General features: G+C 61.5%; 56 protein-coding genes and 1 pseudogene (1 of these 57 running past the window's edge). 24 read left to right on the top strand and 33 right to left on the bottom strand.

Annotation, left to right across the window (positions count from 1 at the left end; all coding sequences use genetic code 11):
- Nucleotides 1-67: 67 nt before the first annotated feature.
- Nucleotides 68-1,324, top strand: a complete 1,257-nt coding sequence (locus tag J2046_RS20120) for a glycerate kinase type-2 family protein (protein WP_210054897.1) — start codon at nt 68-70, stop codon at nt 1,322-1,324.
- 60 nt (nt 1,325-1,384) lie between these two features.
- On the opposite strand, the gene J2046_RS20115 is transcribed toward J2046_RS20120, so the two are convergent.
- From J2046_RS20115 to J2046_RS20105, 3 genes are all read right to left on the bottom strand, one after another.
- Complete coding sequence (locus J2046_RS20115) at nt 1,385-2,290, bottom strand: S1C family serine protease (RefSeq protein WP_210054895.1); 906 nt, start codon at nt 2,288-2,290, stop codon at nt 1,385-1,387.
- 167 nt (nt 2,291-2,457) lie between these two features.
- Nucleotides 2,458-2,991, bottom strand: coding sequence for a DUF992 domain-containing protein (locus J2046_RS20110; RefSeq protein WP_037145272.1), 534 nt, complete (start codon nt 2,989-2,991; stop codon nt 2,458-2,460).
- A gap of 144 nt (nt 2,992-3,135) precedes the next feature.
- Nucleotides 3,136-4,032 (bottom strand): helix-turn-helix domain-containing protein, encoded by an 897-nt coding sequence (locus J2046_RS20105; RefSeq protein ID WP_210054892.1) that lies wholly within the window; start codon nt 4,030-4,032, stop codon nt 3,136-3,138.
- Nucleotides 4,033-4,143: 111 nt separating this feature from the next.
- On the opposite strand from J2046_RS20105, the gene pobA reads away from it, so the two are divergent.
- The gene (gene pobA / locus J2046_RS20100; protein ID WP_210054890.1) at nt 4,144-5,313 is read left to right on the top strand and encodes a 4-hydroxybenzoate 3-monooxygenase; all 1,170 of its coding nucleotides are present in this window, start codon (nt 4,144-4,146) and stop codon (nt 5,311-5,313) included.
- 42 nt (nt 5,314-5,355) lie between these two features.
- On the opposite strand, the gene J2046_RS20095 is transcribed toward pobA, so the two are convergent.
- Together J2046_RS20095 and J2046_RS20090 are read right to left on the bottom strand one after the other, a co-directional pair.
- Nucleotides 5,356-5,766 (bottom strand): TIGR02588 family protein, encoded by a 411-nt coding sequence (locus tag J2046_RS20095; RefSeq protein WP_210054888.1) that lies wholly within the window; start codon nt 5,764-5,766, stop codon nt 5,356-5,358.
- Between the two features lie 11 nt (nt 5,767-5,777).
- On the bottom strand, nt 5,778-6,704 hold the full coding sequence (locus J2046_RS20090; RefSeq protein ID WP_210055055.1) for a TIGR02587 family membrane protein: 927 nt from the start codon (nt 6,702-6,704) through the stop codon (nt 5,778-5,780).
- A gap of 100 nt (nt 6,705-6,804) precedes the next feature.
- Here J2046_RS20090 and J2046_RS20085 point away from each other — a divergent pair.
- A pseudogene (locus tag J2046_RS20085) lies at nt 6,805-6,993 on the top strand (mandelate racemase); the annotation flags it as partial.
- A gap of 1 nt (nt 6,994) precedes the next feature.
- Here J2046_RS20085 and J2046_RS20080 read toward each other — a convergent pair.
- Nucleotides 6,995-7,777: a DUF1194 domain-containing protein gene (locus tag J2046_RS20080; protein ID WP_210054886.1), complete on the bottom strand. Its 783-nt coding sequence runs from the start codon at nt 7,775-7,777 to the stop codon at nt 6,995-6,997.
- Between the two features lie 83 nt (nt 7,778-7,860).
- Nucleotides 7,861-8,112: a hypothetical protein gene (locus tag J2046_RS20075; RefSeq protein ID WP_411828520.1), complete on the bottom strand. Its 252-nt coding sequence runs from the start codon at nt 8,110-8,112 to the stop codon at nt 7,861-7,863.
- A gap of 341 nt (nt 8,113-8,453) precedes the next feature.
- On the opposite strand from J2046_RS20075, the gene J2046_RS20070 reads away from it, so the two are divergent.
- Nucleotides 8,454-8,852: a GFA family protein gene (locus J2046_RS20070; RefSeq protein ID WP_210054885.1), complete on the top strand. Its 399-nt coding sequence runs from the start codon at nt 8,454-8,456 to the stop codon at nt 8,850-8,852.
- A 3-nt stretch (nt 8,853-8,855) separates the two neighbouring features.
- Here J2046_RS20070 and J2046_RS20065 read toward each other — a convergent pair whose 3' ends face one another.
- Genes J2046_RS20065 through J2046_RS20045 form a run of 5 tightly spaced genes read right to left on the bottom strand, consistent with a single transcriptional unit; the run spans nt 8,856 to nt 15,310 of the window.
- On the bottom strand, nt 8,856-9,641 hold the full coding sequence (locus J2046_RS20065) for a carnitinyl-CoA dehydratase (protein WP_210054883.1): 786 nt from the start codon (nt 9,639-9,641) through the stop codon (nt 8,856-8,858).
- Nucleotides 9,638-11,695: an acetate--CoA ligase family protein gene (locus J2046_RS20060; RefSeq protein WP_210054881.1), complete on the bottom strand. Its 2,058-nt coding sequence runs from the start codon at nt 11,693-11,695 to the stop codon at nt 9,638-9,640. The genes J2046_RS20065 and J2046_RS20060 overlap by 4 nt, the downstream gene beginning before the upstream one ends.
- 2 nt (nt 11,696-11,697) lie before the next feature.
- Entirely contained in the window at nt 11,698-12,858 is a 1,161-nt protein-coding gene (locus tag J2046_RS20055) for an acyl-CoA dehydrogenase family protein (protein ID WP_210054878.1), read from the bottom strand.
- Between the two features lie 54 nt (nt 12,859-12,912).
- Nucleotides 12,913-14,403 carry a carnitine 3-dehydrogenase gene (locus tag J2046_RS20050; protein WP_210054876.1) on the bottom strand — a complete coding sequence of 497 codons (1,491 nt, stop codon included), beginning with the start codon at nt 14,401-14,403 and terminating at the stop codon, nt 12,913-12,915.
- A gap of 4 nt (nt 14,404-14,407) precedes the next feature.
- The gene (locus J2046_RS20045) at nt 14,408-15,310 is read right to left on the bottom strand and encodes a beta-keto acid cleavage family enzyme (RefSeq protein ID WP_210054874.1); all 903 of its coding nucleotides are present in this window, start codon (nt 15,308-15,310) and stop codon (nt 14,408-14,410) included.
- On the opposite strand from J2046_RS20045, the gene J2046_RS20040 reads away from it, so the two are divergent.
- Entirely contained in the window at nt 15,279-16,385 is a 1,107-nt protein-coding gene (locus J2046_RS20040) for a GlxA family transcriptional regulator (RefSeq protein ID WP_210054873.1), read from the top strand. The two genes, J2046_RS20045 and J2046_RS20040, sit on opposite strands and share 32 nt — an antisense overlap.
- Here the strand turns inward: J2046_RS20040 and J2046_RS20035 are convergent.
- From J2046_RS20035 to J2046_RS20000, 8 genes are all read right to left on the bottom strand, one after another.
- Nucleotides 16,378-17,580, bottom strand: a complete 1,203-nt coding sequence (locus J2046_RS20035; protein WP_210054871.1) for an acyl-CoA dehydrogenase family protein — start codon at nt 17,578-17,580, stop codon at nt 16,378-16,380. The genes J2046_RS20040 and J2046_RS20035 overlap by 8 nt on opposite strands.
- Before the next feature lie 10 nt (nt 17,581-17,590).
- Complete coding sequence (locus J2046_RS20030; RefSeq protein ID WP_210054869.1) at nt 17,591-18,745, bottom strand: acyl-CoA dehydrogenase family protein; 1,155 nt, start codon at nt 18,743-18,745, stop codon at nt 17,591-17,593.
- 160 nt (nt 18,746-18,905) lie between these two features.
- The gene (locus J2046_RS20025; protein ID WP_210054866.1) at nt 18,906-19,748 is read right to left on the bottom strand and encodes a p-hydroxycinnamoyl CoA hydratase/lyase; all 843 of its coding nucleotides are present in this window, start codon (nt 19,746-19,748) and stop codon (nt 18,906-18,908) included.
- A gap of 29 nt (nt 19,749-19,777) precedes the next feature.
- Entirely contained in the window at nt 19,778-21,220 is a 1,443-nt protein-coding gene (locus J2046_RS20020) for an NAD-dependent succinate-semialdehyde dehydrogenase (protein WP_233470139.1), read from the bottom strand.
- A 182-nt stretch (nt 21,221-21,402) separates the two neighbouring features.
- Complete coding sequence (locus tag J2046_RS20015) at nt 21,403-23,523, bottom strand: acetate--CoA ligase family protein (protein ID WP_210054864.1); 2,121 nt, start codon at nt 23,521-23,523, stop codon at nt 21,403-21,405.
- 10 nt (nt 23,524-23,533) lie between these two features.
- The gene (locus tag J2046_RS20010) at nt 23,534-24,397 is read right to left on the bottom strand and encodes a p-hydroxycinnamoyl CoA hydratase/lyase (protein WP_210054862.1); all 864 of its coding nucleotides are present in this window, start codon (nt 24,395-24,397) and stop codon (nt 23,534-23,536) included.
- Between the two features lie 114 nt (nt 24,398-24,511).
- Nucleotides 24,512-25,240 (bottom strand): SDR family oxidoreductase, encoded by a 729-nt coding sequence (locus J2046_RS20005; protein WP_210054860.1) that lies wholly within the window; start codon nt 25,238-25,240, stop codon nt 24,512-24,514.
- A gap of 43 nt (nt 25,241-25,283) precedes the next feature.
- Entirely contained in the window at nt 25,284-26,075 is a 792-nt protein-coding gene (locus J2046_RS20000; RefSeq protein WP_210054858.1) for a helix-turn-helix transcriptional regulator, read from the bottom strand.
- 139 nt (nt 26,076-26,214) lie between these two features.
- On the opposite strand from J2046_RS20000, the gene J2046_RS19995 reads away from it, so the two are divergent.
- Nucleotides 26,215-26,748 carry a VOC family protein gene (locus tag J2046_RS19995; protein WP_210054856.1) on the top strand — a complete coding sequence of 178 codons (534 nt, stop codon included), beginning with the start codon at nt 26,215-26,217 and terminating at the stop codon, nt 26,746-26,748.
- A 372-nt stretch (nt 26,749-27,120) separates the two neighbouring features.
- Here J2046_RS19995 and J2046_RS19990 read toward each other — a convergent pair whose 3' ends face one another.
- Together J2046_RS19990 and J2046_RS19985 are read right to left on the bottom strand one after the other, a co-directional pair.
- Nucleotides 27,121-28,299: an alpha/beta hydrolase gene (locus J2046_RS19990; RefSeq protein WP_210054855.1), complete on the bottom strand. Its 1,179-nt coding sequence runs from the start codon at nt 28,297-28,299 to the stop codon at nt 27,121-27,123.
- An 84-nt stretch (nt 28,300-28,383) separates the two neighbouring features.
- Nucleotides 28,384-29,604, bottom strand: a complete 1,221-nt coding sequence (locus tag J2046_RS19985) for an FAD-dependent monooxygenase (RefSeq protein ID WP_210054853.1) — start codon at nt 29,602-29,604, stop codon at nt 28,384-28,386.
- A 456-nt stretch (nt 29,605-30,060) separates the two neighbouring features.
- Between J2046_RS19985 and J2046_RS19980 the strand changes: the two genes are divergently transcribed.
- The 5 genes from J2046_RS19980 to J2046_RS19960 all read left to right on the top strand — a co-directional run bounded on the left by J2046_RS19980 (nt 30,061) and on the right by J2046_RS19960 (nt 35,118).
- Nucleotides 30,061-30,507, top strand: a complete 447-nt coding sequence (locus tag J2046_RS19980) for a tripartite tricarboxylate transporter TctB family protein (protein WP_210054851.1) — start codon at nt 30,061-30,063, stop codon at nt 30,505-30,507.
- 3 nt (nt 30,508-30,510) lie between these two features.
- Entirely contained in the window at nt 30,511-32,016 is a 1,506-nt protein-coding gene (locus J2046_RS19975; protein ID WP_210054849.1) for a tripartite tricarboxylate transporter permease, read from the top strand.
- Between the two features lie 32 nt (nt 32,017-32,048).
- Nucleotides 32,049-33,035, top strand: a complete 987-nt coding sequence (locus J2046_RS19970; protein WP_233470137.1) for a Bug family tripartite tricarboxylate transporter substrate binding protein — start codon at nt 32,049-32,051, stop codon at nt 33,033-33,035.
- Nucleotides 33,036-33,070: 35 nt separating this feature from the next.
- Nucleotides 33,071-34,051: a Bug family tripartite tricarboxylate transporter substrate binding protein gene (locus J2046_RS19965; protein ID WP_233470136.1), complete on the top strand. Its 981-nt coding sequence runs from the start codon at nt 33,071-33,073 to the stop codon at nt 34,049-34,051.
- Between the two features lie 83 nt (nt 34,052-34,134).
- Nucleotides 34,135-35,118 carry a Bug family tripartite tricarboxylate transporter substrate binding protein gene (locus J2046_RS19960; protein ID WP_210054847.1) on the top strand — a complete coding sequence of 328 codons (984 nt, stop codon included), beginning with the start codon at nt 34,135-34,137 and terminating at the stop codon, nt 35,116-35,118.
- Between the two features lie 161 nt (nt 35,119-35,279).
- Here the strand turns inward: J2046_RS19960 and J2046_RS19955 are convergent, their stop codons facing one another.
- Genes J2046_RS19955 through J2046_RS19940 form a run of 4 tightly spaced genes read right to left on the bottom strand, consistent with a single transcriptional unit; the run spans nt 35,280 to nt 38,861 of the window.
- Nucleotides 35,280-36,878, bottom strand: a complete 1,599-nt coding sequence (locus J2046_RS19955; protein ID WP_210054845.1) for a thiamine pyrophosphate-dependent enzyme — start codon at nt 36,876-36,878, stop codon at nt 35,280-35,282.
- Nucleotides 36,879-36,907: 29 nt separating this feature from the next.
- On the bottom strand, nt 36,908-38,137 hold the full coding sequence (locus J2046_RS19950; RefSeq protein ID WP_210054843.1) for an amidohydrolase family protein: 1,230 nt from the start codon (nt 38,135-38,137) through the stop codon (nt 36,908-36,910).
- 39 nt (nt 38,138-38,176) lie between these two features.
- On the bottom strand, nt 38,177-38,512 hold the full coding sequence (locus J2046_RS19945; protein ID WP_210054841.1) for a hypothetical protein: 336 nt from the start codon (nt 38,510-38,512) through the stop codon (nt 38,177-38,179).
- Nucleotides 38,499-38,861, bottom strand: a complete 363-nt coding sequence (locus J2046_RS19940; protein WP_037145206.1) for a Rieske (2Fe-2S) protein — start codon at nt 38,859-38,861, stop codon at nt 38,499-38,501. The genes J2046_RS19945 and J2046_RS19940 overlap by 14 nt, the downstream gene beginning before the upstream one ends.
- A 95-nt stretch (nt 38,862-38,956) precedes the next feature.
- On the opposite strand from J2046_RS19940, the gene J2046_RS19935 reads away from it, so the two are divergent.
- Entirely contained in the window at nt 38,957-39,748 is a 792-nt protein-coding gene (locus J2046_RS19935; RefSeq protein ID WP_210054839.1) for an IclR family transcriptional regulator, read from the top strand.
- Between the two features lie 89 nt (nt 39,749-39,837).
- Entirely contained in the window at nt 39,838-40,329 is a 492-nt protein-coding gene (locus J2046_RS19930; RefSeq protein ID WP_210054837.1) for a MarR family winged helix-turn-helix transcriptional regulator, read from the top strand.
- A gap of 223 nt (nt 40,330-40,552) precedes the next feature.
- Here J2046_RS19930 and J2046_RS19925 read toward each other — a convergent pair whose 3' ends face one another.
- Both J2046_RS19925 and J2046_RS19920 read right to left on the bottom strand, forming a co-directional pair.
- Nucleotides 40,553-41,095 (bottom strand): RES family NAD+ phosphorylase, encoded by a 543-nt coding sequence (locus J2046_RS19925; protein ID WP_411828527.1) that lies wholly within the window; start codon nt 41,093-41,095, stop codon nt 40,553-40,555.
- Nucleotides 41,061-41,432: an antitoxin Xre/MbcA/ParS toxin-binding domain-containing protein gene (locus J2046_RS19920; protein WP_037145195.1), complete on the bottom strand. Its 372-nt coding sequence runs from the start codon at nt 41,430-41,432 to the stop codon at nt 41,061-41,063. Before J2046_RS19920 ends, J2046_RS19925 begins: the two co-directional genes overlap by 35 nt.
- 198 nt (nt 41,433-41,630) lie before the next feature.
- On the opposite strand from J2046_RS19920, the gene J2046_RS19915 reads away from it, so the two are divergent.
- The 4 genes from J2046_RS19915 to J2046_RS19905 all read left to right on the top strand — a co-directional run bounded on the left by J2046_RS19915 (nt 41,631) and on the right by J2046_RS19905 (nt 44,339).
- Nucleotides 41,631-43,145 (top strand): S10 family peptidase, encoded by a 1,515-nt coding sequence (locus J2046_RS19915; protein WP_411828526.1) that lies wholly within the window; start codon nt 41,631-41,633, stop codon nt 43,143-43,145.
- A gap of 95 nt (nt 43,146-43,240) precedes the next feature.
- Nucleotides 43,241-43,624 (top strand): VOC family protein, encoded by a 384-nt coding sequence (locus J2046_RS19910; RefSeq protein ID WP_210054834.1) that lies wholly within the window; start codon nt 43,241-43,243, stop codon nt 43,622-43,624.
- 185 nt (nt 43,625-43,809) lie between these two features.
- Complete coding sequence (locus tag J2046_RS34150) at nt 43,810-43,944, top strand: hypothetical protein (protein ID WP_267950852.1); 135 nt, start codon at nt 43,810-43,812, stop codon at nt 43,942-43,944.
- Between the two features lie 68 nt (nt 43,945-44,012).
- The gene (locus J2046_RS19905; protein WP_210054831.1) at nt 44,013-44,339 is read left to right on the top strand and encodes a hypothetical protein; all 327 of its coding nucleotides are present in this window, start codon (nt 44,013-44,015) and stop codon (nt 44,337-44,339) included.
- 81 nt (nt 44,340-44,420) lie between these two features.
- Here the strand turns inward: J2046_RS19905 and J2046_RS19900 are convergent, their stop codons facing one another.
- Complete coding sequence (locus tag J2046_RS19900) at nt 44,421-45,644, bottom strand: MFS transporter (RefSeq protein ID WP_210054829.1); 1,224 nt, start codon at nt 45,642-45,644, stop codon at nt 44,421-44,423.
- Between the two features lie 228 nt (nt 45,645-45,872).
- Here J2046_RS19900 and J2046_RS19895 point away from each other — a divergent pair, with 228 nt between their 5' ends.
- A complete protein-coding gene (locus J2046_RS19895) occupies nt 45,873-46,043 on the top strand; it encodes a hypothetical protein (protein ID WP_210054828.1) in 171 nt (56 codons plus the stop codon).
- A gap of 47 nt (nt 46,044-46,090) precedes the next feature.
- On the opposite strand, the gene J2046_RS19890 is transcribed toward J2046_RS19895, so the two are convergent.
- The 4 genes from J2046_RS19890 to J2046_RS19875 all read right to left on the bottom strand — a co-directional run bounded on the left by J2046_RS19890 (nt 46,091) and on the right by J2046_RS19875 (nt 49,756).
- The gene (locus J2046_RS19890) at nt 46,091-46,462 is read right to left on the bottom strand and encodes a hypothetical protein (RefSeq protein WP_210054825.1); all 372 of its coding nucleotides are present in this window, start codon (nt 46,460-46,462) and stop codon (nt 46,091-46,093) included.
- Nucleotides 46,459-47,319 (bottom strand): DODA-type extradiol aromatic ring-opening family dioxygenase, encoded by an 861-nt coding sequence (locus J2046_RS19885; RefSeq protein ID WP_210054824.1) that lies wholly within the window; start codon nt 47,317-47,319, stop codon nt 46,459-46,461. The genes J2046_RS19890 and J2046_RS19885 overlap by 4 nt, the downstream gene beginning before the upstream one ends.
- Before the next feature lie 81 nt (nt 47,320-47,400).
- A complete protein-coding gene (locus J2046_RS19880; RefSeq protein ID WP_210054822.1) occupies nt 47,401-48,906 on the bottom strand; it encodes an amidohydrolase family protein in 1,506 nt (501 codons plus the stop codon).
- 40 nt (nt 48,907-48,946) lie between these two features.
- Complete coding sequence (locus tag J2046_RS19875) at nt 48,947-49,756, bottom strand: IclR family transcriptional regulator domain-containing protein (RefSeq protein ID WP_233470120.1); 810 nt, start codon at nt 49,754-49,756, stop codon at nt 48,947-48,949.
- Nucleotides 49,757-50,035: 279 nt separating this feature from the next.
- On the opposite strand from J2046_RS19875, the gene J2046_RS19870 reads away from it, so the two are divergent.
- The 6 genes in view from J2046_RS19870 to J2046_RS19845 are tightly spaced (at most 25 nt apart) and all read left to right on the top strand, a layout consistent with a single transcriptional unit that may run on beyond the window.
- A complete protein-coding gene (locus J2046_RS19870; protein WP_210054818.1) occupies nt 50,036-50,851 on the top strand; it encodes a citryl-CoA lyase in 816 nt (271 codons plus the stop codon).
- An 11-nt stretch (nt 50,852-50,862) separates the two neighbouring features.
- Nucleotides 50,863-52,008 carry a CaiB/BaiF CoA transferase family protein gene (locus tag J2046_RS19865; RefSeq protein ID WP_210054816.1) on the top strand — a complete coding sequence of 382 codons (1,146 nt, stop codon included), beginning with the start codon at nt 50,863-50,865 and terminating at the stop codon, nt 52,006-52,008.
- A gap of 25 nt (nt 52,009-52,033) precedes the next feature.
- Nucleotides 52,034-52,438: a YciI family protein gene (locus tag J2046_RS19860; RefSeq protein ID WP_210054814.1), complete on the top strand. Its 405-nt coding sequence runs from the start codon at nt 52,034-52,036 to the stop codon at nt 52,436-52,438.
- Nucleotides 52,439-52,460: 22 nt separating this feature from the next.
- Nucleotides 52,461-53,534: a C4-dicarboxylate TRAP transporter substrate-binding protein gene (locus tag J2046_RS19855; protein WP_210054812.1), complete on the top strand. Its 1,074-nt coding sequence runs from the start codon at nt 52,461-52,463 to the stop codon at nt 53,532-53,534.
- 11 nt (nt 53,535-53,545) lie between these two features.
- The gene (locus J2046_RS19850) at nt 53,546-54,115 is read left to right on the top strand and encodes a TRAP transporter small permease subunit (RefSeq protein WP_233470119.1); all 570 of its coding nucleotides are present in this window, start codon (nt 53,546-53,548) and stop codon (nt 54,113-54,115) included.
- Nucleotides 54,112-55,114: the 5' portion of a TRAP transporter large permease gene (locus J2046_RS19845; RefSeq protein WP_210054811.1), read on the top strand. 311 nt of this gene lie beyond the right edge of the window; only the first 1,003 of its 1,314 coding nucleotides appear in the window; the start codon lies at nt 54,112-54,114; its stop codon lies beyond the right edge, outside the window. The genes J2046_RS19850 and J2046_RS19845 overlap by 4 nt, the downstream gene beginning before the upstream one ends.

The raw sequence follows: 55,114 nt of genomic DNA, 5'->3' as shown, positions 1-55,114 counted from the left end.
GCCTGGTTGACGGCTGTCAACCGCCGTGATCGAAAAGGCCGAACATAAAAAGAGGAGGAAAGAGGCGATGACGGATCGGGACCTGCTGAAGGCGCTGTTTGACGCTGCGGTGAAGGCCGCCGATCCCCTGACCGGCATCAAGAAATACCTGCCCTCTCCGCCGAAAAGCGGTCGCACGGTCGTCATCGGCGCCGGCAAGGGAGCTGCACAGATGGCCGCGGCCCTCGAAGGCGTCTGGCCAGACCCGCTCTCCGGCGTCGTCGTGACCCGCTACGGCTATGGCTGCGAAACGAGATCGATCGAGATCCTCGAAGCCTCGCACCCTGTGCCCGATGCAGCAGGCCTTGCCGGTGCGAAGCAGCTTGTCGGGGCGATCTCGGGCCTTTCCGAGGACGATCTCGTCATCGCGCTGATCTGCGGCGGCGGGTCGGCCTTGCTGCCCGCGCCGCCGGAAGGCTTGACGCTGGAAGACGAAATCGCCCTCAACGAGGCGCTGCTTGCCTCCGGCGCGCCGATCTCCGCAATGAACGTGGTCAGAAAACACCTTTCAACCATCAAGGGCGGCCGTCTCGCCGCAGCCACGAAGGCCCGCGTCGTCAGCCTGATCGTCTCGGATATTCCGGGTGACAATCCGGCCTTCGTCGCGTCGGGTCCGACAATTCCGGATGCCACGACGAGGCAGGAGGCGCTGGCGATCGTCGAGCAGTATCGGCTGACGCTGCCGGAAAAGATGATCGCACATCTGAACTCGCCGGCCGCCGACGCTCCGAAACCGGACGATCCGGTCTTTGGCCGCCACGAACATTATGTTATCGCCTCTGCCGGCGTATCGCTGGAAGCAGCGGCAGACGTCGCCCGCTCCCACGGCGTCACGCCTTACATTCTTTCCGATTCCGTCGAGGGCGAATCCCGCGATGTGGCGCTGGTGCATGCGGCGATCGCCCGCGAGGTGGCGCTGCGCGACCGGCCCTTCGCCAGGCCTGCCGTGCTGCTTTCCGGCGGCGAGACGACGGTTACGCTCAGGAGCAAAGGGGGCAAGGGCGGCCGCAATGGCGAATTCGCCTTGGCCTTTGCGCTGGCGATCGACGGTCACGACATCACTGCGCTTGCCGCCGATACGGACGGGATCGATGGATCGGAGACCAATGCGGGCGCCTTTGCCGACGGCACGAGCGCGCGTCGCCTGCGGATTGCGGGCCTGGACGGCAGAAAACTGCTCGACAGCAATGACAGCTTTTCCGGTTTCTCCGCCATCGGCGACCTGTTTTCCACCGGCCCGACCGGCACGAATGTCAACGATTTCCGGGCAATACTGGTGAGGTAGGTACCCGTTGCTTGTGGTAGGGCAAACCACAAGCGAGAAAGGATGACGTGCTCCAGGCAGCTACTGCAACTGCGGTTTATGCAGGAAATCGTTGCGATCCGCAGACTTCACCCGCAGCCAAGCTTCACGTCCGTCGCGCAGGATGCGCATGGGGATTTCCGATCCCGGAGGGCCGCTTTCCCAGACCTTTCGGTAGAAATCGGCAAGCCCGTCGACTTCGCCGTCGCGGATTTCCGAAATCACGTCACCGCGCTTCAACCCCGCCTTCGCGGCCGGGCCGTTTTCGGTGACGCTCATGACAACGACTTCACCGTTGCTTTCAGCCGAGAAGGCTCCGAGCCACGGTCGCGGCGGCTTGTTGATCTCGCCGCGGTTCAGCAGGTCGTCAAGGATCGGACGAAGCAGGTTAATCGGCACGGCCATGTTGATGTCGGCGACTTCGCCGCCTTTGCTCATCTGCAGGCGTAGCGATCCGATGCCGATGAGCTTGCCTTCGGCATCGATCAACGCTGCGCCGCCCCAGGAGGGATGCGCAGGTGCGATGAAGATCGCTTCATCGAGAAGATATTCCCAGTAGCCGGCGAATTCCTGCTTGGCGACGATATTGCCGCGGACATATTCACCTTCACCATCGGCAAAGACGATCGGATCGCCGACCTGGGCGCTGTCGGAATCGCCCATTTCCAGCGCCGGAAGGTCGAGCGGGCTAAGCGCCTGCACGAGGCCGAAACCGCTTTCCTGGTCGTAGGCCAGCGCATGAGCGGGCACCACGCGCCCGTCACGACGCGTCAACCAGACCTCCTCGGCCTCGGTGATGAGATAACCAATCGTCAGCACCAGTCCGTTGTCGCGGATCACGACGCCGTTTCCTTCCCGGCGGGTGCCGAGCGTATTCGCCGTGAAGGCATTATCCGGAATTGAGGCGCGCACGGCCACGACCGACCGCAAAATTTTCTCGATATCCATGATGCAATTCCTGATGGGCGAAAGACAGCCCGAAACCCGATAAGGATCTGCAAGGCCGAACCGTACCTTATCTAAGGTATGAATGTGACCGGCATGACGCAAGGTCTCCGCCTATCAGGATATCCCGCCACCCTCCCCTTTGAGGGAGAGTGGCGTCCCTGCAAGCCTCAGCTTGCAGGTGTCAAAGTCACCGACGTTCCGGTGGCGGCGACGTTCAGGCCAAGCTGGCCGGTGACGCTCACGGTCTGCAGGTGAATGGAGCCCGAGGTGCCGCCGACCAGAATATTGGCACCGATGCCCGCACCGACGGTCGCTTCCGCGGTGGCGCCCTGGTAAAGGCCGCCAAGCGAACCATGATGGTAACCGGCGGTCGGGGCGAAGACGGCCCAGATCAGGCGGGAGCGCGTCGTGAAACCAAGGTCGACGCCCATCTTGCGAACGACGCCGGTATAGTGGTCAAGCGGTTCGCTGCCGATCGCAGAGGTGAAGACGCAATCGGCTTCCTTGGCGGAACCAAGGACATAACCGACACCGCCGCCGATCGAGCAATCGAGATAGCCTATGCGCACGCCACCTCGCTGGTCGGGCTCTTCATAGACCGGAACCTGGTCCCGGCGGGAAATCACGTCAGCCGAAAAGGCCGTTCCCGCGCTCGTCAGAACCGGAAGGGCGGCAAGCGCCACGGCAGTAAATCTTTTCATCCCTGTACTCCTTCAATTATTCGCGGTCCGGCCATCGCGATTCGGTCGAGCCGGCCAGCTAGCGATGGGCAACGCATGTGGCGGAAGAATGATCCCGCGTTGCAGCACACAAATTGTCACAGGCTTGCGTGGAATGTGAGCTTATTAAATCGAGCTCTCCATCTGCCGCAGGCTCGCACGCTCCGCTTCGCGATATTGGCGTGGTGTCTGGCCGGTGCGTTTCCTGAAACAGCGGGAGAAATAGGCGGCGTCCGAGAAACCAAGCCCGTCGGCGATCGTCTGAACGCTTGCGGTGGTGAAGACGAGCGCCCGGCGGCCCTCGTCGATAACGCGCGCTACGATGAGATCGTGAACGCTCATGCCGGTCACCTCACGCACCACGCGATTCAGATGCGTCGGGGAAAGGTTCAGGAGTTTCGCATATGCCTCGGCCGGAAGCTGATCACGGAAATGCCGGCCGATCAGGTCTTTCAGCGACTCGACACGTGCGAGATTGACGTCGCTTGCAGCGCCATTGCTATCGGCGCCGGCCAGCCGACCGAGGATGAGGATCGCAGCGGTCAGATAGGCCTCGACGAGATCGTTGCGGCGCGCGCGCTGTGCCTCGAATTCGGCAAAAAGGCGTGAGAAAGTCTCGTCGAGATAGCCGGCGTCCTGGCCAGCCGGCAGCGGGATCATCCTAGGGGTCGACAGCCAGTCGCCGGGCCGCTTGGCAAGTCCGGCCGTCAGCCGCAACCGCTCTGCGACCAGAGTGATCACCATACCGTCGATATCGCGGGAGAAGCGGAAGCCGTGGCTGACGCCCGGCGGTACGGCAACGACGCAAGGGGGAACGAGCGCGACGGTCGAGGCGCCGAGGATTGCATCGCCCGATCCGTTCCGAATGTACAGGAACTGCTGGAAGCTCTCGTGGCGATGGCGGCCGATTTCCCACTGGTGCGCGCTGCTGCGCGAAGCGATCGTTTCGCAATGCAGCCAGAAATCCGGCCGCCTGGTGCGGTTCTCGCCATAGAGATCGTAAGTCGGGACCGGCGCAAGCATCGTGGCCTCCAATAGTACAATGTTCGTTTTGTCCTATAGATTGCATGAAATGTCCACTGTCCGGGACCCTGATCGTGCGCTTATCAAGGAACAAGAATTCGGGAGGATTTCATGCGCACTCAAGTCGCCATTATCGGTTCTGGTCCGGCCGGCCTGCTGCTCGGTCAACTGCTTACAAATGCCGGCATCGACAACATCATCCTTGATCGCGTCAGCAAGGATTATATTCTCGGCCGCGTGCGGGCCGGTGTACTGGAAGAAGGCATGGTCGACATGCTCGATCGCGCCGGCGCTGGCGAACGCATGCACAGGGAAGGTTTGCCGCATGACGGCTTCTCGCTCGCTTTCGACGGCCGCGACCACCGCATCGACCTTTTCGGGCTGACCGGAAGACGTGTCATGGTCTATGGTCAGACGGAGCTTACCCATGACCTGATGGACAAACGCGAAGCTTCCGGCGACAGTTCGGTCTATGAGGCCACCAATGTCACGCCGCACGATTTCGACGGGGCTGGTCCCTACGTCACCTACGAGAAGGACGGCGTCACCCACCGGATCGATTGCGACTTCATCGCCGGTTGCGACGGGTATCACGGCGTGAGCCGGAAATCGGTACCGGAGAGCGCGCTGAAGAGCTACGAGCGGATCTATCCCTTCGGATGGCTCGGCATTCTCGCCGAGGTGCCGCCGGTCAGCCACGAACTGATCTATGCCAACCATCCCCGCGGCTTCGCGCTCTGTTCAATGCGTTCCCATACCCGCAGCCGCTACTATATCCAGTGTGCACTGGACGAGAAGATCGAAGACTGGTCCGACGACCGCTTTTATGACGAATTGCGCCGCCGGCTGCCTGCCGAGCATGCCGAAAGCATGGTGACCGGCCCCTCCTTCGAAAAGTCCATCGCGCCGCTCAGATCCTTCGTCGCCGAACCGATGCGCTTCGGCAAGCTGTTCCTTGTCGGTGATGCGGCTCATATCGTGCCACCGACCGGCGCCAAGGGCCTGAACCTCGCGGCGAGCGACGTCTACTACCTCTTCGACGGCCTGCTGGGCTACTACGCGGATAAATCCTCAGCCGGAATCGACGCCTATTCGGAGCGGGCGCTGAAACGGGTCTGGCGCGCCGTGCGCTTCTCCTGGTCCATGACCACGATGCTGCACCGTTTCCCCGATACCGGCGAGTTCGGCCAGAAGATCCAGGAGGCCGAACTCGATTATCTCGTCAGTTCCAAGGCTGCTTCCACGGCGCTCGCCGAGAACTATGTCGGCTTGCCGTACTAAGCCGTTACGGCCCTTGATGAAGGGATGTACGGCCTGCTCCTCCTACGGATCGGTATAGCCTATCGCCCGGACCCTGACCTTGCGCGTGCCCGGATCCTGCGAGAACAGGATTGCGCCGGAGGCATTCGATTCCGCCGGCACGTAATCGAAGGTCACATCCGCATCCTCGATCATGTCGCCGCCATCAAGGATTTCGCCGCGCACCACGACCGCGGCTGCCGTTTTGGTTGCCTTATTGGTGATATCGAATTCGACCCGATACCCCCCTTCGACCGGCGTTCGTCGGGTCACTGCAATCGAGAATTCCGGCGGCAGAGCATCCTTCCTCAGTGCTTCCCAACCCACCCAGGCGATCATCGCAAGCACCACCAATGCGGAGATCATGCCGGTCGCCCATTCGATCCAATGGGGTTCATGCGTTTCCGTGTGGCGTCCATGAGCGGTGATCGTCATCGGTTCACTCGTCACAAGATGAGGCGGGCAGCGGCGGCCCCGATAGCGCCCGGGAAGGAGAGCACGATCGCGGATATGAGCATCTGCATCGGCGCGCTGTCATCCAGCCGCCCGAATGTCCACAGAACGTAGAGGCTGATCAGCATCGCGACCAAGTAACCCGGCAAGGTGAAGCGGAAGAAGGCGTGCCATCGGGGCGTCTCACCCGGCATTTCGTGTGTGCCCTTGAAGGCAACCGCGTAGACGAAGCCGTGCATGATGGCGATCGATATGACGATCGTCGCAAGCGCATGCCAGGGCGTCATCTTGTAGGCGATCAGGATGATTTCCTCCGTCGGCGCGACATTGAGGCTGAGGAAGAGCGCACCGACCGCCATGAGGAAAAGCTCCCGGCTATAGCTGATGGAGAGTTCATTCGGCACCGCATTGCCCTCCTTTCCCTGATCTGCTTCTTCTCCTTTCGGATCATCCTTATCGCTGTCGCCGTTTCCGCCTGCCTGGCCGCCGAGCTGGGAGCGACCGAGCAGAGCGCCGATACTCGCGGGTACTGACTGGATGGCGGTCTTACCGAGCATTTCCGAGAACGGCATATGCAGTTTGATGTCGCCGAGCAGAACGAGGATTGTGGCGCTCATGACGATGCCGAGCCCATAAGCGATTGCTGCATCGCGGAAAGCCTCCCTCCATGTGGAGGTTCGCTCGAAGCCGATGCGATCGGCGAGTATCACGAGTAGCGGGATATTGACGATCAGAAGCAACAGCAGGCGATATCGCTCGATATAAAAGCCGAGGTGCCAGAGTTCCATGGTCATCAGCATGGGCATGCCGAACAGCATGGCACCAGCCGCGCCGCGGCCGAAACCGACCAGGAAATGGTGGAATTCGCCTGTGCCACTGCCAGGCGCCGCTGCCACGCCACTCAACTCCGCTTCCTCCATCCGACAAGCGGACAGGAACTCGCAGGACTGCCGAAATGTTCCCGCTCGGCCGTCGAACCGGGAGGGCAGGATGGCCGACCTTGACACAGCCACCAATCCTTCGCTGAACATCGCAGCCGGCCTTGGCCTTGGCGGCAATGAAAGTTATCCGAACCTTTTCCAGCCTTATGGCGGTTTCCCCGATATGGTGAAGGTCGCGGACGGGCACATCGTCATGCCTGATCTGCCGGGTATCGGCTTCGAGGGCAAGTCCGATCTGATCAGGGTAATGCGGGAGCTTGCGGAATGAGTCAGCGGTCGAAGAGATCCTGCCACTGCTTTTCTCCCACCATGCAGTCTGTCGCCGGTTGAGTGCCAGCGGTTTTCTGCATGGTTGCAGGCGGCGTAAGGCTGCTGATCTCCATGACCAGTTTGCGGCGCACGGCGACCGCGAAATCTTCGATCTTGTGAACCGGCAGCACGAAAGAGCCGGGACCACCGATCACGCAATCGGCGTAGTATTTGTCGAGCCCGCCCTGCGCTCCCGAAGGGCGCAGCATGATCGCCAGGCCGTTGACGATGAGGCCGGCCTCCACCGCCTTGTCGCGGGCCGGCACAACGGGATTGCCGGCATTGTTCGGACCGTCGCCGGAGACGTCGATGACCTGCCGCGTGCCGCGATAGGAGTTGGCGACGAGCATCGTGGCACCTTGTACGATCGCCGCGGAAATCGAAGTTCGGCGCTGGGAGTTGATCGGCCGCGCCTCCACCTTGTTGGCGAAATCGATCGCGTCCTGCTCGTTCTCAATCACCTGCCAGTCGATGACGGAATCGGGCACCACGTCGCCTGCCCATTCGAAATAGCTGATGGCGATCTTCCCTATGAGCCCGGTCTTCACCGCGTCGATGAATTCCCTGTGCTTGAGCGCCGCGACATAACCCTCGCGCTGGATGCGGACTTCCTCGTAGTCCATGGAACGGGACGTATCGACCGCGAGAACCAGTTCGACATCCACCTCGCCGCCTCCCGCCTGCGCGATCATCGGGCCGGCTGCGGCAGAGAGGCCCATCAGCATCGCGAGTGTTGTAAGCATAGGCGATCCAATCACTGCGTCTCGTCGTGATGAAACTGTAACACAGGTTGGTTCGAGGGCGACTCCCGGCCGTAAGCCGCCCTTCAACTTTCAGTGATTGGATTATTCCCCGCGCGCGTCGCCGGAGCCTTCGCCCCTCGTGTCAACGCTTCCACGAGGCAATCCATGATTGCCTGACGCAGCGCATAGGTATTGGCGTTGGTCCGTTTATAGTCCAGGCACTGAGCCGCCTCCACCAGGCTCATTCCCTGATGGACAACGATCTGATGGGCGCGGTTCATCGCCCAGTGCTCGATCGAGTGACTCTCTTCAATGGCATGACTTTGTTCGCTCAAAGCAGCCTCGCCGGACGATTAGCAGTGTTGCCGCGAATCAATTCACAATTGAAAAGTTAACGCAGCAATTCACGTTCGTGAATCCTGTCCTTCTTAATTTCTTGAGTAGAAGAAAAGAATTTATCGAGCCGCTTCAATCCCTATGATTTTTTGGGGTTACAATTGCCGAGCGGGCCGAAAGGTGACGACCGAGGAAGACAAGGCAATCCTCCAACACACCGCCCGCGGAGCTGGCTTCACGCTTCTTCGTGCCGGATCCGATCGCCCCTATGGAACATAGCGAACTGTGCTATATCGGCTGGTATCTGGACGAGCTCAGCCGGGTATGAGGCCCCCCTCTCATGAAAAGATTATCGGGCAAGTGTTTTTGCGGCGTGGTGGAATATGCGGTGGAGGACGCTTTCGTTTACGCGGCGAACTGCCACTGTTCGAATTGCCGACGCACCACCGGCTCGGCCTTCAAGCCATTCGCGGGCATTCCGCGGGAAAAATTCACCCTCGTCAAAGGCTTCGATGGTCTGTTAATTTATGGCAACGCCGAAAACCACGATGCCCATTGCGGCACCTGCGGCTCGCTACTCTACTCGCTGGTGCGTAAGGCCAGATGGGTGCATGTTGCAATGGGCACGCTTATGGACGCCCCCGCCATCCGCCCGACACACCATATCTTCGTCGGTTCGAAGGCCTTGTGGTACGAGATCACCGACGATCTGCCGCAATATGAAGGGCACAAACTTTAGCGGCTACTTTCCCTTCCAGACCGGGTCGCGCTTTTCGGCGAAGGCCCGGGCGCCTTCCAACTGATCCTCGCTGGAATAGAGGATATCGACCGTGCGGAGCTGGCGCTTGGTGATCTTGTTCATCGTCGTCTGGAATGCCTCGCCTTCCGCCTCGCGCACCACTTCCTTGATCGCCGCATAGACGAGTGGCGGGCCGCTTTCCAGCAGCCGCGCCAGTTCCCAGGCGCGTTCCATCAGCATGGCCGCCGGCAGGATCTCGTTGACGAAACCCCAGCGATGCGCCTCCTCAACATCGAGCCAGCGGCCGGTGAGCAACATGTCCATGGCGATATGATAGGGAATGCGCTTCGGCAGCTTGATCGAGGCGGCATCGGCCACCGTGCCCGAGCGGATTTCCGGCAGCGCGAAAGTGGCATGTTCGGCGGCGAGGATGAGGTCTGTCGCCAGCGCGATCTCCAGCCCTCCGCCGCAGCAGATACCGTTGACAGCGCAGATGATCGGCTTGTTGAGGTCGCGCAGTTCCTGCATACCGCCGAACCCGCCGACGCCATAGTCGCCATCCACCGCGTCACCAGCGGCCGCAGCTTTCAGGTCCCAGCCGGGGCAGAAGAACTTTTCGCCGGCGCCAGTGATTATGGCGACGCGCAACGCCTGGTCATCGCGAAAATCGCGGAAGATTTCGCCCATGATCCGCGAGGTCTTCAAATCGATGGCATTTGCCTTCGGCCGATCGATGGTGACTTCGAGAATGCCACCCTCGCGGCGGGTCCTGATGGGTTGGTCGGTCATGCTACTCTCCTCCGCACCAGTGCATCCACGGCAACAACGCCTTCGCCTTCCGGCAGCACCATGACCGGATTGATGTCCAGCTCTTCGACGTCCGCCGCATTGGCAGCCAGGTAGGCCGCGACGGCGGCGACCGCCTGTTCCAGCGCGGCGATATCGCCCTTCGGCCCGCCGCGATAGCCGTCGAGCAATGTCTTTATCTTGAGGCCGGATATGGCCGCGGAGATGGCCTCCGGTGACGGGGGCAAGGTAATAAGCACGGATTCATCCAGCAGTTCGACCAGAATACCACCCGCCCCGACAGTCAGGACCAGGCCCGCAACTGGATCGCGCATCGCGCCGATGATGATCTCCGCCACCGGCTTGGCGGCCATCCTCTCGACCAGATAGCCGTTCGCGACGCCCGCCATGGCATGGGCGGCAGCGACCACCTCTTCGCGGCTTCCGAGGTTGAGCTTCACCGCGCCGGCTTCCGTCTTGTGGGCAACGCCACGCCCCTTGAGCGCCACCGGAAAACCGAGCCTTTCGGCCGCATGTCCCGCCTCTTGCGGATCCATGGCCACGAGCCCGTGCGGAACGGTCAAGCCGAAGGCGGAAAGCTCGCGCTTCGCCTCATCCTCGTTGAGCGTGACCGTCTCACCCGCTCCAGCGGGAACCTTGAGCAGTGGCGCAGGCGCGGGCTGCCTCCACACCGCACCGATAAACGCAGCAGTCTCTGCCGCGGCCAGCGCCTCCTCGATGCCGAAGAACGGTACGACGCCGTCATGCATCAGCCGCTCGGCCACCGCTTCCGGCAGGTTTTCGCCCATGCTGGCAACGATACCGGCATGGGCACCGGTTGCGGTCCGCGCCGCCACCGCCGCGTTGACGGTTGTCAACCAGTCGGTCGCATCGCAGCGATCAAGCCGCGGGATGTCCAGCACCACGAGGTTCATCGCATAGCCACCCTGCATCATCGCGGTAAAGGCGGCCGTCTGCTTCTCCTGACTGCCCCAGACGAAGGTGTGGTAGTCGAGCGGATTTGCGAGCGCCACCATCGGCCCGAGCGTCTCGCGGAGCGGTTCGAGTTGCTCATTTCGGAGCGGCCGATAGGAAATCCTCCGCTTCATGCCGGCATCGGCCATCAGTGAGGCCTCGCCGCCCGAACAACTCATCGAGGAAATGTCGGCGCTTTCGAGTGGTCCGTAAAGATGCAGGAGCTTCAGCGTCTCCAGGAGTTCCGGCAGCGTCTGAACCCGGCCGACGCCGAGCCGTTGCAGCAGCGCAGAGGAAACGCGATCATTGCCGGCGAGCGAAGCGGTGTGGGAGACGGCGGCGAGGCGCGCAGCTTCCGATCTGCCGACCTTCAGCATGGCGACCGGCTTCTTCAATTCCCGCGACAGGCCTGCCAGCCGCTCCAGCGTTTCGAGACTGTCGAAGCCTTCCACATGCAGGCCGATGGCGGTGACGCGCGAGTCCTTGATGACAGTGCAGGCGAGTTCGGCAAGCCCTGTTTGCGCCTGGTTGCCGGCAGTCATCAGATAGGCAAGCGGCAATCCCCGCTGTTGCATGGAAATGTTGCAGGCGATGTTGGACGACTGGGTGAGCACCGCTACCCCTTGCTCGACCCTGAGCATGCCGTGCTGATCCGGCCAGAGGAGCGCCCCGTCCAGCATGTTGATGAAACCGTAGCAGTTCGGCCCGAGGATCGGCATGTCGCCGGCCGCCTCGACCAGCGCCTTCTGCAGGTCATCGCCATCGGCAAGCTCGCTTGCCGCCTCGCGGAAACCGGACGCGTAACAGATTGCCCCGCCAGCGCCGCGGGCGGAAAGTTCGCCGACGATCTCTATGGTGAGTTGCCTGTTGACGCCGACAAAGGCCGCATCCGGGGCGGCGGGCAGATCGGCCACGGATCGATAGCATCTGCGACCGAGGATTTCGTCGTTCTTCGGGTGAACGGGCCAGATTTCGCCCGCAAAACCCATCTTGTGGCATTGCTCGATGACCCGCCGTGCCTCCTTCCCGCCAAACACGGCGATGGTCTTCGGGCGTGTCAGGCGGTCGAGTGAGCGGGTCATTTTCACACCCCCAGCGGGCGGAGCAGGTCGCGGCTGATGATGTGCCGCTGGATTTCCGACGTGCCGTCCCAGATGCGTTCGACACGGGCGTCACGCCAGAAGCGAGCAAGCGGCAGATCGTCCATCAGCCCCATGCCGCCGAAAATCTGGATCGCCTCGTCGGTGACCCGCGCCAGCATTTCCGTGGCGAACAATTTTGCCGAGGCGATTTCGCGGTTCGACGTCAGGCCCTGATCGAGCCGCCAGGCGGCCGAGAGCGTTAGCAGATCGGCAGCGTCGATCTCGGTGATCATGTCGGCGAGCTTGAAAGAGACGCCCTGGTTGGCGCCGATCGGCCTGCCGAACTGCTTGCGGTCGGCTGCCTGGTTCAGGGCATAGTCGAAGGCGCGCCGCGCCCGGCCGACGCAGGTGGCGGCGACCGTCAACCGCGTGCCGTAGAGCCATTGGTTGGCGATGTCGAAGCCTTTGTGCACGTCGCCGAGGACCTGGGTCGGCGGCAATCGGCATTCGTCGAAGGTGAGGATGCAGTTCCGGTAGCCGCGATGCGAGACGGAACTGTAACCTTCGCGGATTTCGAAACCCGGCGTGTCGCGATCGACGAGGAAACAGGTGATGAGCTTCTTCGGTCCATGCGGGGTTTCCTCTTCACCGGTCGCGACGAAGACAATGACGAAATCAGCGATATCCGCATGCGAAATGAAGTGTTTCGTACCGTTGACGATCCAGTCGTCGCCGTCCCGTCGGGCGAAACATTTCATGCCGCGCATGTCCGAACCGGCATCCGGCTCCGTGATGGCAAGTGCATCGAACTTGTCGCCGCGCACGGAGGGCAGAAGATATTTTTCGCGCTGGTCTCCCTCGCAGGCCATGAGGATGCCGGAAGGCCGGCCGAAGAAGACTGTGAGCGCCATGGAGCCACGGCCGAGCTCCCGTTCGACCAGCGTGAACGACGTGTGGTCGAGACCGGCGCCACCCACCTCCTCCGGAAAATTGCAGCCGAAGAAGCCGATCTCCCGGCATTTTCGCGCGATTTCCCGACCGAGTTCGGGCGGCACGAAGCCGGTGCGCTCCACCTCGTTCTCATGCGGATAGATTTCCGTCTCGACGAAATCGCGGACGGTCTTGACGATCATCTCCTGTTCGCCGGTCAGTCCGAAATGCATGGGGTTTCTCCCTTTATTGATGGGGAGCGTAGCCGCCCCCCTTCTGCCCATGATCTACCTCTTCTGCCCCACCGAACGCCCGACGCCTTCCGGAATAGGTAATTTCGCATGCGCCTCGGCGATCGGCTTCAACTTCGCCAACACGTCGAAGGGCGCGGCAACCGATTTCCCGGCCTTCGAATCCACGTGCAGCATCAGTTGCTCGGCAGTGGCGAGCGCCTCGTTGGTCTCGGCATTGTAGATGGTCGTGAAGAACCGGAGGCGCTTGTCGTCGCTGGAGAGCACCTGCAGCGTCGAGTAAAGCTTCTGGCCGAGTTTTGCCTCACCAAGATGTCGGATATGCGTCTCGACCGTATAATAGCTGTGCCCGGCCTCGACATAGGCGAAATCGACCCCGATCAGCCGGAGTAGCATATCCGCCGTATCGGCGAAGACCTGCAGATAGCGGTACTCGGTCATATGGCCGTTGTAGTCCACCCAGGCGGCGCCGACCTTGGTGTCGAGCAGCCGGAGCGGAGCGGAAAAATCCGGTTCCTTCTTCGCTCCACCCCCCTGCGCCCAGAGATGTTTTTCGAACTCGGCAAGGATCTTGCCCGCCCCCCAGCCCTGTCCGCCGTCGCCGGCTTTCAGCGCCTGCATGATGCCGACGAGGTTTTCGTCGCGGATGCGTTCCAGCTCCCGGATGCCGCGGGCGCCGGACTGCGCATCCGATTGGGCAGCGATCTTGTCGATGAGCGCATCGTCGAGATCGACGACATCTGTGAGCTTCGTCCAGGGCCAGGAAAGGCAGGGGCCGAACTGCGCCAGGAAATGCCGCATGCCGGCCTCGCCGCCGGCGATGCGATAGGTCTCGAACAGGCCCATCTGCGCCCAGCGCATGCCGAAGGAATAGCGGATCACGTCGTCCAGCGTTTCCGTGTCGCAGATGTCGTCATGGATCAGCCACAGGCCTTCGCGCCATACGGCCTCCAGCAGGCGGTCGCCGACGAAGGCCTCGATCTCCTTTTTGAGGATGACGCCTTTCATGCCGATCGGCGCGAGCTTTTCCTGCGCCGCCTTCAGCGTTTCCGGGGAGGTCTTCTGGCCGCCGACCAGTTCGGCAAGAGGCAGGAGATAAACGGGATTATAGGGATGGGCGACGAAGAAGCGCTCGGGATGTTTCATGTCCCGCTGCAGGTCGGTCGGCATCAGGCCGGAGGTGGACGAGCCGATCAGCGCTTGCGGGTCGGTGGCCGCATCAATCTGGGTGATGACGTTGCGTTTCAACTCCAGCCGCTCGGGCACGCTTTCCTGAATCCAGTCGGCGCCCTCAACTGCCTCCTTGATGGACTTGCAGAAGGTGATTTTTCCCCTGGGCGGAAGCGGCGCCATGGTGAGCATGGCATAGGCGCGCTCTGCATTGCCCAGCACTTCGCCGACGATGCGTTCCGCTTCCGGATGCGGGTCGTACATGTCGACATCAATGCCGGCGAGGACGAAACGGGCCGCCCAGGCCCCGCCGATGACACCGCCGCCGATGCAGGCTGCTTTTTGGATGCTGGTCATGGGATCACCGCTTCGTCAGCTTCAACTTCTCACGCACCTGCGCCGGCCCGATCACCTTTGCGCCCATGCCCTCGATCACGCCGGCGGCCTTTTCGACGAGCTGGGCATTGGTCGCCAGCTGGCCCTTACCGACGTAGAGATTGTCTTCCAGCCCGACGCGGACATTGCCGCCGGCAAGCACCGCCGCGGCCGGATAGGCGAGCGCGCTGCGGCCGATCGAGAAGGCGGAGAAGGTCCAGCTCTTCGGCACGTTGTTGACCATGGCCATGAAGGTATTGAGATCATCCGGCGCGCCCCAGGGAATGCCCATGCAGAGCTGGATCAGCACAGGGTCCTCGATCAGGCCTTCCTCGACAAGCTGCTTGGCGAACCAGAGATGGCCGGTATCGAAGGCCTCGATCTCCGGCCGTACACCGAGCGCCGTCATCTGCCGCGCCATTTCGCGCAGCATGGAAGGCGTGTTGGTCATCACGTAGTCGCCGAGCGAAAAGTTCATCGTGCCGCAATCGAGCGTGCAGATTTCCGGCAGGCATTCGGCGACGTGCGCGACGCGCTCGGTGGCGCCGGCCATGTCCGTGCCGTTCGGATTGACCGGGAGCGGTGCCTCGACATTGCCGAACACGAGGTCGCCGCCCATGCCGGCAGTGAGGTTAAGCACCACGTCCACCTCCGCCGAACGGATTCGATCGGTGACTTCCTTGTAAAGCTCCCTGTTGCGGGCGGCAGCGCCCGTCTCCGGGTTGCGGACGTGGCAGTGGACCACGGCGGCGCCCGCCTTGGCGGCATCGATCGCCGAATCGGCGATCTGCTTCGGCGTGATCGGCACATGCTTGGATTTTCCCACGGTATCGCCCGCGCCGGTGACGGCACAGGTGATGAAAACCTCGCGATTCATCTCGAGCGGCATGTTCCTCTCCTCGTTCGTTTTCGCCATTACGAACCGGAAGAGAGGAGAATGCTTTTCACTTTCAGCGCCATTCTATACATTAGCGGAAACGGAGGGCAATGATTGCGTGGCTGACGTTTTCTCGCAGGAGCAGCATTTCGACATTCTGGTGCTGCCGGAGATCAACCTTATTCTCGCGGCATCCGTGATTGAGCCCCTGCGCGCCGCAAACCGCATCGTCGGCCGGGAGCTTTATCGCTGGACGCTCTTTTCACCAGAGGGACAGCCGATTGATACGAAGGCGGGCATTCCCATTCCCGTCAGCGGAGCCTTCCGGCCCGGACGGGAGAGCGATCCGCTTTTCGTGCTCGCCAGCTATAACTGGAAGCGGCATGCCACGCGTGAGCTGAAATTCCAGCTTTCCCGGACGGCGCGACACCGCAAGCTGATCGCCGGCATAGAGGCCGGCTCTTTCGTTCTCGCAGATACGAGTCTTCTCGATGGCTTTTCCGCCACCACCCATTGGGAAGATTTCGAGGATTTCTCGACTGCCTATCCGCAGGTGAACATGATCCGCGAACGCTTCGTCATTGACGGCAAGCGCATCACCACCGGCGGTTCGCTGCCGACGCTCGACCTGATGCTGGAGTTGATCCGCCGCGCACATGGCTATTCACTGGCGCTGGAAGTCTCGCGGCTCTTCATCTACGAGCAGGAGCGCACTCGTGGCGACCTGTTACAAGTGCCGGCGATCGGCAATATGCGGATTGTCGACGCCCGCGTTCAGACTGCAGTGAAGCTGATGGAGGAGACGGTGGAGGCGCCGCTCTCCCTTGTCCGCCTGGCGAAGCGGGCAGGAGTGAGCGCCCGGCACCTGCAGGACCTGTTTCGCGATATCATGGGTGCTGCACCGCATGAGCACTACCTCGCGCTTCGCCTCAACGCCGCACGCCGGAAGGTGATCGAGACGCGCGCCAGTTTCGCGGATATAGCCGCAGCGACGGGATTCAACTCGGCCTCCGCCTTCTCGCGCAGCTACCGCGCGCATTACCGGGAAAGCCCGAGTGACACGCGAAGGCGATTGAAAGCTACCTGAGCAGTGTCTTCGCGATGATCTCCAGCTGGATTTCATTGCTACCGCCGAAGATGCTCTGGGAGCGGGAGTTGAAATAGATGGCGGAGGCGACCTTGCGCTCCTCGGCAATCTCGCTCTCTTCCGGCAGTTCGTGCAGCGGCCGGCGTTCTTCCCAGCGCAGTGCATCCGGGCCGAGGATCGAGGCGGCGAGTTCGGCGATCGACTGGCGGATGCGGCTGCGCTCGATCTTCATTGTAGACGACGGCACCGACCCCGGATTGCCGCCGGCCTGCACCTTGGACATGGCGGCCAGTTCCAGCATGTCGTTGGCGTCGATATCGGTGGCGATCTCGGCCAAGCGGGCCGCAAAGAGTGGATCGTCGATCATTTTTCGTCCATCCGGCAGCGGTTCGGAGGCGAGTCGGTGGAGGCGTGTCAGCATCGCCCGCAGCACGCCGCCGGCGAAGGCCCCGCCCCGCTCGAATTCGAGCAGGTATTTGGCGATGTCCCAGCCCTCACCTTCCTCGCCGATCCGGTCGGAAACCGACACTTTTACGTCGTCGAAGAAGACCTGGTTGAACTCGTGCGTGCCGCAGATCGAGCGGATTGGCCGGATTGTCACGCCCGGGGATTTGAGGTCGATCAGGATGAAGGTGATGCCTTCCTGCTTCTTGCCGGTGTCGGCAGTGCGCACCAGTGCGAACATGCGGGTGGCATGATGCGCCAGCGTCGACCAGATCTTCGAGCCGTTGATGACGTAGTAGTCGCCTTCGAGCACCGCCTTGGTCTTCAGCGAGGCGAGGTCGGAGCCGGAGCCGGGTTCGGAATATCCCTGCGCCCAAAGATCCTCGCCGTTGAGGATGCGCGGCAGGTAGAAGGCTTTCTGTTCGTCGGTGCCGTAGCGCATCAGGACAGGCGCGATCATCTTGATCGAGGCGCCGCGGAAATGCGGCTCGCCGGCCCGCTCGCATTCCTGATCGAAAATATAGCGTTCGGCGAGCGTCCAGCCGGTGCCGCCGTATTGCTTCGGCCACGAAGGGGCGACCCAGCCCTGCTCGTTGAGCTTCGCCTGCCATTTCAGCCCGATATCCGGATCGGCGAGGAAGCTGGGATTCAGCCGTTCGGCGCGTTTCAGATCGTCGTCCAGATGGATGCCGAGAAACGTCCGCACCGCGTCGCGAAAACGGACCTCTTCTTCTGTCATCAACAGATCCATGACGTCCTCCTCAGGCCGGTTCGCGCAGCAGGCTGCCCGAAAGCACGGCGGGATCGTGGATGATCTCGCCATAGCGCTTCAGGTGGTCGGCAGTGGTGCCGAAGGTGTTTTCGATCGCATAGAGCCTTCGGAACCAGGCGCCGATCGGCATTTCCTCCGAAAAGCCCATGGCGCCGTGCAACTGGATCGCCTCCTGGGCAACGACGCGGGAAACTTTGCCGATCTTGGCTCGGGCCCCAGAAACGCCGCGGATGCGCATTGAACGCAACGCATCAACGGAAAGCGTGGCGAGCAATGCCGAACCACGGGCTTCCTGGCATTTCACGGCGATCTCGGCCATGCGGTGCTGCAGCGCCTGGAAGGCGGCGAGCGGCTTGCCAAACTGCACGCGTTCCTTGGTGTAGGAAACGGTGGCATCGAGCAGCGCATCCATGATGCCGACCGCTTCGGAGGCGAGCGCGGCATTGGAGCGGTCATAAGCCGCTTCGACTTCGACGAGCGTGTTGTCGCCGTCGAGGAGGGCGGAGGCCGGCATAGGGACATTATATAAAGAGAGATCGCAGGCGCGGCTGCCATCGACGAGCTTTGCTGGCTTGCGTGCGAGCCCCACTGCATCGGCCGGGACGACGAAGAGGCGGATATTCCCGTCGAGCTTGGCCGAGACGAGGAAGATGTCCGCGGCGGCTCCGCCAAGTACCAGCGGCTTACCGCCGGAGAGCGTATAGCCGTCGCCGGTTCTCACGGCGGTGGCGGAGATATTGCCAAGGTCGAAACCGGTCTGTTTTTCCGCATGTGCGAGCGCCGGACGCGACGTGCCCGCGATCAGGCCGCCGAGGATTTCTGCCTTCTGGCTTTCCGTGCCGAGTTTTTCAATGAGACTTCCGGCGAGGATGACTGAGGCGAGGTAGGGCTCGACGACCAGCGCCCGACCGATCGCTTCCATGATCAGCGAGATTTCGACCGCGCCGCCGCCAAGTCCGCCGTTTTCCTCGGAAAAGGGCAGCGCCAGCCAGCCGAGATTGGCCATCTCCGCCCAGATACCAGCGTCGAAGCCGTCATCGGAGGCGACGATTTTTGCCCGTTTATCGAAGTCGTAGCGCTCCTTCAGAAAGCGATCGGCGCTTTCCTTCAAAAGGAGCTGCTCGTCCGAATAATTCAGATCCATGGTGATGTCTCTTGTTCGAGTGTGATGGCTTGGCCAGGGCGCCATCTCCCCCTCGAGGGGAGGCCATCGCGAAGCGACGGTGGGGGTGAAAGAGATCACCTCACGATCACCCCACCCCGGCGCTGCGTGCCGCACCCTTCCCCAAAAAGGGAAGTAACCTTCACCCTTCGCGCTTGTAAGCTCCATGCCCCGGGCGATAGGTCTTCGTATCCAGGAACTGCGACAGCCCCTTCTCCCGTCCCTTTTCGGGATCGACAAACGTCGTCTGGTCGGCTTTGGCGGTCAAATATTCCGCCGACTCTTCCCAGGTCATCTCACGCACATATTTATAGGCCATTCGTGCCTGGCGGAGCACGGTCGGGTTCTTTTCGAGAAGCACGCGGGCGATTTCGACGGTGCGTTCGCGGAGCTTGTCGGCCGGCACCGCCTCGTTCACCAGGCCGAGCTGTTCGGCCGTCTTGCCGCCGAATTTCTCGCCGGTCATCACGTAGTACATGGCCTTGCGATCGTTCATCAGGGTCGAGATCGCCTTGGACACGACGCCGCCGGGGATCACCCCCCAGTTGATTTCCGAAAGGCCGAAAACCGCATCTTCCGAAGCAATGGCGAGGTCGCAGCAGATCAGCGGCGTGAAGGCGCCGCCAAAACACCAGCCGTTGACCATGGCAATCGTCGGCTTGGCGTAGTGCATCAGGAGGCGCCATTGCCAGGCGCGGGTGGAACGGTAGGCGCGCATGCGCTTCACGTCCGAGACGCCGTCGGTGGCGCGGAAGAAGTCCTTCAGGTCCATGCCGGCGGAGAAGGCTTCGCCCTCACCGGTGAGGATGATGACGCCGGCACGGTCGTCGATTTCGAGTTCGTCGAGTACGCGGATCATGTCTTCCGCCAGGCCGACGCTCATGGCGTTGCGCTTGTCCGGGCGGTTCAGCTTTACCCAGGCAATGCCGTCCTCGAATTCGACCTTGACGTTTTCGCCGCCGATATCGCTTGCTTCAATGGCCATGATTAGTGCTCCTAAAACGCTCTTTCGCCTTACGATTGGCTGGTGAATTTGGTGACGAGGTAGGCTTCCATGCCTTCCGAACCGCCCTCGGAGCCGTAGCCGCTCTGCTTGACGCCGCCGAAGGGGGTTTCCGTCATGGAAATCGCATTGTTGTTGATGCCGACCATACCAGCCTGGATCGCGTCGCTGACCATGGTCGCGGTCTTGGCCGACTGGGTAAAGGCGTAGGAGGCAAGCCCGTAAGGCAGACGGTTCGCCTGTTCGATAGCCTCCTCGAAAGTGGAGAAACGGGCGGTGACCGCGACCGGGCCGAACGGCTCGTCATTCATGATGATCGCGTCCTGCGGCACGTCGGCAAGCACCGTCGGCTGGAAGAAATAGCCGCGATTGCCGCCGCGTTCGCCGCCGGTGGCGATCCTTGCGCCGCGGCTGACGGCATCCGCCACCATGCGCTCCATGGCCGGCACGCGGCGGTTGTTGGCGAGTGGCCCCATCTGGTTCTCCGGATCGAGACCGTCGCCGACCTTCAGTGCCGCAGCCGCCTTGGCGAAACCGTCGACGAACTTGTCGTGGACGCTGTCATGTACGTAGAAGCGGGTCGGCGAGATGCAGACCTGACCGGCATTGCGGTATTTGGCATGCACCATGACGCGGATAGCGTGGTCGATATCCGCATCCTCGAAGATCAGCACCGGCGCATGGCCGCCGAGCTCCATCGTGGCGCGCTTGACGCCTGCCTGCGCGGCGAGCACGGCAAGCTGCTTGCCGACATTGGTAGAGCCGGTAAACGTGATCTTGCGGATGCCTTCGGAGCCGATCAGGTGTTCGGAGACTTCGGCCGGCTTGCCATGCACGACGTTCAGTACGCCGTTCGGCAGGCCCGCATCCTGGAGTGCGCGGGCGATTTCGAGCACCGTCGAGGGCGTTTCCTCGGAAGGCTTGATGACCATGGTGCAGCCGGTCGCGAGTGCTGCGGAAATTTTTCGCGCCGGGATGACGCCCGGAAAGTTCCAGGGCGTGAAGCCGGCAACCGGGCCGACCGGTTCCTTGGTGACGAACCAGCGGGCGCCCGGCAGGCGGGAAGGAATGACGCGGCCATAGGTGCGGCGGCCCTCGTCAGCCGTCCAGTCGAGAATGTCGGCGGAGATGTGGATTTCCGGAATGGATTCGGAAAGCGGCTTGCCCTGGTCGAGCGTCATGCGCCGGCCGAGTTCGGCGGCACGCTCGCGCAGGATATCAGCCGCCTTGCGGATGATCTTGGCGCGGTCGTAGGCCGTCGTGGTGCGCCAGGTCCTGAAGGCGCGGGAGGCAGCTGCGACGGCGCGATCCAGGTCTTCCGCCGTCGCATGCGGCAGCGCCGCGATCGGCTCGTCCGTCGCGGGATTGATGACGTCCTCGGTGACGCGGCCGTCCGCGCCAATCCATTCGCCGTCGATGAAGAGCTTCAGTTCGCCATAGGATTGAATCTGCATCACGGTTTCCTCCCTCGTGACGTTCTAACGAAATAGCGGACATAGCGCCCCCTCATCCGCCTGCCGGCATCTTCTCCCTGCTGGGGAGAAGATGCCGCACCGTGGCTATTCCCTCCTCGCCCCTTGGGGAGAGGGTAACCGAGCGGAGCGGAGGCCGGGTGAGTGGCCCCCACCCATAAACATCACCGCACCACGAATAGTGCGTCGAGGGCCAAAACCCCGTCCCCCTCGCCATAGACAACCAGCGGGTTGATATCGACTTCGACGATTTCCGGGTTCGAGCGCATCAACGCGCCGAGCTTCACCACCACGTCGGCGATCGCCTCCACATCGCGGGCCGGTTGACCACGGAAGGGGCCAAGCAGTTTTGCCGCCTTCAGCTTGTGGATTTCGGCAATCGCCCGTTCGCGGCTGATATCGGCCGGCAGAAGACGGGCATCCGCCAACGCCTCGATCCAGACGCCGCCCAAGCCCACGAGAACCGTCGGACCCCATTGGTCGCGCTTGGCACCGACCACCATTTCGAGGCCCTGCCGCGCCATGCCTTCGATCAGCACGCCGTCAAGCGTCAGACCCGGCTTATGGCTGGCGATATCGGCATACATCTTCTCATGCGCGGCACGCACCGCCGCCTCGTCGGTGAGGTTGATGATGACACCGCCGACATCGCTCTTGTGGGCAAGCTCCGCCGCCTGTGCCTTCATGACGACCGGATAGCCGATCCCGGCGGCGATCTTCGCTGCCTCATCGGCATTTTTCGCCAGAGCGCCCGTAGGCGTCTGGATGCCAAGGTCGGAAAGGATGCGCTTGCCCTCATACTCGACCACCAGGCCGGAGGCCGGGACGTTCTTCAGCCGCTTACCTTCCGGTGCAAGGTCCTTCGTGGCGGCGAGCGCGGCGGCATAGTTCATGACCACGGCCATGGCCCGCATGGCGCGTTCAGGCGAACGGAAGAACGGAATGCCGCTGTCGCGCACCGCCTTCATGAAACTCGGGTCGAGCGGGTAGTCGTCGCCGATGATGTTGAGGATGACCGGCTTTTCGGCGGTCGCAGCAACCGGAATGATCGCGTCCGACTTCTTGATCTGCATCGGCGGCGAACCACCCGCATGCGACAGGAAGACGATGCCGACATTCGGGTCCTTCAGCATGGCCGCGGTGGACGTACCGAAAATGCCGGGATTGGCGAAACCGGTCGTGCCGATATCGAACGGGTTATCGACATGCACATAGGGCGGCACGAGCGAGGTGAGCTCCGCATGAACCTCTTCCGAAAGAGTCGCGATCGGCAGGCCGACTCGTTCGCAGAAATCGAAGCAGAGGCCACGGATTGCGCCGGAATTGGTCACGATACCGGCCTCACCCGGCGGCGGCAGGGGATAACGGGCGAGGATCGCGGCCACGTCGAACAGTTCGTCGGTCGTTTCGACCAGCGCGACCGCCTCGTTGCGGATCGCCGTCTGCATGGTGGCGTGGTCGCCGGCAAGAGCGCCGGTATGCGATTGAGCCGCCGCCTTGCCGCGCTCGCTGGAGCCCGGATGCAGCATGACAATCGGCTTGCCGAGTTCGCGGGCGCGGCGAGCGACGGCAAGGAATTTTTGCGGGTTCTTTACCTGCTCGACATAGACCGCGACAACCGTGTTGTCCTTGTCCTCGATCAGCCATGCGATCAGGTCTTCGGCGGCGAGCACCGCTTCGTTGCCGGTGGCGATCACATAGGAGACCGCGATCTCGCGGGAGTGCATGGCGAAACGGATGTTGGCGGCCGTGGCGCCGCTCTGGGCGACGATCGCTACGCGCGAACGCTCGCCGACGCCGCGCAGATCGACCGGCTCGAAGGTGAGCGGAATCCCGTCGACATAGTTCGTATAGCCCATGCAGTTAGGCCCGAGCATGGCGATGCCCGCCTTGCGGCAGATCTCGGCAAGTTCATCTTGCTGTTTACGGCCCTCCTCGCCCGCTTCTGCGAAGCCCGACGAATATACGATGACGCTCGCCACTTCCCGCTCAATGCAGGCGAGAACCGATTCCCTGATCGCCGCCTGCGGTACGATGAGGATGACCACGTCGACGCCTTTCGGCAGGTCGCCGATCGTCTTCACGCAGGGTCGGCCGTTGATCTCGTCGCGCGAGCGGCTGACGAGATGCAGGTCGCCCGAATACTTGAAGAGTTCGAGGTTCGCCAGCACGCCGCCGCCGATCGAGGCGGGATCGGGCGACGCGCCCACGATCGCGATGGACCGCGGGCGCAAGAGACGATCGAGGTCGAACGCCTTGGGAAAGATGGTCGTGATGTCGGACATGGTCGTCTCTTTAGTCGCGGCGGTAAGCACCCAGGCCCGGGCGGAAGGACTTTTCGTCCAGGAACTGGCTCATGCCGACATTGCGGCCGTTTTCCGGATCGCGAAGCTCCGTCTGGTCGGACTTCGCCATCAGATATTCGCCAGCCTGTTCCCAGCTCATGTCGCGGGTGAAGCGGCATGCGGTCTTGGCCTGGCGCAGCACGAACGGGTTCTTACCGATCAGCGTCATTGCAAGCTTGCGGGTCTCTTCTTTCAGGTCTTCCGGGGCGACGGCCTTGTTCACCAGCTTCATCTCGGCAGCCTGCCGGCCGTTAAAGGTCTCGCCGGTCATGATATAGTACATCGCATCACGGAAGCTCATTGTCTCGAGCACCGACTTGGTGACGATGCCAGCCGGAATGATGCCCCAGTTGATCTCGGAAAGGCCGAAGATTGCTTCTTCCGAGGCAATGGCGAGATCGCAGCCGACCAGGAACTGGAAGGCGCCACCAAAACACCAGCCGTTGACCATGGAGATGGTCGGCTTCGGGTAATACATCATGCGGCGCCACTGCCAGGCGGCATTCGCCCGGAACAGGCGTTCGCGCTGGATCGGCGGCACCTTGTCGGTGGCGCGGAAATATTCCTTCAGATCCATGCCGGCGGAGAAGGATTCGCCGGCGCCGGTAACCACCATCACCTTGCAGCGTTCGTCCTCTTCCAACGCATCCATGATCGCATTCATCTCCCAGACGATGCCGGGGTTGATCGCGTTGCGCTGCTTCGGACGATTGAGGGTCACCCAGGCGATGCCCTCGTCGAACTCCACGGTGACATATTCGCCCCACTTACCCATTGTCTGGTCGGTGGCGGTGGATTCGGTCTGATTTTCCATAGCAATTTCTCCCTGCTGGGGACTGAATATCAGGGACCCGAATATAGGTCAAGCGGCTTTCTGATCTAGCCTTTACGAAAGGAAATCCGCGTGAAGATTTTGCTGAAATAAGGATTAACCACGCCCCAGGAACGGCATTTCGACCGGCAGGATGATGCTCTCGTAAAGGTTCACGTCGTCCGGAAGCGTCGCCATCAACACGACGATACGCGCCACGTCGAGCGGCATCATCGTTGCCGGGCGGACCTGGTCGGTAATACCTGGGACCAGCGAGCTCACCGTGGAACCTGGATGCACCATCGAGACGGCGATGCCGTGTTCGCGACCGTCGACGGCGAGTGAACGGGTGAGGCCTTCGAGCGCAAATTTGCTCGCAGTATAGGCAGCGGTGTGCGGGCGCGGCACTTTTGACGACAGGCTGCCCATGTTGATGATGCGGCCGCGCTTTTGCTCGATCATCATGGTGAAGGCGGCGCGGCTGCAATAGAAGACCGAATGGAGGTTGGCGGCGATCACCTCATGCCAACGCTCGTTGGTGAGTTTTTCGACCGCCGTGTGGTCGGCGATGCCGGCATTGTTGATGAGGATGTCGACCCGGCCGTATTTCTCCCTCACGCGGGCGAAGAGTTCGGAGACCTGTTCCTCGTCGGTCACGTCGGTCGGTACCACGAAGGTGCGGCCGCCTTCCGCCTCTATCTCGCCGGCAAGCTTTTTCAGCTTGTCGGCGCTGCGGGCGGCGAGCACCGTGAGGGTGCCCTCGGCGGCGATCGCCTTGGCGATGCCCCAGCCGATCCCCGAGCTGGCGCCGGTGACGATGGCGATGCGGTCCTTGATCGAAATCATCTCAAAACTCCCCCTTAACAACTGCGCACTAACAACTGCGCACTCAGGCACGTGAAATTCCCTCGTAAAGCGCTTCGAGGCCTCGGCGGTCGCTGACACCGAGCTTCCGGTAAGCGCGCTGACGGTAAGTGACGATACTCGATAGCGCGAGCCCCACCTTTTCGGAAATCTCCCGGTGCGTGCGGCCAAGCAGCAGCCCGGCTGAGACCTCGGCCTCGCGGCCGGACAAGGCATAACCTGCCTGCAGCAGACGGCCGGCGATCTCCTGGATCGGCGGATGCAATGGCGCCGTCTGCGGCCGTCCCTGCAGCCGCACATGCTTGACCAGCATCGCCATCAGGAGCGCTGCCGCCGCCTCGATCCGTTCGACAGCGGAGATTGGAAACGGTCCGCTCTCGCGCGTCCGATAAAGGCTGGCGAAGGCCCGAGGCATGTCGGAGTGATAAATGGTCAGCCGCTCCAGTACATGGGCTCGCTCATAACAGTCGCGGCGGTATTCAGGATCGCGGATACCGTTCCAGGCCTGACGCACCACCTGAACCTTGCGAGGGGTGGAAACCGCGGACAGCATCTGACGTGTCACCCGGTCCCGCTGCCAATAGCGGCGGGCATAATCGAGCGAGGCACGCTCCGCAAAACCGGGGATTGTCGAATGATAGCCACAGGCGAAAAGGTAGGTGAGCGATCCGTCTTCTTCCGCCTGGAAAGCGGAGCAGAAGTCGGTGCCCGCGAGCTTGCGGAGGATTTCCAGCAGTTTTTCGGGGAAGGCCGGCTCGCCAACCTCGTCCATCAGGGCGGCCATCATGGCCACGTTATCCGCATCAAGCGCAAGCATTGACGCCTCCTGCTGCCTTCATAAATCCGTTGTGTCCTGGTCTCTCCGAGGCGTGTCCCCTCTCAAGGTGGACATCGAAGGAACGGCAAAGGCCTACCATCGAGGCCAATGCAACAAGCTTGGATATGGAGGAAAGACCATGGTTGACGCACCGAAGCTTCGTAAGCTTTATCACTTTTCCTACCCCTGCCGCGACGGCGAAGAGACCAGAAAGTTCTACGAGGACCTTCTTGGCCTGCCTTTGGTCAATTGCATGACCTCGGACCGCGTGCCTTCGACCGGTGAGGAAAAGCCCTACGCGCATTTCTTCTTCGAACTCGGCGACGGCTCCTACATGGCTTTCTTCGACCTCGGCGAAAACGTCATGCCGCTTCCCTCGCCGAACACGCCGGACTGGGTCCAGCACTTCGCCATGGAAGTTGACTCGGTCGAAGAGGTCCTGAAGTTCAAGAAGCGGCTGCAGGATGCCGGCGTGAAGACGACCGACGTCATCGACCATGAATTCATCAACTCGATCTACTTCTTTGACCCGAACGGCCTGCGCCTTGAGATCACCGCCCGCACGGAAGAGCCGGGCTATCTGGAACAGGCCGCGTCGGAAGCCCATGACGCCATGAAGGCATGGGTGAAGAAGAAGGCCGGCATGATCGCCAACAAATCGGCCGCGGCTTGAGGCCTCCACCCGTTCGATGACGGGACAACTGATGGGACGCGAAGTGGTACGGCTGGCCGATCTCCCCTCTTGAGGGGGAGATGCCCGGCAGGGCGGAGGGGGGTGTCGCTCAGGCGCTTCAGTAACCTTTTCGCCCGCAGCACTGTCGCTACCCGCCTCTGTCACCTTCGGTGACATCTCCCCCTCAAGGGGGGAGATCAGAGGGAGCATGCGGCACCACTCGCCATCCTTATCTGCGATTGCCTCATTCCTCGAAGCGGACAAAACACGCGCACCACCGATCCAGCCTGGACGGTGGTGCTTTTCAATAAAGCTCACGGTCAAAACCTCCCGATGGTCCGGAGCCCGCCGCCGGCGAACTCCGGACGGCTCTCATGCCAACAATCCCTGCCGGTTGCTCCAGTCCACCACTCGATCGATGCAGGTTTTCAAGAGTTCCGGCTGGCCGAGATAGTAGTGGGTCGCATGCGGAATCGTCAGATATTCCTTGTTCGGCGTCGCGAGTGCCGTCCGGATCGCCGGATTGTGGGTCGCGGGGACCGCCTCGTCGGCATTGTTCTCGATCTGCAGCACCGGTGAGCGCTTGATCAGCGCAGCGTTCATCGGGCCCCTGGCGTTCGAGAGATCGTAGCTCCACTGCGAAAGCCACGAACGCAGGGTCGTGAAGCGGGCGAGCCCGACCGGACCGACATTCACCGTGCGTGGATCACCCATGTAGCTCTTGCCGACCGGCCGGTCGTTCGGGTCGATTGTCGGATCGAACCAGCGCACGTCGCACATGGTGCGGTGGACAACAAAGGCGCGCTCCTGCTCCGGGCCACCGCGACGCTTGAGTTCCGCGAGCGTATCGAGTGTCCATTGGGTAATCTTGCGGTTGCGGGCGACCTGCGCGGCGCGAAAGCGCTCAACGAATTCCTTCGTGTAGGGCGGCTGGTGCGGACAATCCGGTGAATAGATATCGAATTCGGGATTGCGGATGTCCGGGTTCATTTCGTCGATGACCGAAGGGTCCAGCCATTCGGTCAGCGTTTCGGCGCGGGACAGATGCGCGGCGATGAAGATGACACCGTCGGCGGGCTTCAGGCCCGCTTCGACAAGGTTCACTTCGTCGCCGGCCGGGGTGTGGGTGATCGTCGGGTTCTCCGCCTGCGCCTGGTAGAACAGCGACAGAGAACCGCCCCCCGACCAGCCTACGAGGATGACCTTTTCATAACCGAGTTCATTGCGCGCATGGTCCAGCCACTTCCCAAGGTCGATCGCCACCTTCTCCATGATGAGGGCGGTATCGTTCTTCGGATAGCGGCTGGCGGCGCAGAGTACATGCAGGCCCGCATCGGCGAGCGCCATCGGCATCGGCAGGAGCTGCAGCGTCGAGGTGGGATGCATGAAGACATAGACCGTCTTTGATGGTGCATCGGCCGGCGTGAGCAACTGGCCTTCGAGGTTCACGCGGCCTGAATTGCCCGCAAAGCCGTAGGTCTCGGTATATTTCGCCGTCTCCGGAAAGGAGACGATCAGCGGGATCCGCTGCCATTCCGCCTTGGTGTTCATGCTGTCCTACCCGTTATGCTTCGCCCGTCCGGCCGGCAGACCGGCGAACGGGCTTTGTGCGATTGAGCCGTGATCCGGGAGCGCCTAGGCGACAGCTTCCGGCGACCTCTGGCCTGTAGCGACCGGAACCTTGGTCGCGTCATAGGTGAAGAGCCATTCGTAACGCTGCTTGATCTTGTCTTCCTGCCACTCGGCATTGACGTAATCTTCGGCGAGCTTGGGGTCCTTCAGCGCCGGATTGTGGAAGCGGCCGAGATTGCTTTCGGCGCCGCGCACGATCTTGCCGGTCCGCTCGACGCGGGCAGCTTCATAGCCGGCGAAGGCGGCCTCGTAATCGCCGTTGCTCTCGGCGAGCGCGCGGGCGAGGATGAAGCCGTCCTCGATCGCCATCACCGCCCCCTGGGCGAGGAACGGCAGGGTCGGATGGCAGGCGTCGCCGAGAAGCGTGACACGCCCCTTGGTCCACTTATCCATCGGCGGGCGCAGCATCAGCGCCCACTTGTAAGGCACGTCGATCGCCTTGATGAGCGTGTGGACATCCTCGTGCCAGCCTTCATAGTCTGCAAGGCATTCCTCCGTCGTGCCGGCGACCGACCAGGATTCGACCTGCCAGTTCGAGCGTTCGACGACCGATACGTAGTTCATCAACTCGCCGCGGCGCAGCAGATATTGGATGACGTGCCCCCCGGGACCGATCCAGTTGGTGGCGACGGGCCGCAGCATGCGCTTCGGCAGGCGCTCAACCGGGATGACGCCGCGCCAGGCGACGATGCCGGAAAATTTCGGATCGTCGCGACCGAATAGCGTCTCGCGAATCTTCGAATGCACACCATCAGCGCCGACCACGATATCGGACGTGGCGCTGGTGCCATCGGCGAAAGCGATCGTGACGCCCTTTTCGTCCTGCTTAACGCCGACGCATTTCTTCGACAACTTGATGGCATCCGGTTTGATGCGGCGCACGCCCGCAGCCAGGACCTGATGCAGGTCGTTACGGTGAATGGTGATGTAAGGGAAGCCATAACGCTCGATAGAAAGCGGGCCGAGATCGAACAGCTTCCAGGTCTGCCCGGTGTTCCACAACCGGATTTCCTTACCGTCCGCCTGGGCGGCAACGGACATGATGTCTTCTTCGAGCCCGAGCGCGAAGAGAATGCGCGTGCCATTGGCACTGACCTGGATGCCCGCGCCGACTTCCTTCAATTCGACTGCCTGTTCATAGATGTCGACATCGAAACCCTGGCGGAGCAATGACAAGGCTGCTGTCAGGCCGCCAATCCCTCCCCCCACGAGTGAAATCTTCATGCTCTATATCCTCTGAAATGCTGATGGATACTCTCTCCGCGTCGCGTCCACCTGTCAACCATTTTTGATAAAGTATAATTGACTTTGTTCAAAACCAATTCCATATCGGATCGGTCCAGGCACCTTGAGATGGAAAAGCGCAACGAAAAGTTTCAGCATATGGTTCGAAAACCCGAAAGAATGTCTGGAAATTACACCTAAGATATATGGCTTCCTGATATCTTTGAGGTAAGATCGGAAAACACGGCTCGGTGTGCAAGCAGATCGATAAAAGCCGGCGGCATAGGATTGACTGACAAGAGGGATATCCTTGTATATAGTCAAACCTTGTTGCTCATAGACGAATTTAAGTCCGCGGGTTCGAGGCGCAGATTTAAATCGCATGCGTAATGACGGTTCGGTATGTGAGAGAGTAGCGGGACCGGTTGACAGAGAAAGGTTTTCAGGGAGGAAACCATGGTAATCAAAAGTCCGCAGGACTTCGGCGCGGGCATATTGTTCATCCTCTTCGGCGCGATAGGCCTTTATGTCGGTTCGGATCTTAACTTCGGTTCGGCTCGCAACATGGGACCTGGCTATTTCCCAATGATCATATGCAGTCTGATCGTACTGATCGGCCTAATCGTCACGGCGAAGTCGCTCTCGCTCGAAGGTCCCCCTATCGAGCGTATCCAGTTCCGTCCCATCCTCTTCATCCTGCTGGCGATAGCCGCTTTCGGCCTTTTGATCGCGGAAGTCGGCGCAGTGATTTCGTCGATCCTGCTGATCCTTTTTGCCGCCTATGCGCGGCGGAACGTCAACTTGATCGAGACGGTGGTCTTCGCGGTTGGCACGGCTGCATTCGTCGTCATCATTTTTGTATACGCGCTTGGGCAGCCGATGCCCGTATGGTGGGGCAGGTAAGCCATGGAAGTTTTTGATCACCTCGCAACCGGGTTCATGGCGGCGGGCACGCTGGAAAATCTGCTTTTCTGTCTGATCGGCACCATCCTCGGCACGCTGATCGGTGTCCTCCCTGGCATCGGTCCCATTCCCGCACTTGCCATCCTGCTGCCGATCACCTTCGGCCTGGACCCGCTCTCGTCGCTGATCATGCTCGCCGGCATCTATTACGGCGCTCAGTACGGTGGTTCGACCACGTCGATCCTGGTCAACATGCCGGGCGAAGCCTCTTCGGTCGTGACCTGCATCGAGGGACACCAGATGGCCCGCCGGGGACGCGCCGGTGCAGCGCTTGCGATCGCCGCCCTTGGCTCGTTCTTCGCCGGCTGCGTCGGTACGGTGTTCATCGCCGCCTTCGGCCCACCGCTTTCTGCAATTGCCCAGCAATTCAATTCGCCGGACTATTTCGCGCTCATGTTGCTCGGCCTCGTCATGGCGATCGTTCTCGCGCACGGCTCTGTGCTCAAGGCCGTCGCCATGGTCCTCATGGGCCTGTTGCTCGGCCTCGTCGGCACTGACATCAACACGGGGCTGACCCGCTATACATTCGGCCTCAACGGCCTGTGGGAAGGCATCGACTTCCTGCCGCTGGTTCTTGGGCTCTTCGGGATCGTGGAAATCATCCGAAATCTCGAAACCCCACCGCCGCCGCGCGAGACGATCAGCACTCGCCTGCGCGATCTCTGGCCGACCAGAAAGGAAATCAGGGAAGCCTACCCGGCGGCGTTGCGCGGCACCGGCCTGGGCTCGCTCCTCGGTATTTTGCCCGGCGGCGGCGCAGTCCTGGCTTCCTTCGCCAGCTACACGCTGGAGAAGAAGATCTCCAAAACCCCGCGCAAATTCGGCACGGGCGCCGTCGAAGGTGTGGCAGGCCCGGAATCGGCCAACAACGCGGCCGCCCAAACCTCGTTCATCCCGCTTCTGACGCTCGGTATTCCGTCGAACCCGATCATGGCGATCATGATGGGGGCGATGATCATCCAGGGCATCCAGCCGGGCGCGGCGGTCATGACCACGCGTCCAGACCTCTTCTGGGGCATGGTTGCTTCCATGTGGATCGGCAATCTGATGCTCGTCATCATCAACCTGCCTATGATCGGTATCTGGGTGAAGCTGTTATCGGTCCCGTATCGCCTGCTTTATCCGGCGATCCTGCTGTTCTGCGCGATCGGCGTTTATTCGACCAGCACCGAACCGTTCATGATGGTCTTGATGATCGTCTTCACCGTCTTCGGCTATATCCTCTACAAGCTCGGCTGCGAACCGGCGCCGATGGTGCTTGGCTTCATCCTGGGCCCGCTGATGGAGGAGAACCTCAGGCGTTCGCTGGTGATCTCGCGCGGCGACCCGATGATCTTCCTGGATCGTCCGATCTCCGCGACGCTTCTAGTCGCGACGGTCCTGATGATCGGTCTGATCGTCTTCCCGCAATTCCGGAAAACGCGCGAGGAGGCGTTCCAGGAGGAGTAAATATCTCGCACCATTTTGGAAGGAGGAGCCAAATGACTGCACAACATCCGAAACTGAAGCGACGCACCTTCGTAGCGGCGGCCATGGTGGCCGCCGCTCTGCCAGGTGTCTCGCTCGCCCAGTCCAATACCTATCCCAGCGATACGGTCACCTTCGTATGCGCCTTTCCGGCCGGTAGCGGCGCGGACGTCCTGGTCCGCTATTTTTCCGAAAAGGTGGCGGCGGTTGCGAAACAGACGGTGATCGTCGAGAACAAGCCGGGCGCCAACGGCAATATTGCCGCCGAATACGTCGCCCGCGCCAAGCCGGACGGCTATACGGTCTACGTTCATTCCGGAACGTCGACTGCTGCGAACATGTCGCTGTTCAAGAAGCCGCCGATCGACGTGACCAAGGCGCTTCGCGGCGTCCAGTTCATCAACAAGCAGCCGTTCATGATCGTTGTCGCGGCCGATTCGCCGATCAAGGATGTCAATGAACTGACCCAGCATCTGAAAGCCAAGGGTGGCGACGCTACCTATGGCTCGACCGCGACGTCCGGCAAGGTGCTCGCCGAGGTCTACAAGCAGCTCGCCGGTGTCGAAGCGACGGAAGTCTCCTATAAGACCGGTCCGGACTCGCTGAACGATATCGTCAGCGGCCAGCTCGACTTTGCCGCGCTCGATCCGGTTTTCGCGCTCAGCCAACACCGTGAAGGACGGGTTCGCATCCTTGCCGTCGGTTCTCCGCAGCGGATGAAATCGACCCCGGATATTCCGGCGCTCAAGGAATACGGCCTCAATGTCGACCAGCTCGGCTGGTGGGGAGTCTTCGTACCCGCCCAAACCCCCGACGACATCGTCATGAAACTGAACGCGCTGTTCAGGCAAGTGCTCGACAAGCCGGAAACAGAGGCGTTCCTGAACAAGTTCGGAGGCGACGTCTATACGGGCACGCCCAAGGAGGTCGACGAGCTTCTGGCCAAGACCGTCGAGGAGTGGCGCGGCTATGTGGCGACGGCGAAGATACCGCAGAACTAGCTTGAGGAGTGAACCCGGCATCGAGGGAGGACTACATGCCGATCAATACCGATATCACACGCCGAAGTCTCATGGTTCTGGCGGCCGCGGCCGCGCTGACCCCTGCCGGCGCATTCGCACAGGATGCTTATCCGAATGGCCAGATCACCTTTATCTGCGCCTTCCCGGCCGGCAGTGGCGCCGATGTTCTTGTCCGCTTTTTCGCGGACAAGTTCGCCAAGGTCTCGGGCCAGACGGTCATCGTCGAAAACAAGCCGGGGGCAGCGGGCAATATCGCCGCGCAGTATACGGCCCGCGTCAAGCCTGACGGCTATACGATCTACGTCCACTCGGGTACATCGACGGCCGCCAACATGTCGCTCTTCAAGAACCCGCCGATCGATGTGGTGAAGGAACTGCAGACGACGTCCTTCATCAACAAGCAGGCTTTCATGTTCGTCGTAGCCTATGACAGCCCGATCAAGGACATGAAGGACCTGACGGCGATGCTGAAGCAGAAGGGCGCCAATGCCAGTTATGCGACGGCGGCGACATCCGGTAAGGTTCTCGGCGAAGTCTACAAGCAGGTCGCCGGCGTAGAGCCGGTCGAGGTGAGCTTCAAGGACGCCAAGGACTCGCTCAACGACATGCTGAGCGGAGCGATCGATTACGGCGTCCATGATCCGGTCTTCGCTCTCTCCCAGGCCAACGAGAAGCGTATGCGTATCCTGGCCACCGGTTCGCCGGTCCGGCTGAAGTCGATTCCGGACATACCGACGGCCAAGGAACAGGGTTACGATATCGACCAGCTCGGCTGGTGGGGCTCCTTCGTTCCGAAGGCGACGCCGCAGCCGATCGTCGCCAGGATCAACGCGCTGTTCAACGAAATACTGGAACAACCGGACACTGTGGCCTTCCTCGGCAAGTTCGGCGGCGACGTCTATATCGGCACGCCGGACGAGGGGCAGGCATTGCTCGCCAAGACCGTCGACGAGTGGAAAACTTATGTGGCTTTAGCCAAGATTCCACAAAATTAATCAACCGATTGGAAAGGCCCTCTCCGCATAGTGCCGGAGGGTCTTTCTCAGGTACCCTTACTAACCGCCATAGGAGATAAAAAATGAGAAAATGGCTTAAGAAGATCGCGCAAGCCACCGCCGCCATGGCGATGTTGGCGGTAGCGCAGATTGCCCATGTCACTCCAGCCCAGGCTGCTTATCCGGACCAGACGATCACCTTCGTCTGCGCCTTCCCGGCCGGCAGCGGCGCCGACGTCCTCGTCCGGTATTTCGCGGACAAGGTTTCGAAGGTTGCGGGCGCCACGATCATTGTCGAAAACAAGCCGGGCGCGATGAGCAACATTGCCGCCGAATATACTGCCCGCTCCAAGCCGGACGGCTACACGATCTTCGTTCACTCCGGCAATTCGATCGCCGGCAACATGTGGATCATGAAGAAGCCGCCGATCGATGTCGCCAAGGACCTGATGACGATTGCCACCGTCAACAAGCAAGCCTTCATGATCGCCGTCGCCAAGGACGCGCCGTATAAGGACCTGAAGGAACTGACCGCCGCCATGAAGGAAAAGGGTGACGGCGGCTCCTACGCCGTCAACGCCACCTCGGGCAAGGTTATGGCCGAAGTCTACAAGCAGAAGGCCGGTCTCGACACGGTTGCCGTCCAGTACAAGACCGCCGCCGACTCTCTCAACGACATCACCAGCGGCGCGATGGATTTCGGTTCCTACGACCCGGTCTTTGCCCTTGCACAGCAGCGTGAAGGCCGATTCCGTCTTCTCGGCGTCGCCTCGCCGGAACGCATGAAGGGCGCCCCGGACATCCCGACGCTGAAAGAGCAGGGCTTCGATGTCGACCAGCTCGGCTGGTGGGGTGCCATGGTTGCCAAGGATACGCCAGAGGACATCACCACCAAGATCAACGGCTGGTTCAACACCGTTCTGCAGCAGCCGGAAACCCAGAAGTTCCTGGCCAACCAGGGCGGCGACCCCTACATCTCCACGCCTGCCGAAGCTCAGGCCCTGATGGTGAAGACCGTCGCCGAGTGGAAGGACTACGTCGCGATCGCTCAGATTCCGCAGCAGTGAGGAGTGGTCCGGCAAAGCTGGAGAAATCGATCCAGTGAATCGATTCAACGACGAACGCCCCGAGCCTAAAGCGAGGGGCTGGTGCGGCAGCTAAGGCCAGACAGAAGAAGCCGGCGGAAACGCCGGCTTTTTCATTGCGAGGCCTTGGATATCCTTGCTGGCTATCCGTGGATAAATTTCCACGGGCTTACTTCATTTTCGATCGAAAGCGGCACTTCGATCAGCCATGGCCCGCCGCGGGTCATCGCCGTCTCGATCGCCTTGCGCAATTCGGCCGGGGCACTCACGCGGGCGAAGTCCACGTGGAAAGCGGCGGCCAGCTTGCCGAAATCGGGATTCCTGAGCTCGGCGCCGATCAGCCGGCCATTGAAATTCTGCTGCTGGTCGCGCTTGACGTTGCCGAAGGCGGAATTGTTGAAGACGACGGTGACGACGTCGATGCCGTATTGCGCGGCGGTCGCGAGTTCCTGGGCGACGAACATGAAACCGCCGTCACCGGCGATCGACACGACCGGCACGTCCGGCCGTGCGACCTTGACGCCGAGCGCAGTCGGAAAGCCGAAACCGAGCGTGCCTTCGAAGCCGGTCGAGATGAAGGTACGCGGCTCGTAGACCGGATAGCAGTACCAGGAGGCGAAGCCCGCCTGGCAGACCTCCTCCACCAGGATGCCGTCATCCGGCAGCGCCTGCCGGATCGCCTGAAGGTAGTTGTAATGCGGGCTGATCTCCTTGATGGCTTCGGCCGTTTCCAGTCGGGCGTTGCGAATCGAGGCCTGCCAGTCCGGCGAGGCCATACGGGGCCTAATCTCTTCAAGCAGTACAATGAGCGACGTCTTCGCCCGACCAAGCACGCCGAGCATACAGGGTATGCGGGTCAGTTCCTCCGCATCGATCTCCAACCGCACAACCGGGACTTCGGGCCGCGCCTGCCAGCGCCAGCTCGGCACCTCCAATCGTGTGCCGATGCCGATGATGCAATCGACGCTCGGCCAGAGCCTTCGTGCCTCGGCGATGGTGAGGCCGAGTTCATGGCGGTTGGAAACGACACCTCGGCCGGAACGGAAGCCAACCACCGGCGCATGCAGGAGTTCGGCAAGCCGCAGCACCTCGTCGCGAGCCTCGAAGCCGGCCGGGCCGACGAAAATCATCGGCCGCTCGGCTTTTTCGATTGCCCTTGCCGCCTCGCCGATCACCACATCCGCAACTGGATCGGGATGCCGTTCCAATGGCCGAACGATATCGAACTCGCCCTCTGCAGTGAACTGCTCCCAAGGCATTTCCACGGTCGCCGGGCCGGGTTTCAACGAGTGCATTTCGCGGAAGGCATGGGCGACGGCAGCGGAAACCTCCCCTGCCCTCTCGGCGCGCTCCGCGGACTTGGCGATGCCTGCAAGAGTGGCGCGCTGGTCGCGCATTTCGTGCAGATGGCCACGGCCCTTGCCGAGGAAGGCGGTCGGCACCTGGCCGGTCAGGCAAAGCACCGGCTCGTTGCATCCCCAGGCTGTCAGCAAAGCGGCAGCCGTGTTCAGCACGCCGGGGCCGGGCACGACGGAATAGACCCCGGCTTGACCGGAGGCGCGCGCATAACCGAAGGCCATATAGGCGCAGGTCTGCTCGTGACGCGGCGTGATCACCCGCATCCCGTCGCGTTGAAGCGCATCAAACAGCCCATAGAGCTGGGCGCCCGGAATGCCGAAGACGGTGTTGACGCCATGTGCACGCAGCGAAGCGGCGATCGCATCGCCTCCGGTCATCGCCATCGATCAGATCCCCTTCCCAAGTCCCCTGATTACAATGTCTTACGTGGTGTCGGGTCGAGATTGAACAGCCTTGCCGCATTGAGGCCGAGGATATTGCGCTTGGCCTGTTCCGAGAGGAACGGCAGGTCGTAGATTTCCTGTGGCAGGTCGAAGTCGAAGTGCGGCCAGTCGGAAGCGAAGAGCAACTGTGTTTCCGCGTTGATCATGTCGAGCGTCAGTTCCAGCGCCTTCATGTTGGTCGTTTCCATCGGCTGGGTCGTATACCAGCAGCTCTCGCGCATGTATTCGCTCGGCAATTTTTTCAGTTGCGGCGCTTCGGACGGCCGCATCAGATACTGGTCATCGAGACGCTGCATCAGGAAGGGCACCCATGCAAGCCCGCTTTCCACCCAGATGCTCTTGAGCTTCGGAAAGCGCTCCGGAATGCCGTTGAGTATCCAGTTTGTCAGATGCACCATGTTGCACCAGACGAAGCCAAGCGCGTGCATGCCAAGGAAACGGTTGATGGTCGAAAGCGACTGATCCTGCCAGTGATAGGCGGCGTGGAAAGCGATCGGCAGATCGCGTTCCTGCAGCATCGAATAGACGCGCATATAGTCGTTATGGTGGACCGGCTTGTGGCGCGTCGACGGCACGCAGAAGCCGATGACGCCGGGCTGACCCGAAAACTCCTCGATGGTGCGCTCCGCCTCCTTGGGCACGTTGAAGGGCAGATAAGCGAGCGTCTTGATGCGGTCGTCCTTGGTCAGCACCTTGTCGATCAGCCAGCGGTTATAGGCGCGGCCGAGATAGACCTCCATTTCCGGCTGTGGATGCAATCCGAGGGTCAGCATCGGCGTCGGGAAGAGTACCATGTAATCGACGCCAAGCGCGCTCATCGCTCGCCGGGTTAGCGTTACGTCCCGATGAATGCCGTCATCGACCTTTTCGCGAATACCCGCCTGATGCGGAATGCGGCCGCCGACATCCTGGTATTTCAGGCCCATGTCGCCGTTGAGGCCATAGGATGCGGTGCCCATCTTCTCGTCGTGGAAAAGCATCGCCTGATGGCGGATGACCGGATCCTCTATATATTGCACCAGTTCGTGCCAGGAGATGGTCTCGGTGTGATGCGCATCCACGTCGCAGATCAGCCAGTCCTGGAAGCCGCGCCGCTTGGCGGCCTTCTCGGCATGCGCGAGGATGTCGCGCGTATCGGTGAAGACGTCGATCTCCTGCACCGGCAGTTCGTGGACGCGATCCTTGTTCAAAACATCCATGTTCGCCTCCTCCAGCGAAAGTGAGTGTGGATTTTGCTCCTAAAGCTCGTCAGGCCGGCGCCGGTACCAGAGCGCCAGTTCCATCGGGCCGAGATGCAGGGCCCTCAGGATTTCCGAGACGGCAGACAGCGCTTCGGTTGCGGTCACCGTCTCGTCGCGGGCCCCGGTGAGCGGCCTGAAGGTACGCTCCTCGCCGTCGCTTTTCGCCACATAGAGCCGGATCGCCGCCGTCATCATCCGCGCGACCGCCTCGTCGGAAATCCGCGACGCCTCACCGTTTTCCAAGAGTTCGGTCGCTGCCTTCTCGATCTCGGTCGTCGCGTCCTCGATCCAGCCATAAGGGTCGTTGCGCAGTTTCTGATCAGAGGACGACATAGACCTGGCCCTCCCTGATCGCGAGTTCAGCGCGGTGCAGGCGGTAGCGGCCCACAGGATTCCTGCCGGTCTCGAGGTTGAATTCCCAGCCGTGCCAAGGGCAGGCAACGTGCATGTTTCCCTCATTGTACTGAAGCGTACGCACCTCGCAGTTCTCATCGACCGGCTCGACCACCTCCGGATAGATGCGGCCCTGACAGATCGGCCCCTGCCGGTGTGGGCACATATTGTGCCAGGCATGCAGCGCGCCCTTCACCCGGAAGATGCCGATTTCCTTGTCGCCACAAGCGACGACCTTGCGGCCGCCATCAACGATCTCATGTTCCGAACAGACCAGATATTCCGCCAAGGTTCTCCTCCCTTCCTTCGCGTGTATTTCAATATTATTGAAATAGTTCGCTTATATTGTATAAAGATGGCTGCGGACGTCAAGCGGAGCGGGATATGGATATATCGGCAGATAAAGAAACGGCCCCCAGGGGTGCGGGTATCCAGTCGCTGGAAAAGGGTTTGCGTGTGCTGGCGACAATCCAGCATGCGGGCCGTGCAACGCGGCTGAACGACATTGCCGCTGCGGCAGGAATGACGCCCAGTATGGCGCATGGTTATCTCGTCAGCCTCGTGCGCACCGGCTTTGTGGTCCAGGATCGAATTTCCGGCCTCTACGACCTCGGCGATGCGGCGCTGCAACTGGGGCTTGCCTCGCTTTCCCGCACCGACTTCCTGAGCCTCGCTCGCTCGACGATTTCGGAACTCGCGGCCGTACTTGGCGAGACGGTGACGCTTGCGGTGTGGAACGGTGACGCGCCGGTCGTGGTCGACAAGATCGAAGGTCGCTCGGACAGTGTCTACGAAATCAAGGTCGGTTCGCTCGTCCGCCTCTGGCCGACGGCGACGGGCCGCGCCTTCATGGCGAACCTTCCGCGAGACGAATGGGAGCCCCATCTGCACGCCATGATGCGGCAGGGCGGGGAGAGCGAAACCTCGATTGAGCGATTCATCGCCGATCTTCCAGGGGTACGCGAGAAAGGCTATGCCGCAACCTTGCCGGCCACGGTGCCGGATTTTTCCGCCATCGCTGTCCCCGTCTTCGATCATCGAGGACACTTGAAGGCGGTTCTCACCGTTCTCGGCCGGCAGGATGGCTTCGACATCACACCCACCGGCGCGCCGCTAACCGCCACGCTTCGCGCTGCGAAATCGCTTTCGCAGCGACTTGGCGCCTCAGTAAGTTGAGGGTTTCTACTCGGACCTGCTTGTGCCGCCGCACTTTCTCGGTTACCCGCTTATATAACCATTTGGAAATAAGGGATCACCGCACCAAGATGGCTGAAGACGTGAAGCCCAAAGACACACATGCCGGCGAATGGGCGATGCACCATCCCCGCGCCATCTACTTCCTGAACCAGGCAAACCATGCAGTCCGCAGCCGCCTTGAAGCAGCACTTGCCCCCATGCAGATGACGGGCATTCAATACACCGTGTTGAGCGTGATCAGTGCCCGCGACGGCTTGTCCTCCGCAGAACTTTCCCGCCGCTTCTTCGTCACACCGCAGACCATGAACGAATTGATCGGCAGTCTGCAGCGCCGCAACCTCATCACCCGCAAGGAAGATCCGGCCAACCGCCGCATCCTGCGTATGAGTCTGACGGCCGAAGGCAAGCGTATGATCAAAGCCTGCGATGCAGCGGCCGACACTGTCGAACGCGATGTCTTCTCTTTCCTGCCACAGGAGAGCTATCAGCAGTTCCGCGATCTTTGCCGCCTTATTGCTCGCAACCTGCGTGAGCGCGATGAAACCGCGAAGGCGGAGTAGTAAAGGCCATGTTACGCCTTGAGATTGCAGCCCCTGCAGCTTCGCAAGGTTGAGTGCCGATATCTTACCAAACGTTAATTTGACGTAAGGTTATGCTCCGCTCTTAGCTTCCCACCAGCCGCCATGACGGCGGTCAGAGGCTCGCATTCCTGGCTCGAGATTCGGGCCGCGAGCCTCGTCCATGCCTTGAAACGCTAGCCCTAGGGAAACGTCGCGGTTTCCATCATAGCCAGGATGCGGCATTCTTCGGCAGCCGCCCGTCCGGATCGATGACGATCAGGCTCGGTTCCCCCTGCCCATTCCAGCGCCAGAGCGCCACGCATGTTCCACCGGGTGACATGAAGGACGGGTAGACGGCGCCGTCAAAACCTTGGTCGACGAGCTTCTCTCTCAAGGCATGGGTCGCCGGCAACCGCCCGGCATCAAGGTCCGCCCGCCATTCACAGTGATGGATGGCTTCATCGACGCCGTGGTCCGCAAGCGCGGCCGGATCGATCAGGTTCGCCAGCCGTGCGCCTGTGAGCCGAAGCTGTGCGATCAGGGCCGGATGCTGCACGAAGCCCTGATTGTATTCGGCCCAGGCGGTGGAAAGCTCGCGGGCGGCATAGATGGTCGGCAAGCCGACCGGGTTCCAGCGCCCGCCGAAACGTGCTGCACCATCGCCGGAAAGCGGCGCATGCGCCCAGCGCGGCACATAAGCCCGCCAGAGGAACAGGGCCTCCTCGTCCGGTTCAGGCATAGACGCCGGAGCGCACCGCCTCCAGATACGCAAGCACCTTGTCAGCCTTGCCCTCGCCGACGAGGTCATAAGCCGTCTTGCCGGCCCAGCCGGGGATCGGCTGATGCTTGAACCAGATTGCAGCGCGGTTCTCGTCGCCGGCCATCTCGCTCGCCATGGCGAGAATGCGGACGACGGGAGAGAGTGCGAGGTCGACCTTGCGTGCGCCGCTTTTGGCGGTCAGCGTGTTGCGGGCGACGCCGATCAGCTTGGCCAACTCGACCTGCGTCACGCCGAGCAGTTCGGAAACACGCCGCGCGGAGAGGAAAGAGGAGTGCGCCTCACTGAAGGAGGCGGCGCTCATTTCAAATGCATGTGCAGTCATTGGACTAATCCTGATACGGGCTTAAGCATTTCATGCTCAATATAAGTTCAAATCGTGTCAGTTTCAAGTCTGCCCAATCCCCGCGGCGCATCGATCAATCGGAGTTGAGTTTTGCGGATCGGTTTGCCGCTCTACATAGAGCTTCGGCTGGATCAGGCTGGCCGGGCCAAGGAGGATTTCAGTTTGCAGTTCCATCGTATCGTTGCATCTTTCGCCGTGCTGCTCGCACTTTCCGCGCCGGTCTTTGCGCAACAGGACCACGGCGGAGACGAGCGCCCTGAACGCGCTCGCCAGACGGATCAATCGACGGCCGGCGGCATTTTCAGCCTGATCCCGGCCGATTCCACGACCGAGCATGTCTTCAAGGCGCCTTCCGGCGAGCTGCCCTATACGGCGACTGCCGGAACAATCGACCTTTTCGGACAGGACGGGAACCGCACAGCCAAGATCTTCTATACTGCCTATGTTGCCAAGAACCGTACCGCCGGTCGGCCGCTCACCTTTGCCTTCAACGGTGGGCCTGGGGCTGCTTCGGCCTATTTGCATCTGGGACTGATCGGCCCGAGAATTCTCGAATTCGGCGCGAGCAGCGACAACGGCACGACGCCGGAACTCAGGGACAATCCCGAAAGCTGGCTTGCATTCACCGATCTGGTGCTGATCGATCCGGTCGGCACAGGCTGGAGCCGGGCGGCGAGTGATGACGCAGCCCGGAGTTTCTACGGTGTGCGGCAGGATGCCGAGAGCCTTGCCAAGGCGATCGCTCTCTACGTTCAGAAGACCAACCGGCTCGATGCGCCGAAATACCTACTCGGCGAGAGTTATGGCGGGTTTCGTGCCGCCAAGGTGGCCGCGTCACTCAGAAATACCCAAGGAATCCTGACTTCCGGCATCATCATGCTCTCGCCATTGATCGAGGGGCGTTTTCTTGCCAATTCGGATGATCCGCTCAGCGCCGCCCTGCAGCTTCCTTCCCTCGCGGCCGGCAAATTGGAGCAACACGATCAGTTTACCCCGGAAAAGCTTGCCGAAGCCGAACGTTTCGCCATGGGCGATTATCTCGTCGCGCTGGCAGGCCCCTCCCCCAGCGGTCCGGCGGCGGATGCGCTTTATGGCCGTGTGGCCGAGCTTACCGGCATTCCGCAGGATGTGGTGGCTCGCACGCGCGGCTTCGTGGGCGATGTCTACGCCAAGCAGATGGGGGGACCTGGCAGGATAATCAGCCCCTATGATGCGTCCTATGCGGTGCCGGATGCCTATCCGGAGGACGTCAATAACCGCAACGACGATCCCATCCTCGATGGCTATACGCGCGCCTACGGCGCCGCCTTTGCGGCCTATGCCCGTAACGAACTCAAGTTTTCAACCGAGATGACCTACAACCTCCTCAATGAGGATGTGAATCGCCGCTGGGAATGGAACGGCAGCCGCGGCGGTGACAGCCGATCCCTTGCTGGCGCTTCCACCGACATCCGCGACCTGCTCTCCGTCATTCCGACCTTCCGGCTGATGATCGCGCATGGTTACAGCGACGCGCTGACACCGTATGGCGCGAGCCGCTACGTCATCGACCATCTGCCGCCCGAGCTCGCTGCCGGCCGCGCCGAGTTGAAGACCTATCGCGGCGGACACATGTTCTACACAAAGCCGGAGTCCCGGAAGAGCTTTGCTGCGGATGCGAGGACGTTCTACGAGGAGAAGGCGACGGATTGAACGGTTATCGGAGGCCGATTGTCCTGACAATCGAAGCACATCCGGTTATGATTATGAACATCGACGCTCCACGAACTGTGACCGGGGAGGAGGAAATGCCGGAGACAACCGTGAATGTTCGCTACATCGTGGATAATGTTGAAGCGGCAACCGAATGGTACACGAAAAACCTGGGCTTCACCTTGCTTTCCAATCACGCCCCCGCCTTCGCCGACGTCAAGCTGGGTTCGCTGCGGTTGTTGCTCAGCGGACCGAAAAGCTCGGCAGGGCGCGCAATGTCCGACGGCGAGCTCCCTCGGCCGGGCGGCTGGAACCGTATCCATCTGATCGTCGGTGACTTGCGGGCGGAAGTGGCCCGGCTGCAGGCTGCAGGCGTCAAGCTGCGAAACGAGATCGTGACGGGGCCTGGCGGATCGCAAGTCCTGTTGGTCGATCCGTCCGGCAATCTGGTCGAGCTCTTTCAGCCTGCCCCGCGTTAGATCGAGACGATGCTCCCGCCGCCGGCGCCAACACCTCAATACGACCTCGCCTTCGTGTTGGCGTCGACCTTGTTAGCGGCAATACAAAGACGATTGTGCGGCCCGCGGAACAGATATGAGGTCCGGTCGAACCAACCGCACGGGGTCATAGCAGGCTTGCCGCGTTGGCACCCACGAGTTTTCGGATGTCGGATTTCGGCATCTGGAGATCAAGCATATCTTTGACGATGGCGCGGCATCCCTCGACGGGGCGCGGCATCCTCCGCGACGAGGTCAAGGAAATCATCGACGTGATCGCCGAACACGACGCGGTACTCTGAGGCGGCCACCTGCATGTCAGCGAAATGTACCCGCTGTTCACGGAAGCAAGGCAGCGCGGCGTGATCGCATGCTCGTTTCGCACCCGATCTTCTGGATCGACGCCAACCTGTCAGACCTGCGCGAACTCGCATCGATGGACGTCCATCTGGAACACTGCGCCTGCATGCTGATTGATTGTCCGTCGCGCCAGTTCACCGCCGAGGAACTGCATGACTATGTGGAAGCCGGCGGCCTGGGCCACGCCATCCTCGGCTCAGATCTCGGACAGCCGACCAATCCGCGCCCGGTAGAAGGTCTCCGCTCGGTCATCAAGCTTTGCCTGGACAGCGGTTTCACGTTCGAGGAGACACGCCAAATGACCTCATCCAGCGCAGCCAGACTGATCGGACTATAGCCCGTTGGCGACTGGACAAGAAGCTTCGTCCGGTTTCGAGCCGGTAGACTATCGCCTCGATCAGCTGCCATGGGGGCTTGATTATCCGCGCACCGTACGGTTGCGCTTCGTTGTCGCTTGGTAGAGAAAAGGGAGCGTTGTTAGACCGGTAGCGACTACCACAATCCAATTGATCATACTCCAGCCGGCAAGGTGGATCAGCGCCCCGGCGGAGAGCGACGAGATCGCCACGAAGCCGAAGATCGAGAAATCGGCGATCCCCTGTAACAGAACCGCCCTGGGGCCGACGGCACTGCGGGCGATCATCACCGACGAGCCGGTGAAACTGAAATTCCAGCCAACTCCGAGCAGGATCAGGGTCGCCCAGAAATGCGCAAGCTCCTGACCGGACAGCGCGATGACCGCACCGACTGCAACGAGAGCGATGCCGAACAGCATGACATTCTGATGGCCGAAGCGCTCGATCAGCCGGCCGGTGACGAAGCTCGGCGCGAACATGCCGAGGATGTGCCACTGGATGCCATGCGCCGCATCGTCGACGGTGAAGCCGCAGGCGATGATCGCCAGCGGCGAAGCGGTCATGGTAAAACTCATCGATGCATAGGAAACCGCACCGCAGATCACCGCCAGAACATAGTCTTTCAGTGAGACCTTCGTATCCGATGGGGGTGCGGATGTTACAGCCCCCTTCCTCAGCGGAGCGGACATGGCCGGAAAGCGCAGCAGCAGAAGCGCCGGCAGGGTCGAGAGCGCCAGCAGCGCCTGACACAAGAAACTCAGCGCGAAAGGCGCACCGATCACCACGTTGCTGGTCCAGACTACGATCTGCGGGCCGACGACGGCCGAAACGAGACCGCCAGCCAGCACGAAGGAGATGGCCCGCGGCCGCATCGTCTCGCGCACCAGCAGCGTCGCGGCGAAACGATAGCTCTGCACGCAGGCGATGTTCAGCCCGAAAAGGAAGGCGCCCAGACAGAACAACAGGAACGAGTTCTGCAGCACTCCGAGCGTGCAGGTCAGCCCGCCGATCATCGAGACCACTGCACCGATACAATAGACAGGCTTGCGGCCTAGCAGGCGGATCAGCATGGCGACCGGGATCGTGGCTGTGCAGGTGCCGATCATGAACATGCTGATCGGCAGGGTGACGAGTAGCTCGTTGGCGGTCAGCGTCTGCCCCACCATACCGCCGAGCGAGACCATGATGGGCGGGATCGCGCCGGCAAGCCCTTGAGCAATCGTAAGTAGAAAGACCGACACGGGAAATTTCGGCCGGGCATCGAGTTCAACGACTGCAACGCTCATTCTGTCTTCTCACTCATGCTGGGAACCCGCAGGACCAATCGCCCGTTTCCGACGTGCCGAAACGTCTCCGGCGTGGGGCAGTATCCTTGCTGGAGGCCATCTGCGATACAGAGCGAACCGAATGGGTTTATTGCATATTTGCACGAATGCTCCCGGTGCCTGCATCAATCTGCAATCCTTTTTAGTGCGATCGGCCGCCCAATTTATCTAAGGTAGACTCCAGCGGACTTGATCGTCTCGCTGGAACGGCTGCTGGAGATGATGGAGGAGTTCGAGCTGACGGAGCTCGACGAACTCGCCGACCACATCATCGATACGTCGCGCGAAGGTGTGCTCGCCAAGATACGCAAGCTGCCGAAGGAGCTAATAACCCATCCCTTTCAATTGGAGCTAACCTGACATCACCGTCCTGACCTTAAGCGCAGCGCCTAACGAGTATCTGAAACTCAAACCTCCACCGTCGGATAATCCCTGCCCTTCCAGTGTTGCAGCTTGGCGGCGAATTCGCGTTGGAAGGAAAGAGGGCCCGATTTCTGGATATAGGGTTCGTCGAAGATGCCGATATACATGGTCAGGTTCAGGAAGAAGTGCGCGCCCATTTCAAACAGCGCGACATAGTCGTGGTTGATAAGCGCCTCGCGCTCGTGGTCGGTCAGCGCGACGACAGTGGATTCCTCGACGTCGTTGCCGATCAGTCGCGGTCCGATCGACTGTTCCCAGGTCGCCACCAGATTGCGCGGATCCTCGGCGTAGCGCTTCATCAGTTCCGGGTCGCGGTCGACGGTGTAGAGGAACTTGTTGACGTAGTACTTGCTCATGCCGCTTGCTCCTTCGGATACCAGGTGAAATAGGCTTCCATCGTATGGAAGAGGTCGAGATTATCGACGTAGTCGGCGCCTTCGGGACCGGCGACGCCCAGCATCAGGATAAAGTTCAGGAAACCCTGGGTGGCGTTGCCGCTTTCGACCATGCTTTTGTGGGTGACGTTGGCGAGTATCGCATCGACATCGCCCGTGCGCAGCCATTCGATCGCCTGACGATCGAAGACCGGATCGGGGCCGGTTTCCATGAATTGACGCGGTCCGCCGAGTTCGAGCGAGAGATGTCCGGTACCGATCGCCGCGACACGCTTGTCGGACGGGTAGTCCTCGATCGCCTTGCGGATCGCGCGGCCAAGTTCGTAGAACCGTTTCGGCGAATGCAGCGGCGGCGCGAAAATGTTGGTGTAGATCGGCACCACCGGCAGGTCGTTCTGCGGACGCACCGTGATGATCGGGCAGATGATGGAATGATCGATCTTCAGCTCATTGGAGAACGCGAAGTCGAAACTCTGGTCCATCAGCGACTGGTGCATGAAGCGCGACATGTCCTCGTCGCCCTCCAGCACGTATTTCGGAATACCGAACTCGCGTTCCTCATTGTAGAAGGTCGCATCATAGCGCGGCGCCTTGCCGATCAGGAACTGCGGGCAGTTGTCGAGGAAGATTTGATGGAAGTGGTCGGAGCCCACCATAACGAGGATGTCGGGCTTTGCGGCCGCTAGGGTTTCACGATAGGCTTCCACCTTGCGCTTCCACTCCGGCGCCTGCGGCATCTGTTGCTTGGGCGGCATTGTGGTTGCCTTGAGGTAGAAGGGGTGATGCGTCGAAGCCAGTGTCGCAACTAATTTTGCCAATGTTCTTCTCCCACGAGTACGAGGCGCTTTCGGCGCCGACAGTCGGGAGGAGGCGGACCGGAAGGCCGCTTCCTCGCAATCTCAGTCCGCGAACAGGTCGCGGGTAATGCCAGCCGTTTCGAAGATCGCGTCGCGGCTTTTTGCCAGTTCCGCGCTCAGCCGAGCGGTGTCGAAGCTGAGCAACTGGCCCTTCCACTTCTTCACCTTGCCGGCGACAAAGACGGCATTGACGTTCGAGCGCTCCATGAGCGCGACGACAGCGCCGGGCGCGTTGTTGAGCGGTGTGACGTTCAGCGCGTCTGCGTCGAGAAGGATGAGATCCGCCTCCTTGCCGGGCGTCAGCGAGCCTATCTTGTGATCAAGCTTCAAGCCCGTCGCGCCGCCCATGGTCGCAGCGCGGATTGCATCGCGCGCCGTAACGAGGCGCGGATACTTCTCGCCGGCGAGCGCCTGGGCATTTGCCTCCATGCGCTGCAGGGTGACGAAGGACCGCATCTGGGTGAAGAAATCGGCTGTCATCGTACATTCGACGTCGGTCGAGAGCGAAAAGCTGATGCCGAGATCGATCACCTTCTGCAGCGGCGGCGTGCCGTGACGCATCTGCATTTCGATCGGCACCGACAGCGAGATATGGGCGCCGGCATCGGCTGCATATTTCCAGCCGGCATCCGACATGCCGGTCATGTGGATGAAGATGTTGTCGGGGCCGAACATGCCCTTGGCGCCGAGTTCGTCGAATGTCGGCTGCATCCCGAAGGTGCCGACGACGTGGAGCGCGATCGGCATGCCGAGTTCGCGTCCGATCCGCCAGGCTTCCTCGTAACCTGGAATGTAGATCTCGCCGCCCATGACCATGGTCATTAGCTGGTCACCGGATGCGAAATACTGGTCCCTGATGCGCTTCGCGTCGACCGGATATTTGGCGGCATCGCCCCAGCCCTCGAAATACCCGAAGACCGAGCGTCGGCCCGCGTCGCGAATACCTTCGATGGCGGCGTCGGAATGTTCGGGCGAATGATGGATCTGGCTGACATCCATCACCGTGGTGACACCTGCGTCGAGCTGGGCGATCGAGCCGAACAGCTCGTTGATGTAGACGTCCTCGGGCCTGTAGGCGTTTGAGAACTTCTGAAGAACGGTCTCGTAGTAATTTTGCGCGCTCTCCGGCCGGCCGTCATTGATCAGGATGCCATTGGCGAGCTGGCTGCGCAGCGCAGTCTCGAACTGGTGATGATGGGTGTCGACGAAGCCCGGCATGACAATCTTGCCAGTGGCATCCAGCACGGCGGCGCCGCTTGCCTCGATCGAAGGGCCGACGGCGGTGATCTTTGCTCCCTCGAGCAGTACGTCGCCGACCGCAAAATTACCGACCTTGTCATCCACGGAGAAGACGATGCCACCCTTGATCAACGTCTTCCGGCCAACATCGCCGATACCTTTGGGCAGGCTCGCGGCCGCAGCCGCCTGGGCCGCGGCATTGGCCGACAGCACAGTGCCGGCGGCATTGGCCACCGCCTTGGCCCTCGCCGCATCGAAACTCGTCGGGCACAGAAATTCGGGCTTCCCCGGATCGCAAAGTCTGCACATGGCTTATCCTCCCATCGCCGTGCGGCTCGGTCTTCGTTCGTCAGGTCCCCATGATCGATTGCAGCACCGGATAGCGCGTGATCGCGTGGGCGATGTGAGACGCCGCCTGCCGCAATGTCGGCAGGCGCTCCGCGACCAGTGATTCCGGAGTCAGTATTCCGGTGTAGCCGGACGTATTAAGTGCGGCGATCGTGCGTCCCTCCATGTCGCGGATCGGCACCGCCAGCGCCGTGATGCCGTAGTCGAGCTGATCGACAGTCGTCGCATAGCCGGATTCGCGCACGGCGAGGATCTCCTCCCGCAGGATCGCCGGATCGGTGATCGTCTTTGAGGTGAGCGCCTTGGGGCGCACGTTTGAAAGGTATCTCTCCAGAGCATCGTCGTTCAGTCCGGCAAGCAGAACGCGGCCAAGAGAGGTCGCGCAGGCCGGATAGCGCGCGCCCATAACCGCGGCGGCGCGGCGGGCGCGCTGCACCGAGACGTGGGCGATGTAGATGACGTCCTCGCTGTCGAGCGTGCCTACCGAGGATGCGTCGCCGAACTTCTCGACGAGTTCCCGCAGATCCGGCTGCAGCACCTCCTCGATGCGCGCCGAGAAGTAGAACGACGACCCGAGCGTCATGATCTTGGGGCGCAGGTGGAAGCGCTTGTCCTTCTGCTGGACGTAGCCGAGCGCCTGGAGCGTGATGAGGCTCCGCCGGGCGGCTGCCGGCGACAGGCCGACACGCCGCGCCACTTCGCTGAGCGTCATTTCCGGATGGGTGACATCAAAGGACTCGAGGATAGCGAGCCCCTTCGCCAGCCCCTCGACGAATTCGGCCGGCCTTTGATTGTCTTCGATAGTCGCCATTGCTGCCTGCTGCACTTGCATCATCCCTGATGGAGAAAAACGGCAATCGATAGCGCATTCGGCGTGGCTTCGACAAACGCGGCGCGGGCGCCGTTCGCAACTCGAACGGTGATATAATCTCCCTGCGTCTGACCCGTCCGCATTTCCCCCTCTGTGCCGTCGTCTCCCCGCTTCCGGCTCTCCGGCGGCGGTTACGGATTGTCACTTGACGGCAAGTTAAATGCTGATAACGTTTTCGGCAAGAGCAAATATTTTCGCATACCGAAAAAGAGGAGCGAAATGCGAATCGGCAAGCAGGACAACGCCCGGACGGCCATCGCGACTTCGGATGCCGACAGCATAACAGTCAGGGGCTATGACCTCTGCGCCGAGCTGATCGGCAAGATCGAGTTCACGGACTACTTCTGGCTACTGGTTCTGGGAGAGAAGCCGAGCAAGGCGCAAAAGGCGATGTTGGATGCCTGCCTCGTCGCGATCGCCGAGCACGGTCTCGTTCCGAGCGTGCAGGCCGCGCGCATGACGCTCGCCGCCGGTCCGGAAGCTTGGCAGGGCGCGATGGCCGCGGGCCTGCTCGGCATGGGTAGCGTCGTGGCCGGCAGTTCGGAGTCCGCGGGCCGCTATCTCGCGGAGGTTATGGCGCTTGCCGAGGCGGACGGCACTGATATTGAAACCGCCGCGATCAAGAGTCTCAAGAAACTCAAGGCGGCGCGGAAGAAAGTGGCTGGCCTCGGTCATCCGCAGCATAGCGCCGGCGACCCCCGTGCCGACCGGCTGCTCGCGATCGCCGATGAACTCGGGATCAGCGGCCGCTACATAGAGACGCTGCGCATGCTGGCGAAGCACGCGACTGCCATCATCGAGCGGCCGCTGCCGATCAATGTCTCCGGTGCCATCCCCGCCACCATCCTCGATGCCGGCTGGCCGCCGGAAGCGCTTAAAGCGGTGCCGCTGCTCGCGCGCACGGCGGGCCTTGCCGCCCATCTCTACGAGGAATCGCTGCGCTCGATCGGCTTCATCATGTCCCACAAGGCAGATCTCGCCATCAGCTATGACGGAGCTCTGGCCTCGAAAACAAACAGGAACGGCGAGGCTTGAGGAAATAGAGCATGGTCAAGATTCTCAAGGACATCCGCGTCGTCGAACTCGGCACCTACATCACGGGGCCGGCCGCGAGCATGCATCTCGCCGATCTCGGCGCGGACGTCATCAAGGTCGAGCGTCCGGAAACGGGCGATCCCTTCCGCGCCTTCAAGGGCGGGCTCTACTCGCCGCACTACCAGACCTACAACCGCAACAAGCGTTCAATCGCGCTCGACACGACACGGCCGGAAGACCTCGCGGTTTTCCGGGACCTGATCGCTACGGCGGATGTGTTCATTCAGAACTTCCGGCCTGGCGTCGCGGAAAAGCTCGGTTGCGGCGAGACCGATCTCCGCAAGGTACAGCCGTCGATCATCTATTGCGCCATTTCCGGCTTCGGTCAGAGCGGCCCGTCCCGCGACCGCCCCGCTTTCGATACCGTAGCGCAGGCGGCAAGCGGTTTTTTGCGGCTGGTGACGCCGCCGACCAATCCGCGCGTGATCGGCCCGGCGATCGCGGACGCCATCACCGGCCAGTATGCCGCCATGGGCATTCTCGCGGCGCTGCTGGAATGCTCCAAGTCCGGGAAGGGGCGCCGGCTCGACATTTCCATGCTCGAGGCCATGACGCATTTCAACCTGGACAGCTTCACCCACTACTATTCGGTTGGCGAGATCATGGGCCCACTGTCGAGGCCGGTCGTTTCACAGAGCTACACGTTCGAATGTAGCGACGGAAAGTGGATCGCGATCCATATGTCATCGCCGACGAAGTTCTGGGAAGGGCTGCTGGCGGCGACGGGACAGCCGGACCTTGCCACCGACCCGCGCTTTGCCGAGCGCCTGCAGCGCATCACGCACCAGGACGATTTGATCGCGATCTTCACCCCGGTCTTCAGGCTGGAGACGCGCCAGACATGGTGCGACCGGCTCCTGGCAGCGGAGGTGCCGCATTCGCCCGCCTACGATGCCAACGAGGCGCTCGAAGATCCGCAGGCGAAGTACCTGCAGATCGCGGTGCCGACCGAGCATCCCGAGATGGGCAAGTCGACGACGGTGCGCGCGCCCTACAATTTCGACGGCGCGCCGGAACTTGCCGTGACTCCGCCGCCGACGCTCGACCAGCACGGCGCGGAGATCCGTGCGGAACTGGAAAGACGGAAGGCGGGCTAAGGTCCGCGACGGGAGAAGAGAAACGATGAGTGCCGAGGACAATCCGACCGCTGTGCCAGTCGGGGCCGTGCTGGAAGCCAGCAAGGCCATGCTGCAGAAGCAGCTCTACGCCATTTTCACGCAGCCGGTGAATGGGCTCGGGCCTGTCTTCGCAAACATGGAGGAACACCTGAATTTCCAGATCGGGCTCGAGAAGGAAGGCGTGATGTTCGCCGCCGGGCCGATGTGGACCGATGACGGGGAAAGCTGGGAAGGCGACGGGCTCGTGATCGTGCGGGCCGCTTCCCGGGAGGCAGCGATCGCCATCGCGGAGCGCGATCCGATGCACAAGGCGGGGGCGCGCGCATTCCGGGTCCGGCCGTGGTTAATCAACGAAGGAACGGTAACTGTGAAGCTCGACTATTCGAGCCAGACATTTTCGATGGCCTGAACGCAAACTGGGGAGGAGACCAATGCGTATTCTGTTCGGACTCGTGACTGCGGGCATGATTGCCTTGCCCGGCGCCCTCGCGGCGCAGGAAACCATCAATCTGACCATCGCATCCAGCCACCCGACGGTGATTCCGTGGGTCGGCATGATGAAGACCCATTTCATGGCGAAGGCGGACGAATTGCTCGCCAAGACCGGCAATTACAAAATCGAGTGGAACGAAGCCTTCGGCGGCCAGCTCTACAAGGCCAATGCCACGCTGACGTCAGTCGAAGAGGGGATCACCGATATCGGCTGGGTCTTCTCCTTCCTCGAGCCGTCCAAGCTGCCACTCAGCCAGGCCTCCAGCTACGCACCCTTCGCCACCGTCAATCCGCCGTTTCAGCTCGAAGTGATGGAAGACCTGATGGAGAGCAACGAGGCGCTCCGTCATGAATGGGAGCAGTACAATCTCAAGGTGCTCGGTCTCACCAGCACCGACATGTACGACATCTACACCAAGACGCCGCTCAAGGGCATCGACGACGTCAAAGGCATCAAGCTCTCTGCGCCGGGTGTGCTTGGCACCTGGCTGCGTGGAACCGGTGCGAATGCAGTCGACGGTTCGCTCACCAGTTTCTACACCGATATCCAGACCGGTATTTCCGACGGTGTGCTATCGCTTGCCCTTGGCGCCCTGCCGGCCAAGCTCTACGAGGTGGCGCCCTATATCAACCGCTTCGACGTGGGCGTCGCCTTCTCCGGCGCGGTCGCGATCAACAAGGATAGCTGGGACGGACTGCCTGAAGAGGTCCAGACCGCGATGATCGAGGCGGGCAAATATTACACCGTCGCCCATGGCAAGGATCTGCTCGAACGGCACGAGGCGGCGCTGAACAAGATGGTGGAGCTCGGTACCAGCCAGAACCCGCCCGTCGAAATCATCAAGATGTCCGACGAGCAACGCCAGGCCTGGGTCGACAAGCTGCCGGACATCGCCGGCGACTGGGCGGCGGATCTCGAGGGCAAGGGCCTCCCGGCCAAGGCCTTCCTGAAGGCCTATATGGACGGCTTGCGCACCAAGGGCGAAAAGCCCATGCGCAACTGGGACGAATAGTCCGGCGTCTCATGGCTTTGGAAAGCGACAAGACATCGGCTTCCGGAACCCGAAATCCCCCGTCCTCCGGGATTGGCCGGGTCTGGCTGGTCTTCGTCGACGCGCTCGCCGCGCTCGGCACCGCGCTGATCGGCGTGCTGATGATCACCATCTGCGCCGACATCATTGCCCGCAACATGCTGGGGTCGTCCCTGCCGCTGGTGTCCGAACTCGGCGCCCTCCTGCTCGTGATGATCGTCTGCCTGCAACTGGCGACGACGGTGCGGGCGGACCGGCTGGCCCGGACGGAGATCTTCTTCATCCCGTTCCGCGAAGGCCGTCCTAGGGCCGGTGCGCTGCTTTCGGCACTCTTCAATCTCGGCGGCGCCGCCGTGATAGGCGGCATCGCCTCGGTCAGCCTCTCGATCTTCGAGAAGGATTATGCGAGCGGCGAGTTCATCGGCGTCACCGGTATCGCGACCTTGCCGACCTGGCCGTTCCGCGCTCTCATCCTTGTCGGCATGACGGTCACCGCCATCCAGTTCGTCGTCGCGATGGTCGGCGATCTTCGCGACGTTATCGCCAACAGGAGATCGACATGAGCCCCGTGGAAATCGGTTCCGCCGCGGTGGTGGCGCTGCTCGTTCTCATCTATCTCGGGATGCCCATCGGCATCGGCATGTTGGCCGTTTCCTTTGCCGGCGTTGCCGCTATACGAGGCGAAACGGTGTCCTTGCGGATGATGGGCGCCGTCGCTAACGACTCACTTCGGGAATATCTGTTCGCGGTCGTGCCCCTTTTCGTGTTGATGGGCCTTCTGGTTACGGTCTCGCGTGTCGGCAAGGACACCTTCGACGTATTCCAGAAGCTGCTCGGGCGTGTCACCGCCGGCCTCGGGGTCGCGACGGTGTTCGCGAACGCAGTCTTTGCCGCGATCACCGGAATCTCGATCGCCTCTGCGACGGTCTTCAGCCGTGTCGCCGTCCCGGAAATGACGCGGCACGGCTATACCCGAAAGTTCGCGACGGGGGTCGTCGCCGGTTCATCGGTGCTTGGTATGTTGATCCCGCCCTCGCTGCTGATGATCGCCTATGCCGTGCTCGCAGAGGAATCCGTGGGCCGCATGTTCCTCGCCGGTGTCGGACCCGGTATCCTGATCGCCGCCGCATTTTGTGTGACGATCATGTTGCTCGCACGGTTTCGCAAGGATTTCGTCTTCGAGGACGGGGAAGACAGCGCCGAGCTCGGCGACATGAGCATCGCTGAGATCGCCCGCAAATCCGCGCCGATCGTCTCGCTGATGCTGGTGGTACTGGGCGGGCTCTATGGCGGTTTTCTCAACCCGACCGAAGCCGGTGCCGCCGGCGCCTTCGGTGCATTGGTGATTGCGTTGATGCGCCGGTCCCTCGACCGGCGCCTCTTCTGGAACCTGCTGGTCGAGGCCGGCCAGATCACCGTCTCGGTGCTGTTCCTGATCCTCGCCGCGACCTTCTTCAGCCGTATGTTGGCGCTTTCCGGCGTGCCGCGCGCTTTGGCCCAAGTCTTCCTGACGGGGCCGATCGGTCCCTACGGCTTTCTTCTCGTCTATCTTCTGCTGATCA

The sequence above is a fragment of the Neorhizobium petrolearium genome, from assembly GCF_017873175.1.
Taxonomy (GTDB): domain Bacteria; phylum Pseudomonadota; class Alphaproteobacteria; order Rhizobiales; family Rhizobiaceae; genus Neorhizobium; species Neorhizobium petrolearium.
The sequence above is the reverse complement of the archived record's forward strand: the minus strand, read 5'-3'. Positions and strand labels throughout refer to the sequence as shown.

What these genes read in the sequence shown, in the direction of transcription:
- J2046_RS20115 (WP_210054895.1), bottom strand. Translation starts at nt 2,290, where the DNA reads ATGGATATCGAGAAAATTTTGCGGTCGGTCGTGGCCGTGCGCGCCTCA.
- J2046_RS19905 (WP_210054831.1), top strand. Translation starts at nt 44,013, where the DNA reads ATGCTCGTTTCGCACCCGATCTTCTGGATCGACGCCAACCTGTCAGAC.
- J2046_RS20070 (WP_210054885.1), top strand. Translation starts at nt 8,454, where the DNA reads ATGAAAAGATTATCGGGCAAGTGTTTTTGCGGCGTGGTGGAATATGCG.
- J2046_RS19920 (WP_037145195.1), bottom strand. Translation starts at nt 41,432, where the DNA reads ATGACTGCACATGCATTTGAAATGAGCGCCGCCTCCTTCAGTGAGGCG.
- J2046_RS20105 (WP_210054892.1), bottom strand. Translation starts at nt 4,032, where the DNA reads ATGCTTGCGCCGGTCCCGACTTACGATCTCTATGGCGAGAACCGCACC.
- J2046_RS34150 (WP_267950852.1), top strand. Translation starts at nt 43,810, where the DNA reads ATGTCGGATTTCGGCATCTGGAGATCAAGCATATCTTTGACGATGGCG.
- J2046_RS20045 (WP_210054874.1), bottom strand. Translation starts at nt 15,310, where the DNA reads ATGCCGCTCGAGATGAATCGCGAGGTTTTCATCACCTGTGCCGTCACC.
- J2046_RS19900 (WP_210054829.1), bottom strand. Translation starts at nt 45,644, where the DNA reads ATGAGCGTTGCAGTCGTTGAACTCGATGCCCGGCCGAAATTTCCCGTG.
- J2046_RS20050 (WP_210054876.1), bottom strand. Translation starts at nt 14,403, where the DNA reads ATGACCAGCATCCAAAAAGCAGCCTGCATCGGCGGCGGTGTCATCGGC.
- J2046_RS19995 (WP_210054856.1), top strand. Translation starts at nt 26,215, where the DNA reads ATGGTTGACGCACCGAAGCTTCGTAAGCTTTATCACTTTTCCTACCCC.
- J2046_RS19975 (WP_210054849.1), top strand. Translation starts at nt 30,511, where the DNA reads ATGGAAGTTTTTGATCACCTCGCAACCGGGTTCATGGCGGCGGGCACG.
- J2046_RS19875 (WP_233470120.1), bottom strand. Translation starts at nt 49,756, where the DNA reads ATGGCGACTATCGAAGACAATCAAAGGCCGGCCGAATTCGTCGAGGGG.
- J2046_RS20060 (WP_210054881.1), bottom strand. Translation starts at nt 11,695, where the DNA reads ATGACCCGCTCACTCGACCGCCTGACACGCCCGAAGACCATCGCCGTG.
- J2046_RS20005 (WP_210054860.1), bottom strand. Translation starts at nt 25,240, where the DNA reads ATGATTTCGATCAAGGACCGCATCGCCATCGTCACCGGCGCCAGCTCG.
- J2046_RS20030 (WP_210054869.1), bottom strand. Translation starts at nt 18,745, where the DNA reads ATGGATCTGAATTATTCGGACGAGCAGCTCCTTTTGAAGGAAAGCGCC.
- J2046_RS19880 (WP_210054822.1), bottom strand. Translation starts at nt 48,906, where the DNA reads ATGTGCAGACTTTGCGATCCGGGGAAGCCCGAATTTCTGTGCCCGACG.
- J2046_RS19865 (WP_210054816.1), top strand. Translation starts at nt 50,863, where the DNA reads ATGGTCAAGATTCTCAAGGACATCCGCGTCGTCGAACTCGGCACCTAC.
- J2046_RS19870 (WP_210054818.1), top strand. Translation starts at nt 50,036, where the DNA reads ATGCGAATCGGCAAGCAGGACAACGCCCGGACGGCCATCGCGACTTCG.
- J2046_RS20010 (WP_210054862.1), bottom strand. Translation starts at nt 24,397, where the DNA reads ATGGAAAATCAGACCGAATCCACCGCCACCGACCAGACAATGGGTAAG.
- J2046_RS20110 (WP_037145272.1), bottom strand. Translation starts at nt 2,991, where the DNA reads ATGAAAAGATTTACTGCCGTGGCGCTTGCCGCCCTTCCGGTTCTGACG.
- J2046_RS19910 (WP_210054834.1), top strand. Translation starts at nt 43,241, where the DNA reads ATGCCGGAGACAACCGTGAATGTTCGCTACATCGTGGATAATGTTGAA.
- J2046_RS20055 (WP_210054878.1), bottom strand. Translation starts at nt 12,858, where the DNA reads ATGCATTTCGGACTGACCGGCGAACAGGAGATGATCGTCAAGACCGTC.
- J2046_RS19950 (WP_210054843.1), bottom strand. Translation starts at nt 38,137, where the DNA reads ATGGATGTTTTGAACAAGGATCGCGTCCACGAACTGCCGGTGCAGGAG.
- J2046_RS20025 (WP_210054866.1), bottom strand. Translation starts at nt 19,748, where the DNA reads ATGGCCATTGAAGCAAGCGATATCGGCGGCGAAAACGTCAAGGTCGAA.
- J2046_RS20020 (WP_233470139.1), bottom strand. Translation starts at nt 21,220, where the DNA reads ATGCAGATTCAATCCTATGGCGAACTGAAGCTCTTCATCGACGGCGAA.
- J2046_RS19985 (WP_210054853.1), bottom strand. Translation starts at nt 29,604, where the DNA reads ATGAAGATTTCACTCGTGGGGGGAGGGATTGGCGGCCTGACAGCAGCC.
- J2046_RS20015 (WP_210054864.1), bottom strand. Translation starts at nt 23,523, where the DNA reads ATGTCCGACATCACGACCATCTTTCCCAAGGCGTTCGACCTCGATCGT.
- J2046_RS19930 (WP_210054837.1), top strand. Translation starts at nt 39,838, where the DNA reads ATGGCTGAAGACGTGAAGCCCAAAGACACACATGCCGGCGAATGGGCG.
- J2046_RS19980 (WP_210054851.1), top strand. Translation starts at nt 30,061, where the DNA reads ATGGTAATCAAAAGTCCGCAGGACTTCGGCGCGGGCATATTGTTCATC.
- J2046_RS20035 (WP_210054871.1), bottom strand. Translation starts at nt 17,580, where the DNA reads ATGGATCTGTTGATGACAGAAGAAGAGGTCCGTTTTCGCGACGCGGTG.
- J2046_RS20095 (WP_210054888.1), bottom strand. Translation starts at nt 5,766, where the DNA reads ATGACGATCACCGCTCATGGACGCCACACGGAAACGCATGAACCCCAT.
- J2046_RS19955 (WP_210054845.1), bottom strand. Translation starts at nt 36,878, where the DNA reads ATGGCGATGACCGGAGGCGATGCGATCGCCGCTTCGCTGCGTGCACAT.
- J2046_RS19935 (WP_210054839.1), top strand. Translation starts at nt 38,957, where the DNA reads ATGGATATATCGGCAGATAAAGAAACGGCCCCCAGGGGTGCGGGTATC.
- J2046_RS19960 (WP_210054847.1), top strand. Translation starts at nt 34,135, where the DNA reads ATGAGAAAATGGCTTAAGAAGATCGCGCAAGCCACCGCCGCCATGGCG.
- J2046_RS20000 (WP_210054858.1), bottom strand. Translation starts at nt 26,075, where the DNA reads ATGCTTGCGCTTGATGCGGATAACGTGGCCATGATGGCCGCCCTGATG.
- J2046_RS19855 (WP_210054812.1), top strand. Translation starts at nt 52,461, where the DNA reads ATGCGTATTCTGTTCGGACTCGTGACTGCGGGCATGATTGCCTTGCCC.
- J2046_RS19890 (WP_210054825.1), bottom strand. Translation starts at nt 46,462, where the DNA reads ATGAGCAAGTACTACGTCAACAAGTTCCTCTACACCGTCGACCGCGAC.
- J2046_RS19850 (WP_233470119.1), top strand. Translation starts at nt 53,546, where the DNA reads ATGGCTTTGGAAAGCGACAAGACATCGGCTTCCGGAACCCGAAATCCC.
- J2046_RS19965 (WP_233470136.1), top strand. Translation starts at nt 33,071, where the DNA reads ATGCCGATCAATACCGATATCACACGCCGAAGTCTCATGGTTCTGGCG.
- pobA (WP_210054890.1), top strand. Translation starts at nt 4,144, where the DNA reads ATGCGCACTCAAGTCGCCATTATCGGTTCTGGTCCGGCCGGCCTGCTG.
- J2046_RS20120 (WP_210054897.1), top strand. Translation starts at nt 68, where the DNA reads ATGACGGATCGGGACCTGCTGAAGGCGCTGTTTGACGCTGCGGTGAAG.
- J2046_RS19945 (WP_210054841.1), bottom strand. Translation starts at nt 38,512, where the DNA reads ATGTCGTCCTCTGATCAGAAACTGCGCAACGACCCTTATGGCTGGATC.
- J2046_RS20090 (WP_210055055.1), bottom strand. Translation starts at nt 6,704, where the DNA reads ATGGAGGAAGCGGAGTTGAGTGGCGTGGCAGCGGCGCCTGGCAGTGGC.
- J2046_RS20065 (WP_210054883.1), bottom strand. Translation starts at nt 9,641, where the DNA reads ATGACCGACCAACCCATCAGGACCCGCCGCGAGGGTGGCATTCTCGAA.
- J2046_RS19970 (WP_233470137.1), top strand. Translation starts at nt 32,049, where the DNA reads ATGACTGCACAACATCCGAAACTGAAGCGACGCACCTTCGTAGCGGCG.
- J2046_RS19860 (WP_210054814.1), top strand. Translation starts at nt 52,034, where the DNA reads ATGAGTGCCGAGGACAATCCGACCGCTGTGCCAGTCGGGGCCGTGCTG.
- J2046_RS19990 (WP_210054855.1), bottom strand. Translation starts at nt 28,299, where the DNA reads ATGAACACCAAGGCGGAATGGCAGCGGATCCCGCTGATCGTCTCCTTT.
- J2046_RS20080 (WP_210054886.1), bottom strand. Translation starts at nt 7,777, where the DNA reads ATGCTTACAACACTCGCGATGCTGATGGGCCTCTCTGCCGCAGCCGGC.
- J2046_RS20040 (WP_210054873.1), top strand. Translation starts at nt 15,279, where the DNA reads ATGAAAACCTCGCGATTCATCTCGAGCGGCATGTTCCTCTCCTCGTTC.